Genomic DNA, 42,639 nt, shown 5'->3' on the forward strand with positions numbered 1-42,639 from the left:
AACCAAGGGTCTGAACCGATTCACGGTGCGAGGGAAGACAAAAGTAAATACCCAGTGGCGGTTGTTTTGTCTGGTGCACAATATAGAAAAGCTGAAGACGTGCTGGCAGTAGAAAAGAAAGAGAGGCATACTTGAGATTCCCAGTGCAATCCGGAAACACAGAGTGGAGTAGTCGCTTTATTAAACTAAGGCCATTTTATGCTTTGCCTATAACGGCCTGTCCGAGTAGAATTATTGCTGGCTGCAGGGACTTTTTCTACAGCCTCGTTATCTGGACATAGGAAAGCATGCAAAATAGAATGGCTTACTGTGGCGAAAACTGTAGTATCTGCCCAGCATATATTGCGACAATTAAAGATGCTAATTCTTTACGAATCGAAACTATAAAAAATGGGCACACATTGTAGACTTTTCCAAATTCGAAATAAACTGTCTAGGCTGTAAAAATAATGAAGTCATTTTTGAACCCTGCTCCAAGTGTAAAATAAAAATATGTTGTATCGAACGTAAACTGGAAGATTGTTCATTTTGTCCTGAACTTGACGCTTGTAATGAAATTATTCGACCTTCACGAACTAAAATATATACACGCCTTAAATCCACAAAAAATGAGATATTATCTATTCCCAAAAAATGATCAACTCTTGAAACCAATAAACAGCTAGAATAAAATAGAATAAAAGAGAGGGTGAATGAATGTCCAAGACAATAACCATTCGAATTGATGAAGACACGTATTCAATATTCAAAAAAGCTGCAGAAGGAGACCGGAGATCAATCTCAAATTTTATTGAATTTGCGACCTTGTCCTACATTTCTGAAGAAGCCTTCGTCACCGATGAAGAAATGGAAAATATTCTTACAGATAGCGACCTGGTAAAGTCACTAAAGAAAGGAGAATCAGAGATTAAATCTGGGAAATATAGAATTGTCGACTAACGATTTCTCGATTGCAGAAACTGCATCATTTGAAAAGAAAATAAAGAAATCTCAATACAAGTCGCTCTATTCAAAAATCACTTCCTATATCTATCCTCAATTGAAAAAGAACCCATACTTTGGTCCAAATATTAAACGTCTCAAGGGTGAGCTTTCGGAGTATTACCGATATCGATTAGGAAAATACCGACTATTCTATAAAATAGAAGAAGAACGTGTCATGGTGTTTGTTATTGATATCGAACATCGAAAAGATGCATATAGTTAGGGCCATATATCAAGGACTTCGAACCGATTCGCCTATTGTCACAGTCCTTGCTTCGGCTGCGCCGGCAAGGACGCGCGCCAATTTTCGGCTCGCCGCTCAAATGGTCGCTATGCAGTATTGAGCAATATTCAGAATAATAGGATGGAGAATTGAGTGAAAAAACAATCATAATTGGATCAAATGGAATACTGGGAAAATTCATAGTTGAAAAAGCAATTGAAAAGATTGGAATAGACAATATTGTATTATCTGATTATAAGAAATATAGACTGAGAGAACAAAGTAAAGATATTGAACTCAGACATGGGAAACAACCACAAACAAGAGTCATTGATATTGAATCTGATACAAGCATAGAAAACGGCTTAAGTGATATTGGTTCTGTCGTAATTGCTCTTCAGCAGCGAGAGCCACTTATTCAAAAGATCTGTATCAAAAACGATATCAATAGCATTGATTTATCTGTAGATTCTGACTTTCTAGAAAGAGCTGCTAATTTAAAAACCAATTCTGATAGTATTCAATTGCTGACTGGTGGATTATTTCCAGGACTTTCTGGAATTATTGCTAAAGATCTTTGCTCTATCGAAACTAATGAGATCATACATGTTGGATTGCTTCAATCGAAAAATGGCTCAAATGGCAAAACTGGTGTATCAGATATGCTAAAGATATTTAATAGAAATGTAGAATATATGGAAGAAAATAAAATATCAAATTTTTCCGGATTTTCTAAAAAGAATAAATTTTTGTGTAATTCAGATAAGGACGAAAGGGATTTAAGATTATCAGATTTCGTTGAAAGAAAAATACTAGAAAAGAGTGGCATTAAGTCTAACTATTATACTGCATTTAAGAATGAAAGAATTAACAAAGCGATATCACTATTAAGAAAGATAGGATTATTAAATTTACTGAAATATGAAAATATGAACAATCTAATAAGTAGTTTGTTTACCAATGGAAAGTCATCAAACATGGATGAAACCATTGGGCTTTCTTTTAAAACCTCTAAAAAGAATATTTGTATAATATTAAAATCTGATTACGAAGCAACTGCATCATGTGCTATTGCCTTTTTGATTTCTATCAAAAAGAATACAAACAGAGGGGTTCAATATCCTTTTCAACTCTTTTCATATAACGAAATTGAAAATCTTATACGTGATGTAGTTAAGGAATATAAAGAATATGCATAACAATCGTATGCAACTGCCAGTCCTACTGTCACGGTCCTTGCTTTGGCTGCGCCAGCAAGTACGCGCGCCAATGACGGCTCACGGCTCACGGCTCAAGTCGTTGTTGAAATCTAAGAAATATCAAGCATTGCAACTTTTTTTGGAGTTTATATTTGAAAGAAATATTTGATGGTTATCTTTTACAACCCAAAACTCAGCAATTATCCAATGGTAGATTTTCAGTTTCAGTACAAATTTCAAAATCAGTAAATGGATCGAAGCGCACTGAAATTTTTACTGATGAAAAGATATTCTTAATTTTACAAGTAGAAGCACAAAAGGAATCCTTAATTCTCGGGAAAAATATCATTCGTCGAAACATGGTCAGTTTTTAATTAAAGAATATTTGTATCTCTATTGTAGACAATTGAGTGACAATAAGCTGATATTTTATCAGAGGATTCGAATGAAATTTATTTCTGTCAGGGACCTTAGAACATCCCCAGCTCAAATCTGGAAACAACTTCCTGAAGAACAAGAACTGGTAAGGTAGTGTCAAATATCTTGCTTGTACCACGAAGTCAGCCGCTCCTCCCGGAGCGGAGCGTCCTCCGGAAAAGGGCGGAAAATCAACGATAATCGCATAATTTCGACGTTAGCAATAGCGATTACGGCGTTAATCCTGGTGGGAGTGTCCGTATTGGTGAACTATACTTTTGATGGAGGATCAATGAAACGAGAACGAAACCTAGTCGATGTGTTTAAGGGTCTCATATATTTCGGTTTAGCAATCATCCTTTTATGCGCCTTCAGCTGTCGTCTATTCACTCCTGTCCAGACTCCGTTCGACCCATACAGAGATTTGACTGGTGAACTCGCCGTTTTTCCCGGTGCTCAGGGTTTCGGAACGTCAACCCGGGCCGGTAGGGGTGGAGCAGTTTTCGTTGTAAGCAATCTCAATGCTGATGGTCCGGGATCCCTCGCCGCGGCGTTGTCAGCCGAAGGATCTCGAACGGTGGTGTTCGAAGTAGGCGGCATCATAGAACTGGAGGAAAGTATCGTCGTAAGCGAACCCTACCTCACCCTGGCAGGTCAGACTTCTCCCGATCCAGGTATCACGCTGGTGGGAGCCGGAATCGTCATACATACTCATGATGTTTTGATTCAGCATATCCGGGTCAGGCCAGGGGATACCTCCGAAGGCGAAGATCCGGAAAACCGGGACGGTATTTCCGTCGTAGGAGACCCCAGGGGAGAAACGGCTGTATTCAATGTGGTGATCGATCATTGTTCGGTAAGCTGGGCAATCGACGAGGGCATGAGCACCTGGTATGAAGGGGTTCGGGATGTTACCTTTTCTCATAACATTATCGCCGAGAATTTAAGTGTATCCCTCCATCCCAAAGGCGAGCACTCGAAAGGTTTATTAATTGGCGATCATTCCCGGCGGATCAGTGTTATCGGAAATATATTTGCCCACAATATGCGTCGAAACCCACTTCTTAAAGGAGACACGTCAAGTTATATCGCGAACAATCTTATTTATAATGGCGGCACCCAGGGCATCGGGTTTTCCGATGGGGAAAACTCCGGCAGTTCGATTTCTACCATTCGGAAAAACGTGTTTATTCCTGGAACCGATTCTGCCGGTGACGAATATATCTGGCGGGGAAATGAGACCAATGATGATATCAGGCTCTTTCTTGCAGATAATGTTGTAGATGCCGGGGTCCTTGTGCCCTTTAGCCCGTCACCGACGATACGGGAAGTGAAAGTTCCGAATCCACCTGTTGATATCCTGCCGATGACACTGCTTTCAACGGCAGTACTTGAAGCAGAGCTCATTAATACTTCCGGTGCATATCCTTCTGCTCGCGATTCAATTGATCAGCGGATCATCTCAGATCTTTCTTCCCGTACCGGAAGAATTATCGATAGCCAGGATGAGGTCGGAGGATATCCCTCCTCAACACCCTTCATCCGTAGCCTGACCCTGCCTGCGTCACCGAATGGGGATTCTGACGGCGACGGATATACGAATTTAGAGGAGTGGCTGCACGATTTTGCTCGAACAGTCGAGGGCGGATGATCGGCGGCTTAAGACGCCCGGGCGAAAACCGCCATATGCTTCGCCGGCTGCCTGAAGAAAATACAGGTTTCCCTTTCGCTTCGTTCTCTTGAATAAGCCGTTTTGGATATCCTCCAGAATTCCGGGAATGGCCGCTGCGACTTCGTCGGCGTCCATGAGAATTTTCTCTTTCGTATCCCTGCGGACGAGCATAACTTTGCCGTTTTCCATAAGAAAGGTTATCATAATTGTGCAGTATAGATACTCGAAAATAGCGGGTATGGAGATGACACATTACAGTAAGGAATGTAAGGCTCAGGCCTTGAATCTGTCTGATGATATCGGGTTGAAAACAGCGTTATGATTTCGACAGGTTATCGGAGCATCTTTCAAGTTTTCATTCTGAAGGATGCTCGGAGTTAAATTTTATTTTTTTTATCCTAGAAATTTGACAAAGTATCATGGGTTTTCGATACTTTTACTTGTTACAGCAATAGCAGATGATTTGAATCAGGAGGAATTGCATGGATGAACAACAAAGGAAAATTATTGATGATGCGTGGAGCAAAGAATCAATAATGGAGGTTGAGATAAATATCATCGAGCGGATGATTGGTGCACGTACTGTAGAGGCAGTAGAAGCATCTATTAGTTACGCCCAGTTTTTGCGGCTCTCTGGACTGACCAATGATAATTATCCACTATTCCTCCGCTTACTGGAAGTGGAAAACCACTGGGTTATTGATTCGCTGATAGGAAACAAGGATCCATTCCTACTTCTCAGCTCTATCCAACCAAACAGCTATTTGCTGTTAAATGCTTTTCAACTTTGTACCAACTGGCATCCCGGAGGGATTTATCCTAAGACCTTGGCTATAGTACTGGGAGTCCTTCAAGCGACGTTCAGCTCGCCTAAGGATGGGTATCGTACCTACAATGTAAGCATCAACGATGTGAATAATCTCGGGAAGCATCTAAACAAGGAACTTGGCCAGGACGATCCGAATAACAGGACTATTCTTGACATTCTTGATCGCCTCGGCTCGCTCGCAGGAACTTCCGAGAGCGACAAACTAGAACAAATGTCTCGCCAAGCCAATAGCATTCGTACCTATTTCTTCGACGTACGCAAGAAGATGGAAGACATTATTCCACAGGTGCTGCTGGTAAAATCGGACTACATCGCGAAGGAAATCGCACCGGGCAAGGTATTCGTGTAAGCGAGATATCAGTAAGGAGATGAATACATGAAAGAATTATTCGACAAAAAAGAGACGTGGAGCAAAGCTGATATCGCACAAATCGAATACAACCTCCTACGGGGGTTGATGGGCGTGCGTACCACAGAATCCGTTGAGGCTGCTATGACCTATGCGGCGTATCTGAATAGCATTGGTATCACCAGTAGCAATTACCCGATTTTCTTGAAGGTATTGGGGGTGCGCAACCATCATGTTATCGATTCACTGCTGGGAACTCGCGACCCGTTTCTGTTTATGAGTTCGATTCAACCGAATTTCTTCATAGTTGCGACGTGTTTTAGTTTCTTGGCGAAATACCATCCCGCAGAGATTTATTCCAAGACTCTTGGTATAATTCTTGGGGTTTTTCAAGCAACCTACAACAATCCTTTAGATGGCTATAATATCTATCAACCAACGATTTCGAATATAAACAGCCTCGGAAAACACCTGATTGAGGAAAAAGGTCAGGATGATCTACTCAATCGGAGCATTCTAGATGTCTTAGACAAAATATCTGCTCTAGAAGGAGTTGGGAAGGACGAGGAAATGGAAGATCTTGCAGTTCATGCTCACAATATTCGGAACAACTTCTTTGACTCTACAAAACGTCTGGTAGATATCATTCCCAACGTCTTGTTGAAGACCGAGCCGAATCTTGACCCAGAGCTGGAACCTCGGGCACAGGTAGCTCTAGAAGAAGCGGACGGACAAGCAGCTCCAGACGCTGCCGATGCGGAAGCAGACGAGTAAAAGCACGTATTTCCTCAAAACGCGAAAGGCGGTGTGGGTGTGAGAACCGCACCGCCTTTTTTTTCTACAATACATATGAGCCTGAAGGAGTAGTTATATGAAAACCTGGGAAGAAAGGGGCTGGGGTCAAGAAGACCTTGATAAGCTCGAATTGAGTTTCTTGAATAGAATTTTTGCATTGAATGAAGTGCAAGGAGTTAATGCAACAATCCTTATTGCCCATTATATGCGTATGGTTGGTGTTCACCCGGATAATTATCCCCTCTATCTTCGAATCATAGAAATGAAAAATGAGTATGTAATCGATGCCTTAATTGGAGACGCAGATCCCGTGCATTTTTTCGATGATGTTCAACCGAACTTTTACATCATAAAAGAATGTTTTGATTCAATGGCTCGGGCGAAGCGAGGCGGTATTTACGAGAAAAGCCTCTTGGTATTCCTCGGTCTAATCTTGAAGAACTATAAAAATCCCATCGAGGGATACCGGGTATTTCCATTGACGGATAACGAAGTTAATGTTTTGGGGAAACATTTGGTAGAAAGCGAAAATCAACTTTATCCATTGAATCAAAATATCTTATTCATACTTGACAAGATCGCCGACCTTGTCGATCCGGGCCGGCCAGAAGAAGACCAGAAAATCATCTCAGTGGCGAGTCAGGCGAATAATATTCGTGGAAAATTCCTGGATATGACCAAGTCCCTCAACGAAGCTATTCCTGATAATCTACTCCAGATCGAAGATTTTCGTGAGACCGAAATAGAACCAACTGTACAGGTTCAGTAGCGGTACCCGCTTAAGAGATCGACTCTAAAAACCCGGCTTGGCATACTTGCAGGTCGGGTTTTTCATTAATCACATCGTTTAGTAGGGATCAAGAATAGAATCGCTTGAAAAAATCAAGGAGACGTTGAAAGAAGCTCCGACGCAAGCGCTGCTTGCTGCTTTCCGAAGATGAATCGTCATGCCGTTTTATAGCATTATCCGATGATAGATTCCCGGTTTGCTTACGCGCAGGCTCGCTCTGGGGTAGAGTTTCCGCAGTATCGCTCTGGATTGTTAGAGAATCATCGGATCTTGCTGAAGTGTCGTATTTTTCTGGAATTGTGGAATCGGATATTAGATCCTGTTCCGAAGGAGATTCCTGGTTCTCCACAGATTCATTTCTATTTCGCTTGGTTAGATCTAATTTTTCTCTATCCACAGGTTCTTCAGTACTGCCTGCAAGAGAATCATCGAAATTTCCTTTGCGGTTCGCGATGGAATTTTCATCCTGATTCAGAGCTGTTGAACGAGATGTATTGGAGGTGATCTGGGTTTTCCGATCAGCCTCACGCTCTGCTAACGCTCGTTGCGAATCGCTGGAATCATGGATGCCATCAGAGTCGGATGTGTGGAAAATAAAATCTGTCGCACTGCGATCATACGATTGAAAATGTTCTTCAACCTCTATCTGGTCGGTTCGATATTCATCGTCCCGTTCTTCTGGTTCATCGAGAATAGATTTCGTTTCATCACTGGATATTTCTGTTGAAGCTGAGGTGTCCTGATTCTCCTCGTGGTTATCCACAAGAGTGATTGATTCGTCAGTTTGTTTGCCTGCTGGGATTGTATTGTGTGTCTTTTCTATGCTGGCATCCGCCGGTGACGTTTGGTCGCTTCTCGATCGATGACCGATCTGAAATAGCCTTTTGAAGAAATCGATGGTTCGCCTAACCAATTGAGAAGCTCTTCCCCGCTTCCGGTGTGTAATGTCTGGTTCTTCACGTCGATCAGCTGATTTGGTATCGTCGGACGGCGGTCTGGAAACGGCTTGTGCATTATCGGTTTCATCTGCAGGTTTCTTGACTTGGTGATATTCTGGTTCTCCGCTATGGTCCAACCATTCTGACTTTTCCAAGCCTTGTGCGTAGCGAGGCATATTTTTTTGATACACAATGACGTTTTCAGACAAGTCTTCCAGATCTTCAACTTCCTCTTTGATTTCGGTGGACAGGTTAATAAAGCTGGTATTTCCCCGTTCCGCCAGAGCATCGGCATGCTCATGATAAATCGAATGACTTTCCTGTGCGCTATACAAGCGGTAAAAGTCAAAACTCACTTCAGAGAAATGATTGAATTGCCTACAGTTTTTCTTAAGATCCTCGAGATAGCGAAGGAGTTTTTGGTGTTTTAGCGGGTAATCTTCATCGGTTTCTTCACAAAAGGATTGAATAATTACGGCCAGAGAATAGATGTCCCGCTGTACGGGTGTTAAGCCAGGCTCTGGCAAGTACCTTGCGATAGATTCAGGCAGATCGTCCCGCCAATTTTGTTCATGTAAAAGCCCTGGTCCAATCAGGCTTAGCTTCAGACCACTATTTGACAAACCTGAACTGGGAATCAGTATGCTTTCGGGATTGAGCATGCCATGGGATAGCCCTACTGATTCCAGCTCATGAAGGGCCTCAACCAATTGGGAAAGCAGCATGAGGTTATCGCTGAAACTCAGTTTAGGATTCTTAGCTGATACCTCCGACAAACTCATACCTTCAATAACCTGACTGGCAAAGTACAGGCGATCTTCAAAAGGTCCGAATTCTATGGGAATCATGAGGTGGATGGATCCTCGCTTAAGAGATTCCCGCAGCTTAAGCTGAAGAGAATGTACCTCAGATTGGTTAAAGCTATGTACACCACGCTCCATGAATTGAAGATTAAACATATTCGGAGAAAATATTGCTTTAGCCAGCCATAATGAATAAACATCGTTTGAAGCGACCCGTCGTTCTAAGAGGTAGCAATTATTGACATTCGTGTTTTTTGATACCGTTTTGCCCATTTATGTTTTCCGCTTATAATAATCAAGAAAAGATTGTCCTAAACCCGCATAACGGTCATCTATCTCTTTCTCCGCTTCGAGATTACGGGTTTGAAACCACTTCCGAAAATATGTATTAAGATAATTTCGCCGTTCTATAAGGTTTTGACTGATTTCCTCGCTGAGTGACTGAACATCAGCTTGTGGTATAACTGAGCTTGAAAATACCTTGCGGCAGAAACTGCGAATCCAATCATCGTCATGCTGCATCATGATCTGAAGACGCTGTTCGAAGTCACCAATGCTAAGCTTTTGGAAGTTTTCCGGTTTCAAAAGAGTGAGAAAACGTGTTTTTTCCTCTCGATGCCAGCCGAATTTATCATCTGTCCCAGAAATTTTCATTCCGGGGGTTTCTAAATCCGCCTTATTATAGTCGATTACTATGATATATGGGTTTGTATCGCTGTCGTGTTTCACAAGGTAATTATTTGGATTACGGTCCTCATCAAAAAACAACCAGCGATTAATTAGATCATTGGCAATCATCTTCAGAAATGGATTTTCTAGATAGTTATAACTGGAAATCTGCATAGCGCTGCTTATGTGTTTGGTGGCTCGGAAGGTTTTTCCGTCCTTTTGATACACAATGGTCGGCGCTGCGGGAGTTTTCATGACAAAATCGAAATAGTACGCAATTTCCTGAATCTTATGTTCTCGGGCTTCTTTTTTAGGGATTTCCTTGAGTAGCCATTCGTTTCCTTCTTCATCACGGGCCCCCGTATATCCTCTGATCTTTGCATTGAATGGAACAAGGGCATCGTCTCCAATGTCGGAGAATTTGATTGTGCTTAGCTCATCGATCAGGCTGAAAAGTGTCTTATCCAGGTACAGAAACTTTCGGACAGCCGCATCTTTTATTGTGTCAGCAATAAGCATGTTGTCATCTTTTTCCGACATACCATGTCTCCTGTGTTTTTTTGGTTACGGCGAATTTGGAGGTTATCTCCCCTTGGTGGATCAGTAAATAGGGTCCATCGGTGCCAATATTACAATATAAAATATAGTGACCCTTGATTCCGATTATATCTCGCCAGATCCCTGTTTTGTTGCCGGTCTGCCACATTGGATTGTGGCCAACGATAAATGGAGTCATTTCGTCGAGCTTCATTTTCCGCAGCATGTTGCGAAGATCTTCTTCATCATACTCCTTGAGGCTGCGAGCACCACCGCGGAATTCCTGAAGACGGTTCCACATGAGCTGGTGATAATAATCCTGATTGTCGTGAACGTCGATAATTTCCTGACGGGTTGCGCCATTGCGAACTGGTCCAGCGTGAGTTACAACAAATCCGTTTCCGATTACGAACATCGGCAATCCGTTAAACAGTCTATCAACTGACTCTAGATATTCAAGCCCTCGCTGCGCCGTAATGTATTTTTTAAATTCGAGCCCCTGCTTTATTGCGCTTTTCGCAAGTCGCTCGTCAAATGTATCGTGATTACCTCGTAAATAAATGATTTGATGACCGAACTCAAGGATTAATTCAACTACTCGTTCCAAGGTTTGGAGGGATGACTCCATTTCCAACATTTGCCCAACTTGATCGTTGTGGACCACATCGCCGACCAAAATCATTTGGGTACGCTTTGCGGAAAGATCTTTATCGTTTCCCTCATGAGCGACTATAGCATTTAGATTCTCTATACTGCCGTGAATGTCACCGACAACAATGGTTTTCCCATCGTAATCCGAAACATCGATTAAACCGCCAGGGCGCCCCTGACTATTGCTAGGACGAGATGGGTGGTCTGCCAGGATTTTGCTGGCCTGAAGAATTTCTTTCGTATTCATGATTAACGATCTTCCTTACTACCTTAAGTTTCTGAAATCTTACGAGCAAAATCAATGAATTCCGGTGAAGGTTTTACTTCTCGATCTTCTCTCATAATCCGAACCATCAAGACCTTAGGAATTGTATCTGTTAATTGTTTGGTATTATCGAAATATGCATCTCGGATGTTAAAAGCTTGCTTCGATATGGTGAGTTTATGCTGCGTCTGATGATACTCCCCCAACCTTGCGATCCGATCGAGAATTTCAAGAAGAGTTTCATTAATATTATCAAATTGATCTCGTTCCGTATTGAGGAATTTTCCCATATTTTGAAGATCGGTTATTGAAATGGCATAAATATCATAGCCGTCATCGGGTTTGTAGTAGGAATATTCAATAATGCCCAGGACCGAAAGGATGACTTTTTCGTAAATCTGTCCTGGATGCCAGGCGGACAGCAGAACGAAGGCCCTGGTTATTAGTTGTAGATTTGGTCGGATTGTGGTGAATAGGAGGCGAGGATCGCGGTCCGCAAGCAATTCGTCCACAATCCAACGGTTATTCGTTTCTATTAATTTAAGAAATAGATAGTAATTCTTTGAGGTAATTCCCACATGGCTGAGATATTTGGCAAACGCCATGCTCGATCCGACTTGTATAGGGTTATTGCTGCCAAAAATACCATCGAGAATGATCTGGCGGTTATTTTGTATAATCTCACTTTCAGGTGATGTATAATATCCCTCAGCCATTTCTGTCCTCTTATGTTGTAAGCCTACTTTCCTTTTAATATTTTCGGCAGAATTGATGAAAAACCTAAGTTTTTTTGTATTCACCGGGTTTTCTGATCTATATTTATGGTATGGAATGGCTAAAGCCCCTTAATGAACTCTTTGCTTATGCACGAATAAACCGCTGGGTTGCGCAAACCGATACACGCCTTTTAAATTTTATTGAAGCACTCGATGATTCTGACCGTCATGAATTGATTGATTGGATCACCATTAATCACCATACAATTCCCGCTGAGAAGGAACATTTTATTATATGCCTGATCCTTTTGAGGGAGTTTGGCGCCCGGCCATCGGCTCTTCTCGATTTTATGTATCGCACATTAAACGGAAAACTTGATGAGATGGATGTCAGCTATCTGTTGTCTAAGCTTTTTGATGGTGAATATCCCATATCGTCTTCTGTTATGCATGAGCTGGTTGGCCGCCATTACTTTTCCCTTTTGCGTGCGGTTCGATACGTAGTCGGTTTGAAAGAGATAGAATCAAAACAACCTCCGATGGATACCGCAATATTCTTCTCGCTTTTATATAATCGTGTCGGGCTTGATGATAAAAATCGGGCAGTCTTGTCTTTACTACTCATGATGATGGAGATTGAGCTTCCTGATATCGTTATGACCGAAGTTCAATCGTATCTCGATAGTCTGGAAACATCTCTGCAGAGAATAGCCGATGGAGACGCCGGTGCCTTTGAAGATCCCAGAGAGATAATCCGACGGGCCCCGACGCCGCCTATCTCGAACACAGCAGCAAAGGATTCCCCGGAATTACCCGTAGCCGGCCAAAATGGAGCCATGCTTCACAATATAGCTGCACCTGACAATAGACCGAAACTCTCTCCCCGGGATGGAGCAGACAAAACGCAAGGGAAGAATCCTGGTCCGGTAGATAGCCCTAGTGATGAAACCGATGACCCAATTAACGAGCAGGCTATGGCACGACAACAGGATCATGCATTAAAACCACAAGACGAAAATGCACAAATAGAAACTACAGCAGTTTCTGAAATCCAGGGGGATCAATCGAAATTATCGTTACCTGACGGAGATGATGCCGATCCGGCAGCCATGGGCGAACCATCTGATGTAGAGCCACAAAGTGAGGCTCAAGAAGCCTCTGTAGAAAATCAACATACACCCGACAATGCGGGCATCGATACAGCTGTTGGAGATGATACTTCGACAGCGAATATTGATGTCCACAATCCTGAAAAAGATCCACAGAATAGCGAAGAGTTGACACAAGATTCCTGGAGAATAGAGTTATCCAAGAGGCGCAAGGGGATGAAAGGAATACTATCAGCCCTCGGTGAAGAGATGCCAATTGAAGATCAACCCGAACACCAGGCTCTCCCGGATCAGAAATCAGCTGAGCTGGCGAAACAATCTGTATACCGGCATCTCGATGTGCGTCCAAACGAAACACTATCCACGAAAAATACGAGTCCACCCGCGAAATTGCGAGCAATCGGAAAGTACACGGTCCTTTTTAGTATATTCGCTGTCGTATTGCTGGGTGCAGGACTGATTCTTTGGTCTAACATCGGTTTCTTAGGAGAAAACACCATTGAAGAACCCATAGGACGCACCGTCGACACCGATACCCCGAATACGGAAACATTAAACTCCAGCCCTCCCAATATTGAGTCCCAGTCTATCCGGCAAGAAAGCCCCACAGCAGCACAGGAAAACCCCAATGCCGGACAAAATGATATTTATCTCGAAGAGAGGGGTGAGCAACTAACCTGGCAGGTCGGTTCCGGTCAGTCTCTTTGGGATCTGCATCAATATCTGCTTCGTAATCCTGAAGGTTCTCGATATGATTTTCCTATGACACCATATATAAACTTCGAGCGACATATCCTGAGCTTGAATCCCGAAATTGAAGACATCGATATGGTTTTTCCTAACCAAATTATTTTGGTTTTTCAAACCGAGTAACACAGCAGAGCATCTTTCAACATTAATTTTAGAAAGATACCGGATAACAACTGGTTTTCCAGATATAGGACAGAAGTATCCCCTCCCCGGTTATTGAGCACAACGCCTTAAAATGCTCGGGAAACTAGAAGAATCGAAGCCCGTACAACCCGATGGTGAGCAGCAGCCCTGCAGCGTAGCACCAGCGATTCCATTTGAAAACCCGGTACCCGTCCATGCCCTCGAAGGGAATAAACGGCAGCGCCTGATAAATCAACGCCGGGGTAAAGAGCATCCGAAGTCCTTCTGCAATGCCGGTCCAGGGCAGGATGAACGTCGAGGTGTAAACCGCCAGGGTGGCAATCCATGCGGCAAACGCCGCCCGGCCTTCGTATGCTTTGAAGCGGGAATAATGCCACAGCTTTTTCCGGGGAACCCACATGCCGAAATGGGGCCACCAGGCACCTAAGAGAGCGAGCCCGATGGACCAGGGACCGCCGCCGTGGGCGTTCTGAAATCGCAATTTTCCGTACCCCCGGGCGAAAGGGTAGCTGAACAGAATTCGCAACAGACTGGTCCCAATGATCATCGTTGCCGCCGATATCAACCACAACCATCCTGCTTGACCGAATCGTCCCACGCCTGCGGCGGCAATAGTGGAAATTAGGAGACTGATCAGGATACCCCGGACCGGGCTGTGGCGATGTATCGATGTTTCATCCAGGGAAGCGGAAGGGGCGTTGGAAGGAGAAGTATTGGGTGTTTCGCTGCGAAGCCACAGGCTGTAGCCTGTGTTGGCGAAGGTAATAAAAAATAGGTACAGAAAACCAAACAGTGAATAGGGATATACCCCACGGAACCATGAGGGAATTGAGAATCCCTGCCTGGCGAACATATTCCATGACGGGGTGTTATCGTCCCGGATGAGCGCTAACTGATCATCACAGCCGGCTGAAACCAACTCTTCAAGCCCCTGACTCAGAAGCTCAGGCCCCAGCCCCTGTCCCCGGCCGGCAGCATCTACAAAAATGAAATCAATCATCCCGGCTTTTTTCCCGATTCGTTTGAGGATCACTCCCCCGACCATATCTCCGGCATCGTTCCGTGCGTATATGGCCCATGCAGGTCTTGAAGGGACAATAAGGCCGCTCCCCGGACCAAAAACCTTCCGGCCAAGGGCAGCGACTTCCTTCGATTCCTCTTCCGTGGATACTTTCGTAAAAATCATGCTTACTCCTTCTGAAAAGATAGCATTCGCCCGGGAAAAGGCAATTTTTTTATGCATTGCAGATATGCCGGTGTTTGGAAATCTACTCCTGGGATATACTGTTTGTCAGCTTACACTGTGCATGAAAATACTGACAGCGGAGAACCGGAACAAGGCCAAGTTATCCGCAGAAATTGATGTTCAGCAGCAATTATATTGGAGTGTAGATGACATATATTCGAGTGGAGATAACATAATGAACGATCTGAATCTATTACTGGATTTTCATCTGGAGGGAGATAGGCAAGGTCCCGGTAGCGAGAAGGACACTCTTAAGGCCCTCAGTTTTGTGGATACCTCAGGAGATACTCCTTTGAGGGTGGTGGACATGGGATGCGGAACCGGAGCCCAGACCATCACCCTGGCACAGAATCTGAGGGGCAGCATCACAGCCGTTGATCTTTTCCCTGCATTTCTGGCCAAACTGATGCAGAGGGCAGAAAGCTGCGCACTTCAGGCGGCTATTGAAACCCGGGAAGCCGACATGAATGCCCCGGGATTTTCCGAGCATGAGTTTGACCTGATCTGGTCTGAAGGAGCCATCTACAGCATGGGATTCGAAAACGGGGTGAAAAAATGGAGGAGATTTCTTAAACCCGGGGGCTATCTTGCAGTGAGTGAAATCACCTGGAAAACGGACAAACGGCCAGAGGAAATAAGAGATCACTGGAATAGAGAGTATCCGGAAATTGATACTGCGTCAGGGAAAATACGGGTTCTGGAGGACAACGGATTTACACCTGTCGGATTCTTTTTTCTGCCACAAGCCAGCTGGCTGGACTCTTACTACACTCCCATGGAGGATCGGTTCGAACGTTTTCTTCAACGACACGATTACTCCCAAGGAGCCAGACGTCAGGTGGAAGCGGAAAAAGAGGAGATCCGACTCTATAAACAATACAGTGATTTTGTGGGCTACGGGTTTTATGTGGCCAGGAAAACGGCTGCGGGGTAAAATAGAATGAGCAAGCTGGCAGCCGGTGTTACCTTGAGAATCTCCGAAAAATGAGAAGATACGGGGCGGGATTTCCCGCCCGGGACGGCAGGGAAGGGATTAAATCCCCTCCCTGATGAAAGCATCGCTGTACCCCCGGGCCCGGAACCAGTAGAGCACGGTTCCCTTTTCGTCGTTGTTCAACGGCCCTACAAATACCCGGTAAATGCTGGATGTTTCAGCACTTTCTGTGCTTCTGTCCACCGGCAGCACCGCCAGGGGATACCCGGGAGCCACCTCTTCCACAACCCTCTTTGCGCTTCTGGGGTTGGCGAAAGCACCCACCTGGAGATAATACCCACCGGATTGGAGGGTGTTCACCAAGGGAAGATTGGCTTCCGCCCAGTTCCTGTCAGGAAGATCATCTGGCGGGGAAGCAGCTGATGCCGGTCCCGCGGGCCTTTGAATTTCTTCCGGCTTATCGGTTCCTTCCTCCGGCCGGGGAGGCGGAGTGCGGGGTGAGCTTTCCTCCAGATACACCAGCAGATCCGGAGCGTCTTCAGCGGCTTCTTCCGGCTCTTGTATCTCGGGGCTTCGGAAGTCCGCTTCTTCCATGGTGATAATCACGTCTTCGGGACTCTCCCGCTCAATGGGCAAATCTATGCTATCCGGGTCTTCCGTTTCCCCCGACGGGGAAACCGGCGTATCAGATTCTGTTTCAGCCACCCGTCTGTCCCCGGGTTCCGGAGGACTGGCCTGGGATACTTCGGGATCATCCGCGGAAAGCCGGAGAATGCCTGCTTCTATACCATACTGCTTTTCCAACGGCTCATGGCCGATTTGAGGAGCTTCACCGGACTCGGCAACAGGACGGGGGAGAGGATCTGCAGGTCGCTGTTCGCCGGCCACCCTGGGCTCGCTATCACCCTCAATATTCTCCAGATTACGGGGTTGGGCACTGATTCGAGAAAAGGGCAGCCCGGGCCTGGGATCGATGTACTGTGCCAGAGGAACGGTGTGTTCGTCCAACGGCCGGGGCTCAGGAGAGGACAGCCGAATGTTGGAATCCTGTGCTGATTCATCGATTCCGGGATCCGGCGAAGGCAGCCCTTCTAAATCCGGCACGTCCGGCTCGCCGCTGGCAATGTAATCTAAATAGTCCATTGCCGGCAGATCATCGTCTATATCTGATTCCGTCAGCTCTTGAAGATCTTCGGTTGGTTCATCTGAAGCCAGACGGCTCATATCCATTTCCGCTTCGGCCAGAGGAAGATCTTGAAGAGGAGCATCATCGCTGCTGATACGGGGAACTGATTCGGAGAGCTCTCCGCCGCCGGGTGGCAGAAAGAGATTTCTTTCCGGGTAGCGTTCCCTGATCCGGCGGATCCATTCCTGTCCCGGATCGGCAAGGAGTTCTTCGGCATATGCATCATCGCCGGGTTCCCGGCTGCTCTCGTCTATTTCAGCAACCGATTCCGGCAGAGGTTCTGCAATCCGCTGATCGTCTTGAGCGTCCTGTGGGATCTCCTGATCTTCCGGCTGATCGTCAAGCAGAGGGGCTTGTTCAGCTGCCGTTTCCTCGGGAGTCGTCTCAGGAGGCAGAGCTGCTATATCGCTTTCGGGTTCCGGCTGGGGTGCGTTCAATTGCTCCGGATCATATTCGGGAGGCCAGAAGACGTAGTCGGGGGTTGCAATGGTGAAATCCGGGCTGACAGCATTGCTCCCGTCCTGAAGCCTGGTTATGGCTTCCAGAATTCCTTTCGGGCCCACTGAGTCCACCATCCGCGGGGATTGCTCACGCTGTGCCTGAGCCCCGGTGTAGGGAAGATCCGAACGGATAGAATCTTCACGGATTTCGCTCACACCTTCATTGAGTCCGCGGCGGGTTACCCTGGGAGATGTATCTCTGGAATCAGCGGGGGCGGGGGCCGGTGTTTCCCGAACATCGCTCTGATCGGGGGATGGTTCAGCTGCGGGTTCTTCCGCAGGCTTTTCCGCTGGGTCTTCCGGCGGCTGCGCTGCAGGTTCCTGCGGGGTTTCCCGTTCGTTTTGAGAGAGAAAAAACTCTTCATATTCTGGTTCGCTGAGTTCTTCAAGGATAACCAGTGCATCGTCGGAAGGAATTTCATCTGCCTGATTGCTGCGCTGCTGGGGGGGCTCGCTTTGGCCGGAGTCTTGATCCCTATCGCTGCTCTGTTGGGAGTCAGCTTGAGCAGAGCCGTTTTCCCCATCGGGTCGGAGGAGCGGATTATCTACTTCGGGAATTTCGGCACCCGGGTCAAACACAAAACGGTTAGGGTCCGAAATCTCGGCACCGGGGTTCTGATCCGGATCGGGACTGAAGGGCAAATCGTTGCCAGACTCCACGGAAGCCAGTCCGGGTACGCTGATAGGGCTTGCAATGAGGTTGATGGGGTTGCGGCGCTCAACCCCAAGAGCATCAGCCGCCTCCCGGGACAGAAGCAGGAAAATACCCGGCTCGTTGAGATCATCAACAATAATTACCCGGATGCTCTCTCCGCTGGCGGGATTGCGAACCTCCAGCAGGGAGTTCCTGGAGAAGCTGCTGCTGGCGGCATAGTATCCTTCTTCGGGAAATTCCCCTGCCCTGCTCCTGGCGGAGAGGCCTTCATACATCTCCTGGGCAGCCAGCGGTATTCCTGAAAGTATCGTTATTAGTATTAAAGCGATGTATCGTTTCATGCTTATGTCCCCTCAGCCTAAAATAAGCTCGCCGAAGCTATACGGTTAAGAAATATTCTGGAAGCTTCATATCCGTTTATTTGCAGAGGCGGTTCCACCTCATATTCAATACTGGAATCCGCCAGGGTGGCAACTGCGTCCCTCACCCTGATAATTTCGTATTCGAGAGCGGTCAGATGGATGCTGCTTTCATTTTGTCCGTCATAAAACAGACGAAGATAAATAAGCGTATCCGCCCCCCCTTCCCGGGCGATTCTGCTGCGTCTTGCCAGAAGACTTTGGGTCTCCGCCTCACCGGGCAGCTGAGTGCTGTCTTCATATATTTCTCCCGGTGCGTTAAATACAATATGTCCCTTATCGAATAGATCGTCCATAATCCCCGATTCAACATCCACACTGGTTTCCCGGATATAGCGGGATGAAATGAGTTCACTGTGTACGTCGAGAACCAGGTCATAACTGATCATCACGGTTCCGGCATGGAGCATAAAACCGGGAACTGCCGTAAGTGCTATTATGAGAATCAGAGGGAATTTTTGAATTTTCATGAGAATCCTCCTTTCTCAATGTCGGCAGAAGAGACGGAGACTGTAGCAGGAGTTGAACCCTGCAGTTGCTGAAAGGATATTTTAGTGATAGGTTCAAAAAACGATGGAAATTTACGTTCTCCAGTGTCTCTCCGGCAACGAGGATCTACTGCGCAAGAGACTTGTACTGGCGCATCCCGAGCTGGGAGAACATATACACATTCCCCGCCGGCACATGAAAATCCGCAAGCAAGGCCGACACTTCACGAAAGAGTATATCCTTTTTCCCGGATATATCTTCCTGGAAACCGAACATATCCACAAGAAATATCTGGAAAGCATGAGAACCATCCACACGGCTTTACGGATTTTGCCCGATAACCTTCACCCCCTGCCCCTGAACAGCTGGGAACGGGAATTTTTCTCCCGGCTTTTACGGAATGGAGAGATCATCGGCTCTTCAGCGGTTCAATTTGATACTGATAACCGGATACAGGTGCTCCATGGACCTCTTGAAGGCCTTGAGGGGTCGATTGTGAAGGTGGACAGAAGAAAAGGACGGGCTCGGGTGCGTCTGGATATGTACAATAAAACCTTCGAAGTGGATTTCTCATTTCATGACATGAAAAAGCAGAATTCTGCCGATGTTCAGAAATGAGGTCAGTTTATCACAACACAGCAAACAACAAATTTGAACGGACTTCCAGAGAATGATTTGTCCGACTCAGGGAATAAGGGAGTTACCAGGTGAGCAGTTCACAGCAGAAGAATCCGAAGGGGCGGATTTATATTATCGGCGCAGGATTCGCCGGGCAGACTCTGGCCAAAGAAATAGAGCGGAAAGGGATTTTCGGGAATGTCGCCTCATATCTGGATGATAATAATGAGATCATCGGCAGACACATTGATGATATCCCGGTACTTGGACCGGTGAAGGATATTATTCCCATGCTCGAGCCCAGGGGTGAAGATATGGCAGTCATAGCCATGCCTTCGGTGAGCAGGGACAGGATTAAGGAGATATTTCTCCAGCTGAAGCGGCAGCAGTTCAGTAAAATCAAGATTCTCCCCGATATGGAGCAGATTATTGAGGGAAGTGCTCACTTGGTGCAAACCCGGGAGATCGATCCTCAGGACCTGCTCCTGCGCAAGCCGGTGCAGATCGGCCTGAAAGAAAGTATCAGCTACCTGAGAGGAAAGCGGGTGCTGATAACCGGAGCCGGAGGAAGTATCGGCAGCGAACTGTCCCGCCAGCTTCTCCACGGGGGAGCAAGCAGACTATACCTCTTCGGTCACGGGGAGAACAGCATTTATGAGATAGACCGGGAACTGCGCCTCCTTCAGCAGGAAGGCGTGGGGGAAAAGGCTACAATTGTGCCGGTGATCGGCGAACTGCAGGATCCGGATTACATGGAATTCATTATTCCCCGGCTCAAGCCCGATGTGGTCTTTCACACCGCCGCCTACAAACACGTTCCTATGATGGAACATAATCCGGTAATGGCGGTGAAAAATAATCTTTTCGGCACTGCAAATTTACTGAATGCGTTGACCAGCCAATCCGGGGCCAGGCTGGTACTGATTTCCACAGATAAGGTAGTAGAACCCACCAGCATCTACGGTGCCAGCAAGCGGCTGGCCGAAGAGCTGGTGCTCAAGCGGGGAGAAACAAGCCGAAACAACGACATTATGGTGGTCCGTTTCGGAAATGTGCTGGGCTCCCGGGGCAGCATCGTGCCCTTGTTCAAAAAGCAGATTCTCACCGGCGGTCCGGTGACCATTACCCACCCGGAAATGCGCCGTTTTTTCATGACTATTCCCGAGGCAGCCAGTCTCGTACTGAAAGCCGGAGGCGTGGGCACCGGGGGCACCCTGTACACCCTGGAGATGGGTGAACCGGTAATGATCAGGGATCTGGCAGAACAGATGATCCGGTTTTACGGTTTTGAGCCGGACAAGGATATTACCTTTGAATTTATCGGCGCACGAGCGGGTGAGAAACTTGAAGAGCGTCTCCATGACGCCGGTGAAACCAGCGAGGAGACGGAATTCCCGGGCATTCAGCGGGTTAGTGCCAGGGAGAACCGGGTGGATGTTGAGTCCCTGATGATGGAATTGCATCCCCTGTGCTACCGCAGCAGAGAGTTTCCGGAACGATACCGCAACCGCCGTCTTTTGCGCAGCATTATGCGAAAATACCTGCCTAGTCTGAAGGAGTACCCCGATGAACCGGAATTCTGAAGCTCAAATCCCTTACTCCAGGCCGCTATTGGGAAGCGAAGAGGAGGAAGCGGTACTCAAGGTTTTGAGAAGCGGCTGGCTGACCACCGGAACCCAGGCCCTGGAATTCGAACAGGAATTCAGCCGCTTTATCTCAAATGTCGATACGGCAGGGTCCCGGCCCGGCAATGGAAAGCTGCCGGGCCACGGAACTGGGCCGGGCGACGAAACTCAGGCGGGCCAGGAAAATCTGCCGGAGCATAGGAATGAGCCGGGCCAGGCTCATGCCAAGGTCCCGGACGGCAGCGCCGCCGGCTCTGGTGATGCGGGCTTTGCGAATGCGGGCTTTGCTGATGCAGGTACAGAATCGGCACCCCGAAGTCCGGTTACTGCTTTGGCCCTTTCTTCCGCCACAGCGGGGCTCCATGTGGGGCTTGCTGCCCTGGATTTACCCGAGGGAAGTGAAATTCTGCTTTCCCCCTACACGTTTGCCGCCAGCGCCAACGCCCTGCTGTACAACCGGCTGAAACCCCGCTTTGTGGACTGCGCTCCCGGAGGGTTTCATCTGGATCCGGATCGGGCAGAGCATCTGCTGGCTTCCAGCTGGCGTTCCCGGAAGATCAGGGGGCTCATGAGCGTACATTTCGCCGGCTACGAACACCGGGGCGGAGATATAGAGGAGATCTGCAGGCATGCGGGAATCGAGCTCCTGGAAGATGCCGCCCACAGCTTCCCCGCCCGTACAGCGGACGGGGGAATTCAGGGCGGAAGGGGACGCTTCGGCGTGTACTCGTTCTATGCGAATAAGACCATTACCACCGGCGAAGGGGGAATGCTGATCAGCAGAGATGAACGACTGCTTGAGCGGGTCAAGCGGCTGCGTCTCCACGGTATCAGCCGGGAAGTGTGGTCCCGATACACTACCCCCGGCCGGGGCTGGGAATACGATGTGGTGCTCCCGGGGTTTAAGTACAATTTGCCGGATATACTGGCGGCTATCGGGCGTGTGCAGCTGAAGCGGGCGGATGAATTCCTGCTGAAACGGCGACGGATAGCATCCCGCTACGCCCGGGCCTTCGCAGACAGAGATTGGTGCAGTCTCCCGCCTGGAGCAGAAGCCCTCCTGGAGCAGAGCGACATCCGCCAACTGGAGCAGAGCGACATCCGCCACCTGGAGCAACGGGATCCGTCCCGGCAGGACGGTACCGGCACCCGGGCAGAGGATGACATGAGCCACTCCTGGCATATTTACAGCCTGCGGCTGAATCTCGATAAACTGAGCATCGGCCGGGATGAGTTTATTGCCAGACTCGCGGCAAAAGGAATCGGCAGCAGCGTACATTTTATACCCCTGCACCTTATGAGCTACTATGCAAAAACCTTCGGCCTGAAACGGGAAGACTTTCCCAACGCCCTGGAATCGTACCGCTCAAGTATCAGTCTCCCCATATTTCCCTCCCTCAGCGGGGAAGAAACAGAGAGAATAATTGAAGAAGCGCTGAAAATCGGAGATACTTCTTACAGAGGCATATGAAGAGTAAACGCAGCGTCCGGGATATTCTCTCGGGCAACAGCATGTTTCTTCAGGATTACCCCCTGAAAGATGGCTGGTATTGCAGAATAATCCGTTCAACCATTCTCCGGGGAACTATTGTTTCCATACTTGTAGATCCGGAATTTATTTCCCTGGGAGCATATCTGATTCAGCAGAAGGATATTCCCGGAGAAACCAGCTTCCGTCTCTTTGGCGAAGACCTGCCGGTGCTCTCGGGAAACGACGTGCACTACTTCGGCCAGCCGGTGGCATTGCTGGTTGCTGAAAGTGAAGAATTGCTGAATGCCTGCGAGCCCCTGATTCAGATACAGTACGAAGAGTTCCCTCCCCTTCCCGAATCCTTGAGCGACCCCCAGCAGATTTACCGGCAGTCTGAAAAGAGTATCGGGAGTCCGGGGCTCATGTGGGAGCAAAGCGTGGAGAGCGTGGAGAGCAGTTACGAGATCGGTACCCACAGCGATACCAGCAGGGAAGTTATGGGCTGCTTCGCCGAATGGGGGGAAGACGATCTGCTCAGGCTTATCGGGCCCACAATTTGGCCCCACCTCATAGCGGACAGCCTTGTCTCAATTTTGAAACAGAAGAAGCCCCGGATAGAGATTGTCCCCACCAACCCCGGGGTTTTTCATGATCATCTGCTGGTGGACGGCAGTCTGATCGCCTTGTACACCGGGGTGGCTGCGGAACTCACCGGAAAAAATATCAAACTGATACTATCCGAAGAGGAACGTCAGCTCTTCGGCACCCGTCAGCCCCCCATCCATGTAAAACAGCATGTGGGGTTTTCCCCGGACCGGGAAATTCTGGTGAATGATGTAATAGTGGATGTGAATACCGGTGCGTTTGCCCTGTTCTCAACGGAAATGATTAATCAGATCCTTGCCGCCGCTCCCGGGCTGTACCGTTCTCCCAGTTGGAGGGTGCGCATTCATCTTTACCGGAGCAATCTTCCGCCCATGAGTATTTTTCACGGCTTTCATGCCACCCTCATGCAAATTCCCGCTGAGATTCAGGCGAACAGAATTGCGGAGATTGAAGGAAGGGACCCTCTGAAATGGCGGCGTGAACGCCTGCTGAGAAGCGGTGACACCGCCCCACCCCAGTGGACGGTGAAAGAAGATTTGGATAATCAGGGAATTCTTGAACGGTTATCGGTAATCTCGGATTTCACCCGGAAACATTCATCCTTCGAACTGCTTCGAAAGCGAAGATCTTCCAGGGACAGCATTGCTCGAAAAACCAGCGGGAAAAAATACCGCGGGATGGGAATGTCCTACGGATTCCAGCCCAGCGGGTTCAGCCGTACAATGGAACAGCAAATCAAACCCAGGGTCCGGGTGAGCCTTGAAACCGACGGAAGCGTTCAGGGCTATGTGAATACCGCCCCGGGTACTTCCGCCGCCAAGGTGTACATGAGAAATATCATTAAGGAAGAACTGGGGGTGGAGAGCGATAAGGTAATTCTCCACACCAGCGATTCACGGGACATACCCGATTCGGGTCCGGTGTGTCTTTCCCGTTCGCTCACTGTGGTTACCGATACCTTCCGTCAGGCCTGCAGAAAAATCCAGAAACAGCGTTTTCACAGTCCTCTTCCCATCAGCATCGAAACATCTCTCCGCTTTCCCCGTCTTCCCGGATGGGATCAGGATAAGCTGGAGGGGGACCCCTTCCTGTACCGCTCCTACGGTGCAGCTGCAGTTGAGGTTGAACTTGATCCGGTAAGTCTGATTCCTGAAATTCAACGAATCTGGATGGTTGTGGATGCCCCTTCCCTCTTCAATGTGGGCCAAGCCCGCTCCGCCCTGGAAGGGGAGATCATGCAATGTCTCAACTGGATACGGGGGTATCCCCGGGAATTTAAGAACGGGGTGCTTCAACTTCCCAGCGGAGAGGTTACCCGTGGACTGGAACACCGGAAAATACCGGAAATTACCATCGACTTTATTCCCGGCAAGGGAGCCAGGAGCGACAGAACCAAACAGAACGGATTCAGGGATCTGCCCTTCGCCCTCATTCCCTCGGCATATCTTTCCGCCCTTACCCAGGCTACGGGGGGGTACTTCGACAGCATTCCCTGCGACAGCCAGGTGATCTTTAATTACATTAGAGAAAGCGAGGAGGCGGAAGATGATAATTGAGTTCTATTTGAACGATGAGGAAAAGTATCTGGAAATTCCGCCTGAGACATCGCTTCTGGATATTCTCAGTTATCATTTTGAGCTGAAATATGTCCGCCGGGGCTGTGAACGGGGGCACTGCGGCGCCTGCACGGTGTTGGTTGACGACCACCCGACCCCCGCCTGTCTTCTGCCGGCGTTTAATCTTCCTGGCCGTCATGTGGAAACTCTGAGCGGCCTCATAGAACGGGAAGAATTCGGGCACATTGAAACTGCATTTCTCCGGGCGGGGTTTTATCCCTGTAAATATTGTGCTCCTACGAAAATTATCCTGGCTGAATCCATTCTCAGACGGAATGAAAATCAACCCGACGAGAATACCATTCTCCATTATGTGGGAGAAAGCTGGTGCAGCTGTACTTCCCAGGGCAGTTTTGTGAAAGCGGTACAAATCGCCGACAGTCTCCGGCGGAAACGGAGGGCCCTGAATGCAAATCGCCGCTAACCAGAAAGTATTCAGCCCACGGAGTCTTAATGATGCCATAGCCATCCTGAAACGGCGGCCGGGTTGCAGGATTTTCGCCGGTGGAACTCATATTCAGACTGCGGCTGCGGGGAAGGCACGGATTCAGCAGGATATTCTCAGCCTGCATAATATAGAAGAGCTGCGCAGGATCTACCGCAGCGACCGCCTGCTGGAGCTGGGAAGCATGGTTACCCTGGAACGGCTGATACGCCTGGAAGATGCCATTGTGCCCAAAGGTTTACGGGATACCATTCTTGCGATCCCACAGCCGGGTATTCGTAGTCTGGGAACCGTTGGAGGCAACATTCTGGTTCACCCCAGGTATCTGTCCGCCTACTATTACTTCAGTCTTGCCGACGGGAGTGCGGAAATGCGGGGTCCCAACGGCAACCGATGGGTAAGCATTGCAAAACTGCGAAACAGTGAAAACCGAGTAAGCATAGATTCTGAAATTCTTACCCGGGTGCGCCTTCCGATTAATGTCTGGAGTCATCAGATTTTTCGCAAATACGCATCCCGGGAGAACGGAATGGAATACGGTTTCTGTGCACTGGCATCGGTTCACCGGGGAATGCTTGAAGAAATTCGGGTGTCCTATGTTTTCAGTGAGTTGGCTCAACTGCGCAACCGGAACGCCGATTCCCTGCTCACCGGAAAACGTCTTCCCCTGCAGGATCGGGATGTGCGCAGTTATATCAAAAACTTCAACAGCAAATGGAAGGCCCATGTTCCCGAACATCTGGATGATGAGTTGATGCACACCAGGCTGCAGAATCTTTCCGCCTGGTTTATTCACAGTTTGAATAAATCCTGATATACCTGTACACGGAGGGTTCATGAAGGAATTTGTTCATCTGCACAATCATTCTGATTTCAGTCTGCTGAGGGCCACATCCACGGTCAGCGGTCTGGTGACCAAGGCCCGGGATATGAACATGCCCGGAATTGCCCTCACCGACGACGGAAACCTTTTCGGCGCCTACCGGTTTTACCAGGAATGCGGAAATGAACCAAAGATCAACCCCATTATCGGCTGCGATTTTTTCATGGCCTCGGACAGCCGTCACAGCAAATCCGCAAGTGAAAACTCCAAGCATTATCAGCGAATTGTCCTTCTGGCAAAAAACAACAAAGGATACCGCAACCTGATTAAGCTTTCCTCCATGGGCTACACCGAAGGTTTTTACTATAAACCCAGGATAGACAAAGAGTTGCTGGAAGCCCACCACGAAGATCTTATCGCCCTTTCCGGAGGTCTGGGCGGGGAAATTCCCCAGCTGATTTCCCGTAACCGCCTGGATGAGGCACGGGCAGCCGCCGCATGGTATGCAGAGCTTTTCGGGAATGACCATTTCTACCTTGAGCTCACCGACCACGGCATTGCCGACCAACAGACGGTGAACCGCAATCTCATAGAGTTTTCCCGGGATATGAACCTGCCGCTGGTGGCCACCAACGACAGCTACTATCTGGAACCCGAGGACGCCCACGCCCACGATGTGATGCTGTGCATCGGGAATAAGCGGAAGATCAATGAGCCGGGACGCTTCAAGTTCAGCTCCGACCAGTTTTACCTGAAATCTCCCGAAGAGATGTGGCGGATATTCGGCGATTACCCTGAAGCCCTGAACAATACTATGAAGATCAATGAGATGATCGATTTACAAATGGAACTACCCGGGCCACTCCTTCCGGATTATGATATTCCCCAGGAATTTGAAGGACCAGATAATTATCTCAGACATCTTTCCGACCAGGGACTGAAAAGCCGGTATGACAGCATTACCGATGAAATGCGGAAAAGGCTGGACTACGAGCTGGATATTATTATCAGCATGGGGTTCACCGGCTATTTTCTCATTGTGTGGGACTTCATCCGCTATGCCAAGGACCACGATATTCCCGTGGGACCGGGACGGGGTTCGGGAGCCGGCAGCATTGTTGCCTACTGTCTTGAGATCACCGACATAGACCCGCTGAAGTACGGGCTGCTGTTTGAACGGTTTTTGAATCCCGAACGGGTGAGCATGCCCGACTTCGATATCGACTTCTGTTTCGAACGGCGGCAGGAGGTGATCGATTACGTGACCCGGAAATACGGCACCGATAAAGTGGGACAGATTATTACCTTCGGAACCCTGAAGCCCAAGGCGGTTATCCGTGATGTGGCCCGGGTGCTGGACTTTTCCTACGATGAAGCGGACCGGATTGCAAAACTCATACCCGACGGACCGAAAATCACCATAGAAAAAGCCCTGGAAGAGGAACCCAAACTTCAGGAGCTCTACGACAGCGGTGGCGGATACCGGGAACTGATAGATGTTGCCACACGGCTTCAGAAGCTGAACCGGCACGCTTCCACCCATGCCGCCGGTATCGTAATCGGGAAAAAGGAACTCACCGAATACGTCCCATTGTTTCGGGACCCCAAGACCGGAGCCATTTCCACCCAGTACACCATGGATCAGCTGGAAGACAACGGTCTGGTAAAGATGGACTTTCTGGGACTGAAAACCCTCACTCTGATCCGTAACACCGAAAAACTGATCGCCCAGACCGGCGTGGAAGTGGATACAGCCACCATTCCCGAAGACGATGCAGCCACCTACAAACTGCTGGGAGAGGGGTTGAGTTCCGCGGTATTCCAGTTTGAATCCGAAGGTATGCAGAACATTCTCAAAGATGCAAAACCCAACTGTATAGAAGACCTGATCGCCCTGAATGCCCTTTACCGTCCCGGTCCCATGGATAATATTCCCCAGTTTATCGATTCCAAATGGGACCCTTCCGCAATAGTCTATCCCCATGAAAATCTGGAAGCGGTGCTGAAGGAAACCTACGGGGTAATTGTGTACCAGGAACAGGTAATGGAGACGGTACGGATTATCGGGGGATTCAGCCTGGGTAAGGCGGATATTCTCCGCCGGGCAATGGGTAAGAAGAAAGAAAAGGATATGGCCCGGATGCGGGTTGAGTATATGGAGGGCGCAAAGCAGAAAGGAATCGAAGAACAAACCGCCGACGGAATTTTCGAGCTACTCAAACCCTTTGCCGGTTACGGTTTCAACAAGAGTCATGCCGCAGCCTACTCGGTACTTGCCTATAAAACCGCGTATTTGAAGGCCAACTACCCCGCCCAGTTCATGGCCGCCAACCTTACCAATGAGATCGACCATCCGGATAAATTCGCCGACTATCTGGGCGAAGCCCGGATCATGGGTATTGATATTCTTCCGCCCGATGTAAATGACTCGGATAAGTACTTTACAGTAGTGGATGGGAATATCGTCTTCGGTCTCATGGGGATCAAAGGCGTGGGTTCCTCCGCAGTTGATGAGATACTCAGGGAGCGGGAAGCCAACGGTTCATTCACTTCTATGGATAATTTTCTCGAACGAGTTGATTTGAAGACGGTAAACCGGAGAGTAATTGAAACGATGGTTCAGTGCGGTGTCTTTGACCGGGTATTTTCTTCCAGAATGGGAATTCTTGAAAAGATAGAAGAGCTGCTGGAAATTGCGGTGAGCAAAAAAGACGGCAAGCGTTTCGGACAGACCGGCTTATTCGACGATTCTCCCGCCGAGGCATACCCGGAGTTGGTTCTTGATGACAGCCGGGAGTATGATCTTACAGAGAGGCTGGGCTGGGAGCGGGATCTGATCGGGTACTACTTCAGCGGCCATCCAATGGACAGTTATAAGAATGAGTGGGTCCAGTCCAGCACCCTGGATCTTGCACAGGTCACCCGGGCCCGGGCGGGAGAACAGTACGCCGTACTGGGACTCATTACCCAGTACCGGGCTGTGATGACCAAGCGGGGGAGTCGAATGAGTTTCGGCACCCTGGAAGATTACCGTGGGGAAATTGATTTTGTACTCTTTCCGGATATATTCGCTTCCTTCAGCGAAATCGTTCAACCGGATACCGTTCTCGGCATGACGGGAGAGGTGGATTTGAGCAGGGATAAACCCCAGCTGGTGGTAAAAGAGATCCGCTTGCCCGATGAAATGGACAGGAAAGATAACGGAAGCATTCACATCAGATTAAAGACCGTGCCTGAAAACGAAAGCGACCTTCTTTCCCTGAGAGAATTGATTAACGACAGTCCCGGTAACTGCCCGGTGCTCATTCATGTTCCCGCGGGGGAGGGTGATCGGATTATCCGGGCAACCAGTCATCTTCAGATCAGCAGTCCCGCTGCCGCATCCTTAGAATCCCATCCCCTTGTTGAGCGTGTCTGGAAAGAGTATCTTGAAACCACCATTGAAGATTTACATGAAGTCTCCGGTACGGAAGAGAACAGACCCGAACGTGGAATGGAGACTGAAGAAGGAGCGGATCATGAATCCCTATCGCGTGTTTGAGTTTGCAAGCTACCTAATAGATTTTTACTTACTGATCATTTCCTTGAGGATCATTCTATCCTGGTTTGCCGGGGATCTGAATATGCCCGGCGTGGATCTGCTCAGGCGGATAACCGATCCCTATTTGAACCTCTTTCGGGGAACTGGTTTCCTCCGGGTTGGATTTATCGATTTCAGTCCCCTTCTGGGAATCTTTTTCCTCATTTTCGTCTCTAACCTGTTTAAGACATACGCCAGCGGTTTGATCTCAGTTTCGGTAACCCTGGCGGTGCTGGTGCAGACCGTTTTCTACGGAGTCAGCTCAATTATCTCCCTCTTTGCAATTATTGCGCTAATCCGCATTGTAGGGCTCTTCATTCATGCCAGCAGCGTAGAAACCCTCTGGTACCGTTTGGACAGCTTCCTGCAGCCGTTGGTTTCCCGAATATTCTCGAAAATTCTTCCGGGAAAATCTATACCCTGGGGGAATGCGTTGGGCCTATTTCTGGCTCTGTGTTTTTTGGTGAGCATTCTTCTGAGGGTGGCCGCCGGCCCGATTATCGGACTTATTCAGCGCATCCCGTTTTAATACATGTCGAGGGAAATTCTCTCTGCCGTGGGCGGTATACTAATATCCCCGGCAATCCCGGCCCTGGATACCCTTCCGGGGGTGGGGAAAAAGCGTCTACAGGCCCTGGCCGGGCGGAACATTCATGACCAACTGGATCTGATTTTTCGCATCCCCTCGGGGTACATAGACCGCAGAAAGACCAAACCTCTGAATACTCTCTATGACTCATCGGGCACGGGTGAGGTGTTCACCCGTATCACCGTACTCCACCTTGATTATTTTTATGCCAGGAGGAAGAAGGTTCCAAAAATCTGGGTGGATGACGGCAGCGCCCGGGCCGCCCTGCTGTGTTTCGGCCGCCCCTTCCTCGGGAAGCAGGCAGTACCCGGCAGCGAGTGGCTGCTCAGCGGCAGATTCGCTCTCCGTCGGGGAGAAATACAAAGTTCAGCATTTGAGCTGGTTTCTCCCCGCCACAGCGCTTCATTTTTCCGGATCCAACCCAGATATTCCCAAATTCCCGGCGTACCGGCCATGGTTCTTACCAAACTCCATGAAGCAGTTCTGGAGCAATGCAGGGACAGCATTACCGATGATCCCCGCTTCGCCGGTTCGCAGGATTTTACCGGCGAACTTGCGGAGCTGGGACTGCCGGACGTGTACACTGCCCTTAAGCTGCTTCACCGGCCGGAAACAGTGGAACAGCCCGCCCTGGGCAGACGGCGTCTGGCCTACGGGGAGCTGAAAGCCCTCCATTTCCAGCGAAACAGAAACGCCGGCAGCAGTCCAATCGGCACGCCCATCGACAGTCCCGGGAGCGCTTCTATCGACAGTCCCGCCAGTTCTCCCGGAAAAGGCCCGGCACGCCGCCCAGGTTCATCGGTGCCGGGATGGAAGGGGGAACACCCCGCAACCGGGAAGCAGGTACAGGGAAGCCTCAGAGACCGGCTGCGGGATTCACTCCCTTTTGAACTCACCCCAGACCAGCAGACTGTTCAACAGGGGCTGGCAGAGGCGTTGAAGAGAAAACCCCGCAGCCACCTCCTCCAGGGGGATGTGGGGAGCGGAAAAACCCTGGTAGCCCTTCTTGCCGCCCTGGAGGTAATTGAATCCGGGGGACAGGCCGCCTTAATGGTTCCCACGGAAATCCTCGCCCGCCAGCATCTGCGATCCACCTCAGAGCTTTTTCGACAGGCAGGGCTGAATGCAGACCGAATTCTCCCCAGGCTCTACATATCGGATATGGCCGAGCAGGAACGGCAGACCTGCCGGGAAGAAATGAGCCAGGGCCATGCCGGCCTGGTAGTGGGCACCCATAGTCTGTTCTCCCGGGATGTTGAGTTCAGCCGGCTGGATTTGGTGATCATCGATGAGCAGCACCGCTTCGGCGTAGCCCAACGGGCGGAGCTGAGCGGAAAGGCTGAAAACCCCCATGTACTCATGCTCAGTGCCACACCCATCCCCCGGACCCTGACCCTGACTCTATTCAGCAATATGAAATTATGGACCATCAGGAGCATGCCAGGTGGAAGAAAACCTATACACACCCATCTTGCGGTCATGGGCCGGGAAGAAAAGGTGTACCGGGCCGTAGGAGAACTGCTGGCCCGGGGCGAACAGGCATATTTCGTGTACCCCCGGATCGAATCGGACGACAATGAAAACGAACAGGGCCTGAAATCCGCAGAAGAAATGTATGAACAGCTGAAACGGCACTTCCCTGAGTTTTCCGTGGGTCTGGTCCACGGCCGCCAGGATATGCTCACCCGCCAAAAGGAGATGGAAGCCTTTCAGAGCGGCAGTCATAGGATTCTTGTGGCCACCAGCGTGGTGGAAGTGGGGCTGGATGTGTCCGGAGCAACCGCAATGGTTATCGAACATGCCGAGCGCTTCGGTCTTGCCGCCTTGCATCAACTTCGGGGAAGAGTTGGCAGAGGAGCCCTTCAATCTTACTGCTATCTGGTGTATGATCGGCGGCTCACAGAGGATGGAAAGAAGCGGCTTCGGATCATGAAGGAACATACTGACGGTTTTATTATCGCCGAGGAAGATCTGAAGATCCGCGGTCCGGGAAATATTGCGGGAGTGGAGCAATCAGGGTATCTTGACTTGGAATATGCATCACTCTACGGTGATCGTGACCTCATAGAGGCCGCGGCAAGGAGTTTTTCATGAGAATAACCGGAGGAGAGTTTGCCGGACGCAGAATTCATTGTCCTCCGGGCACAATCCGGCCGGCAATGGACCGGATGCGGGAAGCGATCTTTTCTTCCCTGGGCCCTCTGGACGGACAATCATTCCTGGATCTATTCAGCGGATCGGGAATCATCGCCCTGGAGGCGGCCAGCCGCGGAGCTTCAAGAGTTCATTCGGTGGAGCGGGACCGCCGAAAGAAGGAAATGCTTAAGGAAAATCTGGAAATCGCCGGCAGCCAATGCAGCTACACCCTGGGCGCGGTAGAACGGTTTATTATTACCCGGCAGGAATGTTTCGACCTGATATTTCTGGATCCCCCATTTCCCTACAAACATAAAAATGATCTGCTGAAAAAGCTCATTAATTCAGCCCTGGTGGCTCCGGGAACCCGGGTGCTCATGCATTTTCCCGCAGAAGACAGGATTCATAGAGAGTTTACCAACGCCCAAGGGCAACTCATGCTCACATGTGAAAAAGAAAAAAAATTCGGCCGTTCACTGGTCTATTATTACCAGGTGATACGGTCCCAGGCCCAACAGGAGGTACCGTGAATACCAAGGCAATGCTGCAGCTTCCCCCGGGATCAGCCGGACTCTTTCTGGAGGAAGCGGCACGACACCAACAGGCCATTGATGTAACCAACAAATTGTACTCCCAATGGGGATACACCATTGTTCAAACCCCCATGGTTGACTTCTTCGACGCCCACAGCCACATGCTCACCGCTGCCGAACAGAGCAGGCTCTATCGGCTCATCGGCCGGGACGGGGAAGTACTCATGCTTCGTTCGGATATCACCATTTTTCTTCTGAAGCATTTCCAGAGTTTGCTCAATGGGGCGGAATTTCCCGTACGGCTGGCCTATAGCGACAGCATTCTCCGTCATGAAGACAGTATCGATATATCCCGGAACGAACATTACCAGAGCGGGGCAGAACTTATCGGCGGCGAAATCATAGACTCTGATCTTGAAATTCTTCTCATGCTCAGCGAACAGCTGAAGGCTTTGGGGATCGAACAGCCGGCGGTGCATATCGGCAGCAGGAGAATATTCAACCAGATATTCTCCTCCATCGAATCCCCCTCCGTATTAAAGGAAATCGAAGCGGTCATTCTGGAACGGGACTGGAGGGCCGTTGAGTCTCTCATTTCAGGTACATTTCAAGCAGAGACCGCACGGATTATCAGCCGGCTGTTTTCCATGATCAGCCACATTCATCGCCCTGAGAAAGGCCCGGGAGAAACGGGTACGGAAACTGAGAAGGATAGGCTCCAGGAGCTGATGAACCTGGCCGAAGATCCGAAGCTTGCGGAAATTGCTCCGGGAATCAGCGGTGAGATCGTGTATTTAGGAGAACTTTGCTCCACGGTATCAGAATATTTTCCCCACATGCATTTTCGGGTTGACCTGTCGGAAATCGGTCAGCGCCATTATTACTCGGGAATGGTATTTCAGGTATACACCCAGGGAATTCCATACGGTATAGCCTCCGGAGGAAGATATGATGACCTGATTGAAGAGATGGGAATGAACAGCGGAGCCGTGGGTTTCAGCATTATGCTCAGTGCCCTGGGAGGCTTGAATCCGGCGGGGGATCCCGTTGAACCCAGAAGACTTTCACGGGAGGAACCTGATATGAACTTCCGCAGACGCTATGAAAAAGCCCGGGAAATTCGGAAGAACGGAGGCAGCGTATGTCTGTAAACACAGCTCTTACCCTCGCCCTTCCCAAGGGCAGACTTGAAGAACAGGTACGGGAGCACTTTGCAAAAGCGGGTATAGAATATCATTTTGAGAAGCGTAAGCTGGTGGCCCGTGATAAAGACAAGCGGCTGGAAATCTTCCTGGTGAAAAACGCCGACCTGCCCACCTACGTGCACCACGGAATTGCCGGCCTGGGGGTATGCGGGGAAGATGTCCTCTATGAGGCAGGGGTGCCCCTTCACCGGTTGAAGGAGCTGCCCTTTGGCAGTACCCGAATGTGCCTGGCCGGGCCAAAGGGAGCATCCATCGATATGAGTGAACAAGGACTGAAAGTGGCAACCAAATTCACCCGCTTTACCCGGGACTACTTCCATAATCAGAATATCCCCGTGGAGATGGTCAAACTCAACGGCTCGGTTGAGCTGGCTCCGGTGCTGGGACTCACCCCCTATATTGTGGATCTGGTTGAGACCGGAGGAACCCTGAAAGCCAATAATCTGGAAGTACTCCAGGAATTGAGCAGCATTCGGGTGCATCTTGTGGCAAATCCCGCCTATTACAAGTATCATTACCGGGAAATTGAGCATTTTCTTGAAATTCTGGAGGCTGCGGGAGATGAGTGAATTACGAACAGTAGAAATAGAGCGGAACACCGCCGAAACCCGTATCCGTCTGACTCTGGATCTGGACCGTAAATACCGGCCGGAGATAGAAACTCCCCTGCCCTTTTTCTCCCACATGCTCACCGCCATGGCCTGGCACGGCGGATTCGGACTGAAAATTCAGGCCGCTGGCGATGTGGAAGTTGACCCCCACCACCTGGTGGAAGATGTGGGAATTGTTCTCGGTGATGCGTTTCAGCGTCTTTTAGCTGAGCAGGCTGTACAGCGCTACGGCGAGCGGCGAATCCCCATGGACGATGCCCTGAGCGAAGCGGTGATCGACGCAGCTAACAGACCATTTCTGGTCTACAAGGCCGATTTTCCCCAGCCTTACAGCGGCAGCTTCGATATGAGCCTATTCCGGGAGTTCTTCTACGCCCTGGCCCATAACGGGAGGCTGAATGTACATCTGATCTGTCATTACGGTGATAATTCGCACCATATGATCGAAGCCCTCTTTAAAGCCCTGGGTAAGGCTCTGGCACAGGCATACACAGCGGTGCCCGGAAGCAGAGCGGACATGTCCACCAAAGAAGCGCTGTGATCTCCCGGTTGATATATCCGCAAAGGGGGGCTACACTGAATTTCGGAACCTGTTATGGATATCGATAAGCTCACGTTTCCCGGTGAAGGGCTGATAAAGACAACACCGCCCAAAACCGCAGCTCTCAGCGGAGAAAAACGATCCGCGTTGATCCGTAAAGGGAATGAGCTGTACAACTCCGGCAACATAGAACAAGCCAAGCGGGTCTTTCTCACAGTTCATTATACCGACGGGCTTATTCGCATAGGGGATCACTATTATAAACAGAACCGCTTTCTTCAGGCGCTGCAAATGTACATAATTGCCCCTGAGAACCGCAAGCGGGAACAAATAGTGGAAAAAATGTCCCGTATCGTGCAAAACTGGTTAGCAGAATCATAGATATTAGCTATAATATGTTCAATGTCATGTGGTCTTTGATCATATTCAGGTAAAAAAGCGCGGTAACTGAATACCGCACATATAAAAAAGGATTTGTATGTCAGGTTTCAGGACAGATGTTAAAGAAGATCATGCAGCTGATGAAGGAAATCATCATTCACGGCATCATGACCCCTCAGAAATCAATGTGAAATCCCCCTCTCCCGGTCAACCGGCTCATCAAGCCGAAGATGAGTACGCAGAGATCGCTAATCTCTCACGGCAGGGGTATCAATTGCTGAAAAAGGGCCAGAGCTCCGAGGCTATTTCCTGTTTTCGTGAAATTATCGAAACCGATCCCCAGAATAACTATGCACTTGTGGGTATCGGCGATTCATACCGGAAAAAGCGCAGGTTCCAGGAAGCCACCCAGTACTACCAGCGCTGCCTGGATTATTACCCGGAAAACAACTATGCCCTCTTCGGTCTGGCGGACTGCTACCGCAGCCTGAAACAGTTTCACCGAGCCATCTCCGTGTGGGAGCGCTACCTAAAACTGGATGACAGAAATGTCACCGTACTAACCCGGGTCGCCGACGCTTTCCGGAAGGTGAAAAACCTCGAGCGCTCAGAAGCAATCTATCTTCAGGTTCTGGAAATGGAGGCGGACAACGCCTACGCCTTGATCGGGCTTGGACATTTACACTACGATTTCAAGAACTTCGAAACAGCCCTCTCGTATTGGATGCGGATGCATGAAATTCAGGGAGACAGGGTGGATATTCGGGTCCTTACCAGCATAGGAAACTGTCACAGAAAGCTGAAACAGTTCGATGAAGGTTCCGTGTATTTTGAAAAAGCGCTTGAAAAAGAGCCGAAAAACTTCTACGCCCTCTTTGGCCTTGCGGACTGCCATCGGGGAATGAATGAACCCCACAGAAGCCTGGACTACTGGAACAGAATTCTGGATAAGGATCCGGAAAACAAGGTGATTCTCACCAGAGCCGGCGACGCATACCGGAAACAGGGCAAGCTGGATGAAGCGGAATTGTACTACCACCGGGCGTTGAACATAGAATACGACACATACGCAGTACTTGGATTGGCCACAGTGAACAAACACCGGGGACGGTATGAAGATGCGGCCCGCAGTCTTGAAGGGCTTTTAAAAAATGAATCACGGATTTTCCGCATCTATCCCGAGCTGATGGAATGCTATGTACACCTGAAGGATAGACACTCCGCCCGGGAGCTGCTCCAGAATTTCGGACGCGTCAGGGGCGTGCATCAGAGTGTACAGAATCTTATGCAGGATTATCAGCGGGATCTGGGCATATAACGAGTCTTAAAACTGAGTATATACTGACCATACATGAGGCCGTGCTTACCTTGAGGCGGTAAAAAAAACCGGTTGAAGAACCTCTTCAGCCGGTTTTTTTCGTGCTCTTTTCTGTCTTGTTTTCAGAAGCTTATTGGCGGATCTCTGCGCCGGCGAAAAATACCTAGGGGATAAGAACTGCCTTGATTCGCCGCACGCCCTGGGAACTGGACTGTTCCTTTTTTATTTTGAATCGGCCAAGGCTTCCGGTGTTTTCCACGTGGGGACCGCCGCACACCTCTTTAGAATAATCCCCGATGCTGTACACCTTCACAACTTCATCGTATTTATCGCCGAAAAGGGCAATTGCACCGGAGTTCCGGGCTTCTTCAAGGGTCATGCTGGTGTAGCTGATAGGCAGATCCCGTTCAATCTGACGGTTAACGATCTCCTCAACTTTTGCAATTTCTTCCGATGTCATCTTTTCAGGATGGGAAAAGTCAAATCGCAGCCGCTCGGTGGTAATATTGCTGCCTTTCTGGGCCACATGTTCGCCCAGAACCTGACGAAGGGCCTCATGCAGCAGATGCGTTGCGGTGTGAAGCGCCGTGGTGGCCTCTCCATGATCGGCCAAGCCGCCTTTGAACGACGCATTGGTATCCATTTTGGACTTTTCCTGGTGCTTCTTAAACGCCTCATCGAAGCCGTTTACATCAACATCGAAGCCATGCTCTCCGGCCAATTCCTGGGTGAGTTCAAGGGGAAACCCGAATGTGTCGTAGAGTTTAAATGCAAGCCTGCCTGGAATGGTCCGTTTGCTGCCTTTGAGTAGATTTGGAAGCATTTTCTCAAACTCATGCTCTCCCTTTCTCAGGGTTTGCAGGAACTTTTCCTCTTCCATAATCAGTTCGCGCTGGATCTTTTCCCGGCGATCGGCAAGTTCGGGATAAAAATCCATGTATACGTCGATTACTACCGAGCTGAGCTCTGCCATAAAGGCCTTTTCCAGCCCCAGCTTCATACCGTGGCGGATGGCCCGGCGGATAAGCCGGCGCAGAATATAACCCTGCCCCAAATTGGAAGGACTTACTGCAGCATCATCGCCGAGAATGAACGTTGCGGTTCGTACATGATCGCTGATAACCCGGATTGAGCGGTCGTCATCATTTTCGCTGGAAGTATAGCTTCTGCCTGAAAGTTCCTCGATTGCGGAGATGATGGGTTGAAAGAGCTCGGTTTCGTATACCGATTTCTTGCCCTGAAGAATGGCGACGGTTCTCTCCACTCCCATTCCCGTATCAACACATTTACGGTCCATATTCTCGAAGCTTTCGTCTTCATTCTTCCGGTACTGCATGAACACATCATTCCAAATCTCAAGCCACTTCCCGTCGGACACACCCGGCCTGCTCTTTTCTGTACCGGGAATGCCGGTGTCTATAAACATCTCGGTGTCCGGTCCGCAGGGTCCGGTCTTCCCCGGAGGTCCCCACCAGTTATCTTCCTTCGGGAGGTAATAAATCCTGTCCTCTGGAATCCCAAGCTTCTTCCACAGCTCTGCACTGGTATCGTCCCGGGGAGAGTCATCGTCTCCCTGGAACACGGTAACCGCAAGCTGCCCGGGGTCAATTCCCAGCCATTGGGGGGAAGTAAGAAATTCCCAGCTCATGCTGATGGCTTCTTCCTTGAAATAATCTCCCAGACTCCAGTTTCCCAGCATCTCGAAAAACGTAAGATGGGATGAATCACCCACCTCGTCAATATCTCCGGTGCGAATACATTTCTGCACATTCACCAGTCTGGTACCTGCGGGATGCTCCTCTCCCAGAATGTAAGGAACGAGGGGGTGCATCCCCGCGGTTGTAAACAGTACCGTAGGATCATTTTCAGGAATCAGACTCTTACCGGAGATCTCTGCGTGGTTTTTGCTTTTAAAAAATTCAATATATTTTTGTTTCAGTTCTTTGGCAGTCATAGTCGGATATTATAATGATTTCAATGTGAGATGTACAGTTATACGCACCATTCGCGGTTTCAGAATTTCAACTGAGCCCGGACCGGATCGCTCAAAAACTCTTCGAATACAAACACCTTCAAACCATTGTGCCGCATCCCTTCCCTGGCATACTGCTTGGCTACCATCAGTTCCAGATTATGCTGGGCCTGGTCTGCGGGTATCCCCGATTCCAGAGCAAGCTGGGCTGCGGTAAGAACACCCTTATTCTCCTGAGCCAGAATAAAGATCAGATGCTCAAGACTCTTGGCTTCAGGCCGCTTGGGAACATTGGATGCCCGGGAAGCAGTCTGTCCGCCATTGTATTCACCCAGACGGCGGGGAGGATAATTCCGGTAACGTTCAAAATCATCTTCATCATCAAGAGCCCGCTCAATATACAGACGCCTATTCGCATCTTCAACCATCTGAGGCATCTTAAATAAATCGATGATAGTGCCCAGGCCGAAGAACCCATAGGTAAAAAGATAAAACAAACCGGAAACCGGCTTTCCCAGATAAAAGCGGTGAATTCCCGCGGGACCGAGAAATCCCAGCATGCAAAGTAAATATGAATCACCTAAACGTTTTCTGCCCACACAACACTCCTGTTTTCTGCCTTACCCCGGCGGATTTCACTCCACCATGGGTTCATCATCCCGGGGGATAACAATATCGCCGTTCTCTTCCATCCTGCGAAGTTTCAGGATAAAATCCCGGGTACTTTCGTCCACATCTTTACGGGGAACCGGTCCAAGATAATGGTAGTTCTCACTGATTGCAATACTTCGCTGACTGCTGACGTTTTTCAAAAAACGGACCCGGATATTTTCGTCCTTTCCCTTCATAAGAAGGGCGATCTCCTCATCATTCATATCGGCAAGAATTCTCTGAAGATCGGTATCCCGTATATGTAACACCCGATCTACGGTAAACAGTCTCTCTTTTATGCGGGATTCCACATCGGGAGCCTCAATCCCCAAATCCTCCAGAATATTCCGCTCGCTTGTGGCATCCATACTGCGAAGAATTTCCGCAAGAACCTGAGCACCATCTAGTTCATCTGTGTGCTGGGTGCCGATTCTCCGGATCTTGCCTTTAATTGCCTTTGCGATATTATGCAGAACATCCTGGGAAAGCTTCACCTTTTCTCCCATGCTCCGGATAATTTGGGGCTTTTTTTCCACCGGAAGATCCCTCAGCAATCCAGCCGCCCGACCGGGTTCAAGATGGGAAAGGATAATCCCGATGAGCCTTGGCGGTTCATCCCGCAAAAGCTGTTTCAGCTGTCCCGGCTCCAGTTCATTCAGGAAATCAAGCTGATCGAATCCCGGCGAACTGGAGGTCTTGGCAAGAACATCCACGGCCTTTCTGCGCCCGATGGAACGTTCGAGAATATCCCTGGCCACATCCTTCCCGCCTCTCAGACGCTCCTGCTCCCTGCCGGCGGCGATTTGAAACTTCTGGATGATCGCCTTGCTCTCTTCGGGCTTCAGTACACGGATCCGGCTAATCTCAACGGTGATCTTCTCCACCATATCATCGGGCAGCAGGGCAAGAATCCGGGACGCCTGGTCGGTACCCATAAGCATGAGCAGGCCGGCAATTTCCCGTATGCTTGGCTTTTCGTCCGGTGCGCTGCGGCTGATAATCTTGAGAAAATCATCGCCGCTCAAACCGGTCTTTACCAGGCCTGACTTCCCAGGAGGACGGGCCTGGGATCGGGTCTGGGTTCGGGCCTGGGAATCGGACGAGCCTCCCTCCACCGGGCGGGCTATGCCATGCTTCTTTGAACGGGCAGCGGGGCCGGATTGGTCGGCAGGGTCAGATGGGTCGGCAAGGCCGGATTTGGGCGGGTTCTCTTGGGGAGTTCCGCCCTTGCCGTATGCATTTTGGATGTGCTTGTTTAGTTTCATCTGTACACAGAATAGATGGCCTCACCGCCTCCGGTCAACAACTACAGTACGCAGAACCCCGCAAATTGGCTGTTTCACTTGCAATGGTACATCATTCCAAGTCCGCCGCCATACAGCCGCTGCTGCAGGAAAACTCCGAAACTATAACAGGAGATACGCGAAAAACCTCCTACCTGCTTCCCTGCACCTGGTGTGGAGTACAAGAGTTTTTTCACCGTTTCAGGTTGACAATAATTTCTGTCTTTATTATAACTACCCTCACGTTGTAAAACGTGGATGCCGCTGTAGCTCAGTCGGTAGAGCAAGGGACTGAAAATCCCTGTGTCATCAGTTCGATTCTGATCGGCGGCAAATAAAAGGCTCCAGACCATAGGTCTGGGGCCTTTTATTTTATCGTCACTGAAGAATCAACTGTATTATTAGCTTTATAAACTCTCACAGTTCGATCCCGAGTCGTACCGGAGATGCAAAGCATCGAGGAACGATCTCGCTGATCGGCGGCATAGATAAAAAGACCCGGACCTTGTGTCTGGGTCTTTTTATTTATACTGACCATGAAGATTGACTGTCCAGTTCGATGCATCTAGGGTCGTACCGCAGCCATGGTGCATGGCGAGGAACGATCCCGGCAAACAGGCGTGTACCGCAGGACGAAGTCCGAGGAACATGCCGAGTAGATCGGCGGCATGAGAAAACACCCTGGACCAAGGTTCAGGGTGTTTTTTTATGTCTCTGTGAAGATTGACTGCGTTCGATTCAGCATGGATGCATGGCCGAGCAGCGAGCGCAGCTCGCGACCAGGCATCGGCGGCATAAAAAAGCCTTCGGACACCTGTCCGGAGGCTTTTTTATTGGTGTCAGTGAAGATCGGCTGCCAGTTCGATGCATCTAGGGTCGTACCGCAGCCATGGTGCATGGCGAGGAACGATCCCGTCAAACAGGGTCGTACCGGAAGCCCGGAGGGCTGAGGAGCGATCCCGAAAAGCGCAAAGAGACCGGCTCTGGAGGCCACTGTAATCTCAAGCGAGTTGTGGTCAGCGATACATTACCGCCCGCTCCTCTATTTTGGCATAGGGGACTTCGTTCCCCGCTTTGTCGAGTAAGAACAGCTCGACGGTCTCAACCAATGTACCTCGTTCGTAATCATACTCCTGAGAAATTCGGTATTGATTATATGGAGAAAAAAATCCTGCATCGGGGACTGAAAACTGCATCGTAGCAAAGCGCAAATCCGCATCGATAATCCCGCCGCCATTGCCATAGGTAGAAGTCAAATCAAAAGGAATACGACCTTCTTCTTCCGCGTGATATTGGATGATAAATGAGTGTTGCTGATCAGCCGGACCGGCTAAGCCATCATAGTCCGATGCCGTACGGTTTTGAA

General features: G+C 49.4%; 39 protein-coding genes and 1 tRNA gene. 28 read left to right on the forward strand and 12 right to left on the reverse strand.

All coding sequences use genetic code 11. The annotated features are described in order from the left end of the window. Positions 1–10 precede the first annotated feature (10 nt). From AC52PS_RS07860 to AC52PS_RS07890, 7 genes are all read left to right on the forward strand, one after another. Positions 11–112 carry a transposase gene (locus AC52PS_RS07860; protein ID WP_495562537.1) on the forward strand — a complete coding sequence of 34 codons (102 nt, stop codon included), beginning with the start codon at positions 11–13 and terminating at the stop codon, positions 110–112. 288 nt (positions 113–400) lie between these two features. Further along, a complete protein-coding gene (locus tag AC52PS_RS07865; RefSeq protein ID WP_495562538.1) occupies positions 401–637 on the forward strand; it encodes a DUF3795 domain-containing protein in 237 nt (78 codons plus the stop codon). 59 nt (positions 638–696) lie between these two features. Next, positions 697–939 carry a CopG family transcriptional regulator gene (locus tag AC52PS_RS07870; protein ID WP_495562501.1) on the forward strand — a complete coding sequence of 81 codons (243 nt, stop codon included), beginning with the start codon at positions 697–699 and terminating at the stop codon, positions 937–939. 100 nt (positions 940–1,039) lie between these two features. After that, on the forward strand, positions 1,040–1,207 hold the full coding sequence (locus tag AC52PS_RS07875) for a type II toxin-antitoxin system RelE family toxin (RefSeq protein ID WP_495562539.1): 168 nt from the start codon (positions 1,040–1,042) through the stop codon (positions 1,205–1,207). Positions 1,208–1,356: 149 nt separating this feature from the next. Then, a complete protein-coding gene (locus AC52PS_RS07880) occupies positions 1,357–2,406 on the forward strand; it encodes a hypothetical protein (RefSeq protein WP_495562502.1) in 1,050 nt (349 codons plus the stop codon). Positions 2,407–2,558: 152 nt separating this feature from the next. Next, positions 2,559–2,780, forward strand: a complete 222-nt coding sequence (locus AC52PS_RS07885) for a hypothetical protein (RefSeq protein WP_495562503.1) — start codon at positions 2,559–2,561, stop codon at positions 2,778–2,780. A gap of 335 nt (positions 2,781–3,115) precedes the next feature. Then, positions 3,116–4,474, forward strand: coding sequence for a pectate lyase family protein (locus AC52PS_RS07890; RefSeq protein ID WP_495562504.1), 1,359 nt, complete (start codon positions 3,116–3,118; stop codon positions 4,472–4,474). On the opposite strand, the gene AC52PS_RS07895 is transcribed toward AC52PS_RS07890, so the two are convergent. Beyond that, complete coding sequence (locus AC52PS_RS07895; protein ID WP_495562505.1) at positions 4,427–4,699, reverse strand: hypothetical protein; 273 nt, start codon at positions 4,697–4,699, stop codon at positions 4,427–4,429. The genes AC52PS_RS07890 and AC52PS_RS07895 overlap by 48 nt on opposite strands. Positions 4,700–4,977: 278 nt before the next feature. On the opposite strand from AC52PS_RS07895, the gene AC52PS_RS07900 reads away from it, so the two are divergent. From AC52PS_RS07900 to AC52PS_RS07910, 3 genes are all read left to right on the forward strand, one after another. After that, entirely contained in the window at positions 4,978–5,673 is a 696-nt protein-coding gene (locus AC52PS_RS07900) for a hypothetical protein (protein ID WP_495562506.1), read from the forward strand. A gap of 27 nt (positions 5,674–5,700) precedes the next feature. Then, positions 5,701–6,447, forward strand: coding sequence for a hypothetical protein (locus AC52PS_RS07905; protein ID WP_495562507.1), 747 nt, complete (start codon positions 5,701–5,703; stop codon positions 6,445–6,447). Positions 6,448–6,544: 97 nt separating this feature from the next. Then, positions 6,545–7,237: a hypothetical protein gene (locus AC52PS_RS07910; RefSeq protein WP_495562508.1), complete on the forward strand. Its 693-nt coding sequence runs from the start codon at positions 6,545–6,547 to the stop codon at positions 7,235–7,237. Positions 7,238–7,325: 88 nt separating this feature from the next. Here the strand turns inward: AC52PS_RS07910 and AC52PS_RS07915 are convergent, their stop codons facing one another. Genes AC52PS_RS07915 through AC52PS_RS07930 form a run of 4 tightly spaced genes read right to left on the reverse strand, consistent with a single transcriptional unit; the run spans position 7,326 to position 11,837 of the window. Beyond that, positions 7,326–9,272 carry a hypothetical protein gene (locus AC52PS_RS07915; protein ID WP_495562509.1) on the reverse strand — a complete coding sequence of 649 codons (1,947 nt, stop codon included), beginning with the start codon at positions 9,270–9,272 and terminating at the stop codon, positions 7,326–7,328. Beyond that, positions 9,273–10,208, reverse strand: a complete 936-nt coding sequence (locus tag AC52PS_RS07920) for a hypothetical protein (RefSeq protein WP_495562510.1) — start codon at positions 10,206–10,208, stop codon at positions 9,273–9,275. Beyond that, positions 10,192–11,103: a metallophosphoesterase gene (locus tag AC52PS_RS07925; protein ID WP_495562511.1), complete on the reverse strand. Its 912-nt coding sequence runs from the start codon at positions 11,101–11,103 to the stop codon at positions 10,192–10,194. The genes AC52PS_RS07920 and AC52PS_RS07925 overlap by 17 nt, the downstream gene beginning before the upstream one ends. Positions 11,104–11,126: 23 nt before the next feature. Continuing rightward, positions 11,127–11,837 carry a hypothetical protein gene (locus tag AC52PS_RS07930; RefSeq protein WP_495562512.1) on the reverse strand — a complete coding sequence of 237 codons (711 nt, stop codon included), beginning with the start codon at positions 11,835–11,837 and terminating at the stop codon, positions 11,127–11,129. Between the two features lie 110 nt (positions 11,838–11,947). Here AC52PS_RS07930 and AC52PS_RS07935 point away from each other — a divergent pair, with 110 nt between their 5' ends. Then, positions 11,948–13,819 carry a hypothetical protein gene (locus AC52PS_RS07935; protein WP_495562513.1) on the forward strand — a complete coding sequence of 624 codons (1,872 nt, stop codon included), beginning with the start codon at positions 11,948–11,950 and terminating at the stop codon, positions 13,817–13,819. A gap of 124 nt (positions 13,820–13,943) precedes the next feature. On the opposite strand, the gene AC52PS_RS07940 is transcribed toward AC52PS_RS07935, so the two are convergent. Further along, positions 13,944–15,026, reverse strand: a complete 1,083-nt coding sequence (locus tag AC52PS_RS07940; protein ID WP_495562514.1) for a GNAT family N-acetyltransferase — start codon at positions 15,024–15,026, stop codon at positions 13,944–13,946. Positions 15,027–15,147: 121 nt separating this feature from the next. Between AC52PS_RS07940 and AC52PS_RS07945 the strand changes: the two genes are divergently transcribed. Continuing rightward, on the forward strand, positions 15,148–16,020 hold the full coding sequence (locus AC52PS_RS07945) for a class I SAM-dependent methyltransferase (RefSeq protein WP_495562515.1): 873 nt from the start codon (positions 15,148–15,150) through the stop codon (positions 16,018–16,020). A 99-nt stretch (positions 16,021–16,119) separates the two neighbouring features. On the opposite strand, the gene AC52PS_RS07950 is transcribed toward AC52PS_RS07945, so the two are convergent. After that, positions 16,120–18,702 (reverse strand): SPOR domain-containing protein, encoded by a 2,583-nt coding sequence (locus AC52PS_RS07950; RefSeq protein ID WP_495562516.1) that lies wholly within the window; start codon positions 18,700–18,702, stop codon positions 16,120–16,122. Between the two features lie 17 nt (positions 18,703–18,719). Continuing rightward, positions 18,720–19,250, reverse strand: a complete 531-nt coding sequence (locus AC52PS_RS07955; RefSeq protein ID WP_495562517.1) for a hypothetical protein — start codon at positions 19,248–19,250, stop codon at positions 18,720–18,722. Between the two features lie 103 nt (positions 19,251–19,353). Between AC52PS_RS07955 and loaP the strand changes: the two genes are divergently transcribed. From loaP to AC52PS_RS08030, 15 genes are all read left to right on the forward strand, one after another. Then, positions 19,354–19,887, forward strand: coding sequence for an antiterminator LoaP (gene loaP, locus AC52PS_RS07960; protein WP_495562518.1), 534 nt, complete (start codon positions 19,354–19,356; stop codon positions 19,885–19,887). 89 nt (positions 19,888–19,976) lie between these two features. Further along, positions 19,977–21,470 carry a polysaccharide biosynthesis protein gene (locus tag AC52PS_RS07965; RefSeq protein WP_495562519.1) on the forward strand — a complete coding sequence of 498 codons (1,494 nt, stop codon included), beginning with the start codon at positions 19,977–19,979 and terminating at the stop codon, positions 21,468–21,470. Continuing rightward, positions 21,454–22,983: a DegT/DnrJ/EryC1/StrS family aminotransferase gene (locus AC52PS_RS07970; protein WP_495562520.1), complete on the forward strand. Its 1,530-nt coding sequence runs from the start codon at positions 21,454–21,456 to the stop codon at positions 22,981–22,983. The genes AC52PS_RS07965 and AC52PS_RS07970 overlap by 17 nt, the downstream gene beginning before the upstream one ends. Then, positions 22,980–25,145, forward strand: a complete 2,166-nt coding sequence (locus AC52PS_RS07975; protein ID WP_495562521.1) for a xanthine dehydrogenase family protein molybdopterin-binding subunit — start codon at positions 22,980–22,982, stop codon at positions 25,143–25,145. The genes AC52PS_RS07970 and AC52PS_RS07975 overlap by 4 nt, the downstream gene beginning before the upstream one ends. Then, positions 25,135–25,629 carry a (2Fe-2S)-binding protein gene (locus AC52PS_RS07980; RefSeq protein ID WP_495562522.1) on the forward strand — a complete coding sequence of 165 codons (495 nt, stop codon included), beginning with the start codon at positions 25,135–25,137 and terminating at the stop codon, positions 25,627–25,629. The genes AC52PS_RS07975 and AC52PS_RS07980 overlap by 11 nt, the downstream gene beginning before the upstream one ends. Next, on the forward strand, positions 25,613–26,464 hold the full coding sequence (locus AC52PS_RS07985; RefSeq protein WP_495562523.1) for an FAD binding domain-containing protein: 852 nt from the start codon (positions 25,613–25,615) through the stop codon (positions 26,462–26,464). Before AC52PS_RS07980 ends, AC52PS_RS07985 begins: the two co-directional genes overlap by 17 nt. Before the next feature lie 22 nt (positions 26,465–26,486). Then, positions 26,487–30,014, forward strand: coding sequence for a DNA polymerase III subunit alpha (gene dnaE / locus AC52PS_RS07990; RefSeq protein ID WP_495562524.1), 3,528 nt, complete (start codon positions 26,487–26,489; stop codon positions 30,012–30,014). Beyond that, a complete protein-coding gene (locus AC52PS_RS07995; protein ID WP_495562525.1) occupies positions 29,992–30,582 on the forward strand; it encodes a YggT family protein in 591 nt (196 codons plus the stop codon). The genes dnaE and AC52PS_RS07995 overlap by 23 nt, the downstream gene beginning before the upstream one ends. A 27-nt stretch (positions 30,583–30,609) precedes the next feature. Further along, positions 30,610–32,736 carry an ATP-dependent DNA helicase RecG gene (locus tag AC52PS_RS08000; RefSeq protein WP_495562526.1) on the forward strand — a complete coding sequence of 709 codons (2,127 nt, stop codon included), beginning with the start codon at positions 30,610–30,612 and terminating at the stop codon, positions 32,734–32,736. Next, positions 32,733–33,308 (forward strand): 16S rRNA (guanine(966)-N(2))-methyltransferase RsmD, encoded by a 576-nt coding sequence (rsmD, locus tag AC52PS_RS08005; RefSeq protein WP_495562527.1) that lies wholly within the window; start codon positions 32,733–32,735, stop codon positions 33,306–33,308. The genes AC52PS_RS08000 and rsmD overlap by 4 nt, the downstream gene beginning before the upstream one ends. Then, positions 33,305–34,462, forward strand: coding sequence for an ATP phosphoribosyltransferase regulatory subunit (locus AC52PS_RS08010; RefSeq protein WP_495562528.1), 1,158 nt, complete (start codon positions 33,305–33,307; stop codon positions 34,460–34,462). Before rsmD ends, AC52PS_RS08010 begins: the two co-directional genes overlap by 4 nt. Beyond that, positions 34,453–35,085, forward strand: a complete 633-nt coding sequence (hisG, locus tag AC52PS_RS08015) for an ATP phosphoribosyltransferase (RefSeq protein ID WP_495562529.1) — start codon at positions 34,453–34,455, stop codon at positions 35,083–35,085. Before AC52PS_RS08010 ends, hisG begins: the two co-directional genes overlap by 10 nt. Continuing rightward, entirely contained in the window at positions 35,078–35,668 is a 591-nt protein-coding gene (hisB, locus tag AC52PS_RS08020) for an imidazoleglycerol-phosphate dehydratase HisB (RefSeq protein WP_495562530.1), read from the forward strand. Before hisG ends, hisB begins: the two co-directional genes overlap by 8 nt. A gap of 54 nt (positions 35,669–35,722) precedes the next feature. Continuing rightward, complete coding sequence (locus tag AC52PS_RS08025; RefSeq protein ID WP_495562531.1) at positions 35,723–36,049, forward strand: hypothetical protein; 327 nt, start codon at positions 35,723–35,725, stop codon at positions 36,047–36,049. Positions 36,050–36,146: 97 nt separating this feature from the next. Beyond that, a complete protein-coding gene (locus tag AC52PS_RS08030) occupies positions 36,147–37,367 on the forward strand; it encodes a tetratricopeptide repeat protein (protein ID WP_495562532.1) in 1,221 nt (406 codons plus the stop codon). Between the two features lie 163 nt (positions 37,368–37,530). On the opposite strand, the gene AC52PS_RS08035 is transcribed toward AC52PS_RS08030, so the two are convergent. The 3 genes from AC52PS_RS08035 to AC52PS_RS08045 are packed head-to-tail and all read right to left on the reverse strand — an operon-like array spanning position 37,531 to position 41,255. Continuing rightward, entirely contained in the window at positions 37,531–39,321 is a 1,791-nt protein-coding gene (locus AC52PS_RS08035; protein ID WP_495562533.1) for an alanine--tRNA ligase, read from the reverse strand. 59 nt (positions 39,322–39,380) lie between these two features. Then, positions 39,381–39,938 (reverse strand): TM2 domain-containing protein, encoded by a 558-nt coding sequence (locus AC52PS_RS08040; RefSeq protein WP_495562534.1) that lies wholly within the window; start codon positions 39,936–39,938, stop codon positions 39,381–39,383. A gap of 36 nt (positions 39,939–39,974) precedes the next feature. After that, positions 39,975–41,255: a flagellar motor switch protein FliG gene (locus tag AC52PS_RS08045; protein ID WP_495562535.1), complete on the reverse strand. Its 1,281-nt coding sequence runs from the start codon at positions 41,253–41,255 to the stop codon at positions 39,975–39,977. Between the two features lie 278 nt (positions 41,256–41,533). On the opposite strand from AC52PS_RS08045, the gene AC52PS_RS08050 reads away from it, so the two are divergent. After that, positions 41,534–41,606, forward strand: a tRNA-Phe gene (locus tag AC52PS_RS08050). Positions 41,607–42,289: 683 nt separating this feature from the next. Here AC52PS_RS08050 and AC52PS_RS08055 read toward each other — a convergent pair. Continuing rightward, a partial coding sequence (locus tag AC52PS_RS08055; protein ID WP_495562536.1) for a hypothetical protein occupies positions 42,290–42,639 on the reverse strand: 350 nt, incomplete at its 5' end.

Source organism: Salinispira sp. (genome assembly GCF_059431795.1).

Bases quoted from the DNA above. Each gene is read 5' to 3' on its own strand.
- AC52PS_RS07870 (WP_495562501.1), top strand. From the start codon at position 697: ATGTCCAAGACAATAACCATTCGAATTGATGAAGACACGTATTCAATA.
- AC52PS_RS07890 (WP_495562504.1), top strand. From the start codon at position 3,116: ATGAAACGAGAACGAAACCTAGTCGATGTGTTTAAGGGTCTCATATAT.
- AC52PS_RS07895 (WP_495562505.1), bottom strand. From the start codon at position 4,699: ATGATAACCTTTCTTATGGAAAACGGCAAAGTTATGCTCGTCCGCAGG.
- AC52PS_RS07900 (WP_495562506.1), top strand. From the start codon at position 4,978: ATGGATGAACAACAAAGGAAAATTATTGATGATGCGTGGAGCAAAGAA.
- AC52PS_RS07905 (WP_495562507.1), top strand. From the start codon at position 5,701: ATGAAAGAATTATTCGACAAAAAAGAGACGTGGAGCAAAGCTGATATC.
- AC52PS_RS07910 (WP_495562508.1), top strand. From the start codon at position 6,545: ATGAAAACCTGGGAAGAAAGGGGCTGGGGTCAAGAAGACCTTGATAAG.
- AC52PS_RS07915 (WP_495562509.1), bottom strand. From the start codon at position 9,272: ATGGGCAAAACGGTATCAAAAAACACGAATGTCAATAATTGCTACCTC.
- AC52PS_RS07920 (WP_495562510.1), bottom strand. From the start codon at position 10,208: ATGTCGGAAAAAGATGACAACATGCTTATTGCTGACACAATAAAAGAT.
- AC52PS_RS07925 (WP_495562511.1), bottom strand. From the start codon at position 11,103: ATGAATACGAAAGAAATTCTTCAGGCCAGCAAAATCCTGGCAGACCAC.
- AC52PS_RS07930 (WP_495562512.1), bottom strand. From the start codon at position 11,837: ATGGCTGAGGGATATTATACATCACCTGAAAGTGAGATTATACAAAAT.
- AC52PS_RS07935 (WP_495562513.1), top strand. From the start codon at position 11,948: ATGGAATGGCTAAAGCCCCTTAATGAACTCTTTGCTTATGCACGAATA.
- AC52PS_RS07940 (WP_495562514.1), bottom strand. From the start codon at position 15,026: ATGATTTTTACGAAAGTATCCACGGAAGAGGAATCGAAGGAAGTCGCT.
- AC52PS_RS07945 (WP_495562515.1), top strand. From the start codon at position 15,148: ATGAAAATACTGACAGCGGAGAACCGGAACAAGGCCAAGTTATCCGCA.
- AC52PS_RS07950 (WP_495562516.1), bottom strand. From the start codon at position 18,702: ATGAAACGATACATCGCTTTAATACTAATAACGATACTTTCAGGAATA.
- AC52PS_RS07955 (WP_495562517.1), bottom strand. From the start codon at position 19,250: ATGAAAATTCAAAAATTCCCTCTGATTCTCATAATAGCACTTACGGCA.
- loaP (WP_495562518.1), top strand. From the start codon at position 19,354: ATGGAAATTTACGTTCTCCAGTGTCTCTCCGGCAACGAGGATCTACTG.
- AC52PS_RS07970 (WP_495562520.1), top strand. From the start codon at position 21,454: ATGAACCGGAATTCTGAAGCTCAAATCCCTTACTCCAGGCCGCTATTG.
- AC52PS_RS07975 (WP_495562521.1), top strand. From the start codon at position 22,980: ATGAAGAGTAAACGCAGCGTCCGGGATATTCTCTCGGGCAACAGCATG.
- AC52PS_RS07980 (WP_495562522.1), top strand. From the start codon at position 25,135: ATGATAATTGAGTTCTATTTGAACGATGAGGAAAAGTATCTGGAAATT.
- AC52PS_RS07985 (WP_495562523.1), top strand. From the start codon at position 25,613: ATGCAAATCGCCGCTAACCAGAAAGTATTCAGCCCACGGAGTCTTAAT.
- dnaE (WP_495562524.1), top strand. From the start codon at position 26,487: ATGAAGGAATTTGTTCATCTGCACAATCATTCTGATTTCAGTCTGCTG.
- AC52PS_RS07995 (WP_495562525.1), top strand. From the start codon at position 29,992: ATGAATCCCTATCGCGTGTTTGAGTTTGCAAGCTACCTAATAGATTTT.
- rsmD (WP_495562527.1), top strand. From the start codon at position 32,733: ATGAGAATAACCGGAGGAGAGTTTGCCGGACGCAGAATTCATTGTCCT.
- hisG (WP_495562529.1), top strand. From the start codon at position 34,453: ATGTCTGTAAACACAGCTCTTACCCTCGCCCTTCCCAAGGGCAGACTT.
- hisB (WP_495562530.1), top strand. From the start codon at position 35,078: ATGAGTGAATTACGAACAGTAGAAATAGAGCGGAACACCGCCGAAACC.
- AC52PS_RS08025 (WP_495562531.1), top strand. From the start codon at position 35,723: ATGGATATCGATAAGCTCACGTTTCCCGGTGAAGGGCTGATAAAGACA.
- AC52PS_RS08030 (WP_495562532.1), top strand. From the start codon at position 36,147: ATGTCAGGTTTCAGGACAGATGTTAAAGAAGATCATGCAGCTGATGAA.
- AC52PS_RS08035 (WP_495562533.1), bottom strand. From the start codon at position 39,321: ATGACTGCCAAAGAACTGAAACAAAAATATATTGAATTTTTTAAAAGC.
- AC52PS_RS08045 (WP_495562535.1), bottom strand. From the start codon at position 41,255: ATGAAACTAAACAAGCACATCCAAAATGCATACGGCAAGGGCGGAACT.